General features: G+C 67.7%; 44 protein-coding genes and 1 pseudogene. 14 read left to right on the top strand and 31 right to left on the bottom strand.

Going from position 1 to position 57,391, the window contains the following annotated elements:
* Positions 1-72 precede the first annotated feature (72 nt).
* From AAAZ40_RS02860 to secF, 4 genes are all read left to right on the top strand, one after another.
* The gene (locus AAAZ40_RS02860) at positions 73-1,038 is read left to right on the top strand and encodes a DMT family transporter (RefSeq protein WP_476661073.1); all 966 of its coding nucleotides are present in this window, start codon (positions 73-75) and stop codon (positions 1,036-1,038) included.
* 162 nt (positions 1,039-1,200) lie between these two features.
* Positions 1,201-1,518, top strand: coding sequence for a preprotein translocase subunit YajC (yajC, locus tag AAAZ40_RS02855; RefSeq protein WP_476661072.1), 318 nt, complete (start codon positions 1,201-1,203; stop codon positions 1,516-1,518).
* A gap of 77 nt (positions 1,519-1,595) precedes the next feature.
* Complete coding sequence (secD, locus tag AAAZ40_RS02850; RefSeq protein WP_476661071.1) at positions 1,596-3,491, top strand: protein translocase subunit SecD; 1,896 nt, start codon at positions 1,596-1,598, stop codon at positions 3,489-3,491.
* A 20-nt stretch (positions 3,492-3,511) separates the two neighbouring features.
* A complete protein-coding gene (gene secF, locus AAAZ40_RS02845) occupies positions 3,512-4,465 on the top strand; it encodes a protein translocase subunit SecF (RefSeq protein WP_476661070.1) in 954 nt (317 codons plus the stop codon).
* Positions 4,466-4,531: 66 nt separating this feature from the next.
* Here the strand turns inward: secF and dprA are convergent, their stop codons facing one another.
* Positions 4,532-5,752 (bottom strand): DNA-processing protein DprA, encoded by a 1,221-nt coding sequence (gene dprA, locus AAAZ40_RS02840; protein WP_476661069.1) that lies wholly within the window; start codon positions 5,750-5,752, stop codon positions 4,532-4,534.
* 6 nt (positions 5,753-5,758) lie between these two features.
* Entirely contained in the window at positions 5,759-7,000 is a 1,242-nt protein-coding gene (locus tag AAAZ40_RS02835) for a LysM peptidoglycan-binding domain-containing protein (protein WP_476661068.1), read from the bottom strand.
* Between the two features lie 218 nt (positions 7,001-7,218).
* Between AAAZ40_RS02835 and def the strand changes: the two genes are divergently transcribed.
* Genes def through AAAZ40_RS02815 form a run of 4 tightly spaced genes read left to right on the top strand, consistent with a single transcriptional unit; the run spans position 7,219 to position 9,866 of the window.
* The gene (def, locus tag AAAZ40_RS02830; protein WP_476661067.1) at positions 7,219-7,779 is read left to right on the top strand and encodes a peptide deformylase; all 561 of its coding nucleotides are present in this window, start codon (positions 7,219-7,221) and stop codon (positions 7,777-7,779) included.
* Between the two features lie 14 nt (positions 7,780-7,793).
* On the top strand, positions 7,794-8,768 hold the full coding sequence (gene fmt, locus AAAZ40_RS02825; RefSeq protein ID WP_476661066.1) for a methionyl-tRNA formyltransferase: 975 nt from the start codon (positions 7,794-7,796) through the stop codon (positions 8,766-8,768).
* Position 8,769: 1 nt separating this feature from the next.
* Positions 8,770-9,534, top strand: coding sequence for an AzlC family ABC transporter permease (locus AAAZ40_RS02820; protein WP_476661065.1), 765 nt, complete (start codon positions 8,770-8,772; stop codon positions 9,532-9,534).
* Complete coding sequence (locus tag AAAZ40_RS02815) at positions 9,531-9,866, top strand: AzlD domain-containing protein (RefSeq protein WP_476661064.1); 336 nt, start codon at positions 9,531-9,533, stop codon at positions 9,864-9,866. The genes AAAZ40_RS02820 and AAAZ40_RS02815 overlap by 4 nt, the downstream gene beginning before the upstream one ends.
* Positions 9,867-9,879: 13 nt before the next feature.
* Here AAAZ40_RS02815 and AAAZ40_RS02810 read toward each other — a convergent pair whose 3' ends face one another.
* The 3 genes from AAAZ40_RS02810 to AAAZ40_RS02800 form a co-directional block, all read right to left on the bottom strand.
* Positions 9,880-11,772, bottom strand: a complete 1,893-nt coding sequence (locus AAAZ40_RS02810; RefSeq protein WP_476661063.1) for an ATP-binding protein — start codon at positions 11,770-11,772, stop codon at positions 9,880-9,882.
* The gene (locus AAAZ40_RS02805) at positions 11,769-12,305 is read right to left on the bottom strand and encodes a putative pterin-binding protein (RefSeq protein ID WP_476661062.1); all 537 of its coding nucleotides are present in this window, start codon (positions 12,303-12,305) and stop codon (positions 11,769-11,771) included. The genes AAAZ40_RS02810 and AAAZ40_RS02805 overlap by 4 nt, the downstream gene beginning before the upstream one ends.
* A 69-nt stretch (positions 12,306-12,374) precedes the next feature.
* The gene (locus AAAZ40_RS02800; RefSeq protein ID WP_476661061.1) at positions 12,375-14,444 is read right to left on the bottom strand and encodes an ATP-dependent helicase; all 2,070 of its coding nucleotides are present in this window, start codon (positions 14,442-14,444) and stop codon (positions 12,375-12,377) included.
* Between the two features lie 140 nt (positions 14,445-14,584).
* Between AAAZ40_RS02800 and AAAZ40_RS02795 the strand changes: the two genes are divergently transcribed.
* The gene (locus AAAZ40_RS02795; RefSeq protein WP_476661060.1) at positions 14,585-15,628 is read left to right on the top strand and encodes an AEC family transporter; all 1,044 of its coding nucleotides are present in this window, start codon (positions 14,585-14,587) and stop codon (positions 15,626-15,628) included.
* On the opposite strand, the gene priA is transcribed toward AAAZ40_RS02795, so the two are convergent.
* The 6 genes and pseudogenes from priA to AAAZ40_RS02765 form a co-directional block, all read right to left on the bottom strand.
* Positions 15,618-17,795, bottom strand: a complete 2,178-nt coding sequence (gene priA / locus AAAZ40_RS02790) for a replication restart helicase PriA (RefSeq protein ID WP_476661059.1) — start codon at positions 17,793-17,795, stop codon at positions 15,618-15,620. The two genes, AAAZ40_RS02795 and priA, sit on opposite strands and share 11 nt — an antisense overlap.
* A gap of 364 nt (positions 17,796-18,159) precedes the next feature.
* Positions 18,160-19,278 (bottom strand): uroporphyrinogen decarboxylase, encoded by a 1,119-nt coding sequence (gene hemE / locus AAAZ40_RS02785; RefSeq protein WP_476661058.1) that lies wholly within the window; start codon positions 19,276-19,278, stop codon positions 18,160-18,162.
* A gap of 38 nt (positions 19,279-19,316) precedes the next feature.
* On the bottom strand, positions 19,317-19,487 hold the full coding sequence (locus tag AAAZ40_RS02780; RefSeq protein WP_197539301.1) for a hypothetical protein: 171 nt from the start codon (positions 19,485-19,487) through the stop codon (positions 19,317-19,319).
* A gap of 137 nt (positions 19,488-19,624) precedes the next feature.
* Positions 19,625-20,913: pseudogene (locus AAAZ40_RS02775) on the bottom strand (ISL3-like element ISPpu12 family transposase).
* A 21-nt stretch (positions 20,914-20,934) separates the two neighbouring features.
* Complete coding sequence (gene lspA / locus AAAZ40_RS02770) at positions 20,935-21,447, bottom strand: signal peptidase II (RefSeq protein WP_016915550.1); 513 nt, start codon at positions 21,445-21,447, stop codon at positions 20,935-20,937.
* Between the two features lie 3 nt (positions 21,448-21,450).
* Entirely contained in the window at positions 21,451-22,347 is an 897-nt protein-coding gene (locus tag AAAZ40_RS02765) for a cation efflux transmembrane domain-containing protein (protein ID WP_476661057.1), read from the bottom strand.
* Positions 22,348-22,442: 95 nt separating this feature from the next.
* On the opposite strand from AAAZ40_RS02765, the gene cadR reads away from it, so the two are divergent.
* Complete coding sequence (cadR, locus tag AAAZ40_RS02760; protein WP_003462224.1) at positions 22,443-22,850, top strand: Cd(II)/Pb(II)-responsive transcriptional regulator; 408 nt, start codon at positions 22,443-22,445, stop codon at positions 22,848-22,850.
* 146 nt (positions 22,851-22,996) lie between these two features.
* Here cadR and AAAZ40_RS02755 read toward each other — a convergent pair whose 3' ends face one another.
* The 15 genes from AAAZ40_RS02755 to glnK form a co-directional block, all read right to left on the bottom strand.
* Complete coding sequence (locus AAAZ40_RS02755) at positions 22,997-23,431, bottom strand: CoA-binding protein (protein WP_476661056.1); 435 nt, start codon at positions 23,429-23,431, stop codon at positions 22,997-22,999.
* Between the two features lie 18 nt (positions 23,432-23,449).
* On the bottom strand, positions 23,450-23,860 hold the full coding sequence (locus AAAZ40_RS02750; protein WP_476661055.1) for a rhodanese-like domain-containing protein: 411 nt from the start codon (positions 23,858-23,860) through the stop codon (positions 23,450-23,452).
* 6 nt (positions 23,861-23,866) lie between these two features.
* On the bottom strand, positions 23,867-26,074 hold the full coding sequence (locus AAAZ40_RS02745; protein WP_476661054.1) for a protein-disulfide reductase DsbD family protein: 2,208 nt from the start codon (positions 26,072-26,074) through the stop codon (positions 23,867-23,869).
* Positions 26,075-26,230: 156 nt separating this feature from the next.
* Positions 26,231-26,914: a response regulator gene (locus tag AAAZ40_RS02740; RefSeq protein WP_476661053.1), complete on the bottom strand. Its 684-nt coding sequence runs from the start codon at positions 26,912-26,914 to the stop codon at positions 26,231-26,233.
* Positions 26,915-26,942: 28 nt separating this feature from the next.
* Entirely contained in the window at positions 26,943-29,222 is a 2,280-nt protein-coding gene (locus AAAZ40_RS02735) for a sensor histidine kinase (RefSeq protein ID WP_476661052.1), read from the bottom strand.
* 37 nt (positions 29,223-29,259) lie between these two features.
* A complete protein-coding gene (locus AAAZ40_RS02730) occupies positions 29,260-29,862 on the bottom strand; it encodes a DUF4390 domain-containing protein (protein WP_476661051.1) in 603 nt (200 codons plus the stop codon).
* A 49-nt stretch (positions 29,863-29,911) separates the two neighbouring features.
* The gene (rsmB, locus tag AAAZ40_RS02725) at positions 29,912-31,348 is read right to left on the bottom strand and encodes a 16S rRNA (cytosine(967)-C(5))-methyltransferase RsmB (RefSeq protein ID WP_476661050.1); all 1,437 of its coding nucleotides are present in this window, start codon (positions 31,346-31,348) and stop codon (positions 29,912-29,914) included.
* The gene (gene rpoC / locus AAAZ40_RS02720) at positions 31,345-35,550 is read right to left on the bottom strand and encodes a DNA-directed RNA polymerase subunit beta' (protein ID WP_476661049.1); all 4,206 of its coding nucleotides are present in this window, start codon (positions 35,548-35,550) and stop codon (positions 31,345-31,347) included. Before rpoC ends, rsmB begins: the two co-directional genes overlap by 4 nt.
* A 28-nt stretch (positions 35,551-35,578) precedes the next feature.
* The gene (rpoB, locus tag AAAZ40_RS02715) at positions 35,579-39,697 is read right to left on the bottom strand and encodes a DNA-directed RNA polymerase subunit beta (protein WP_476661048.1); all 4,119 of its coding nucleotides are present in this window, start codon (positions 39,695-39,697) and stop codon (positions 35,579-35,581) included.
* A gap of 161 nt (positions 39,698-39,858) precedes the next feature.
* Entirely contained in the window at positions 39,859-40,236 is a 378-nt protein-coding gene (gene rplL / locus AAAZ40_RS02710) for a 50S ribosomal protein L7/L12 (RefSeq protein ID WP_476661047.1), read from the bottom strand.
* A gap of 46 nt (positions 40,237-40,282) precedes the next feature.
* Positions 40,283-40,783 (bottom strand): 50S ribosomal protein L10, encoded by a 501-nt coding sequence (rplJ, locus tag AAAZ40_RS02705; RefSeq protein ID WP_476661046.1) that lies wholly within the window; start codon positions 40,781-40,783, stop codon positions 40,283-40,285.
* Positions 40,784-41,076: 293 nt separating this feature from the next.
* Positions 41,077-41,784 carry a 50S ribosomal protein L1 gene (rplA, locus tag AAAZ40_RS02700; RefSeq protein ID WP_476661045.1) on the bottom strand — a complete coding sequence of 236 codons (708 nt, stop codon included), beginning with the start codon at positions 41,782-41,784 and terminating at the stop codon, positions 41,077-41,079.
* Between the two features lies 1 nt (position 41,785).
* Positions 41,786-42,217, bottom strand: a complete 432-nt coding sequence (gene rplK, locus AAAZ40_RS02695) for a 50S ribosomal protein L11 (protein WP_476661044.1) — start codon at positions 42,215-42,217, stop codon at positions 41,786-41,788.
* 341 nt (positions 42,218-42,558) lie between these two features.
* Positions 42,559-43,980, bottom strand: a complete 1,422-nt coding sequence (locus AAAZ40_RS02690; RefSeq protein WP_476661043.1) for an ammonium transporter — start codon at positions 43,978-43,980, stop codon at positions 42,559-42,561.
* Between the two features lie 35 nt (positions 43,981-44,015).
* The gene (glnK, locus tag AAAZ40_RS02685; RefSeq protein ID WP_476661042.1) at positions 44,016-44,354 is read right to left on the bottom strand and encodes a P-II family nitrogen regulator; all 339 of its coding nucleotides are present in this window, start codon (positions 44,352-44,354) and stop codon (positions 44,016-44,018) included.
* A gap of 357 nt (positions 44,355-44,711) precedes the next feature.
* On the opposite strand from glnK, the gene AAAZ40_RS02680 reads away from it, so the two are divergent.
* Both AAAZ40_RS02680 and AAAZ40_RS02675 read left to right on the top strand, forming a co-directional pair.
* The gene (locus AAAZ40_RS02680) at positions 44,712-46,259 is read left to right on the top strand and encodes a YifB family Mg chelatase-like AAA ATPase (protein ID WP_476661041.1); all 1,548 of its coding nucleotides are present in this window, start codon (positions 44,712-44,714) and stop codon (positions 46,257-46,259) included.
* A 61-nt stretch (positions 46,260-46,320) separates the two neighbouring features.
* Positions 46,321-48,855: a GspE/PulE family protein gene (locus AAAZ40_RS02675; RefSeq protein ID WP_476661040.1), complete on the top strand. Its 2,535-nt coding sequence runs from the start codon at positions 46,321-46,323 to the stop codon at positions 48,853-48,855.
* Between the two features lie 13 nt (positions 48,856-48,868).
* Here AAAZ40_RS02675 and metH read toward each other — a convergent pair whose 3' ends face one another.
* Both metH and tyrS read right to left on the bottom strand, forming a co-directional pair.
* On the bottom strand, positions 48,869-51,628 hold the full coding sequence (gene metH, locus AAAZ40_RS02670; RefSeq protein WP_476661670.1) for a methionine synthase: 2,760 nt from the start codon (positions 51,626-51,628) through the stop codon (positions 48,869-48,871).
* A 123-nt stretch (positions 51,629-51,751) separates the two neighbouring features.
* Complete coding sequence (tyrS, locus tag AAAZ40_RS02665; RefSeq protein WP_476661039.1) at positions 51,752-53,005, bottom strand: tyrosine--tRNA ligase; 1,254 nt, start codon at positions 53,003-53,005, stop codon at positions 51,752-51,754.
* Positions 53,006-53,234: 229 nt separating this feature from the next.
* On the opposite strand from tyrS, the gene AAAZ40_RS02660 reads away from it, so the two are divergent.
* Together AAAZ40_RS02660 and AAAZ40_RS02655 are read left to right on the top strand one after the other, a co-directional pair.
* Entirely contained in the window at positions 53,235-54,605 is a 1,371-nt protein-coding gene (locus AAAZ40_RS02660) for a peptidoglycan DD-metalloendopeptidase family protein (protein ID WP_476661038.1), read from the top strand.
* Positions 54,606-54,607: 2 nt separating this feature from the next.
* Entirely contained in the window at positions 54,608-55,738 is a 1,131-nt protein-coding gene (locus AAAZ40_RS02655; protein WP_476661669.1) for an anhydro-N-acetylmuramic acid kinase, read from the top strand.
* A gap of 67 nt (positions 55,739-55,805) precedes the next feature.
* Here the strand turns inward: AAAZ40_RS02655 and erpA are convergent, their stop codons facing one another.
* From erpA to rplM, 3 genes are all read right to left on the bottom strand, one after another.
* Complete coding sequence (gene erpA / locus AAAZ40_RS02650; RefSeq protein WP_476661037.1) at positions 55,806-56,171, bottom strand: iron-sulfur cluster insertion protein ErpA; 366 nt, start codon at positions 56,169-56,171, stop codon at positions 55,806-55,808.
* Between the two features lie 215 nt (positions 56,172-56,386).
* On the bottom strand, positions 56,387-56,779 hold the full coding sequence (rpsI, locus tag AAAZ40_RS02645; RefSeq protein ID WP_476661036.1) for a 30S ribosomal protein S9: 393 nt from the start codon (positions 56,777-56,779) through the stop codon (positions 56,387-56,389).
* Positions 56,776-57,222, bottom strand: coding sequence for a 50S ribosomal protein L13 (gene rplM / locus AAAZ40_RS02640; RefSeq protein ID WP_476661035.1), 447 nt, complete (start codon positions 57,220-57,222; stop codon positions 56,776-56,778). Before rplM ends, rpsI begins: the two co-directional genes overlap by 4 nt.
* Positions 57,223-57,391: the final 169 nt, after the last annotated feature.

The following is a 57,391-nucleotide window of genomic DNA, read 5'->3' as shown; positions in this document are numbered from 1 at the left end:
AAACGCCCTGATCCAGGCACGCCCCGCTGCGGCCGCGCTTACACTCCACCCTTTTGTGCGGGTGCAGCGCCTATGTGGCTCGGGGTTGGCTTTGCTTTGATCGCGGGGGCGTTGTGGGGCCTGGTGTTCCTGGTGCCGCTGCTGCTGCCCGAGTACCCGGCCGCCTTGCTGGCCATGGCGCGCTACCTGGCGTTTGGGCTGCTGTGCCTGCCGCTGGCTTGGCTCGACTGGGGCGCGCTGCGCCGCCTGACGCGCGCCGACTGGCTGGCGGCGGCCAAGCTGGCCGCCGTGGGCAACCTGCTCTACTACACCCTGCTCGCCAGCTCGATCCAAGGCACCGGTGGGCCTTTGACCACGCTCATCATCGGCACCCTGCCGGTGGTGATCGCCATTGCCGCCAACCAGCGCAACGGCGCGCGCGACGGGCGCTTGCCCTGGCGGCGCCTGCTGCTGCCGCTGGGGGTGATGCTGCTGGGCATTGCGCTGGTCAATCAGGCCGAAATGGCGCGCTTGCTGCAGCACGGCGACACCACGCTCGGCGCCTACGCCCTGGGCGCGCTGCTGGCGCTGGGGGCGCTGGCGTGCTGGACCTGGTACCCGCTGCGCAACGCCGACTGGCTGCGCCAGCACCCGGGGCGCGACCCGCGCGTCTGGGCCACGGCGCAGGGGCTGGCCACGCTGCCCATGGCGCTGCTCGGCTTTGCGCTGGTCTGGGGCTGGATGGCGCTGAGCGGCTCCAGCTTTCCCATGCCGCTCGGGCCAGACCCGTGGTTCTTCCTTGGCCTGATGCTGGCGCTTGGGCTGTTCGCCTCCTGGTGCGGTATTCTGTGCTGGAACCAGGCCAGCAAGCGCTTGCCCACGGCCTTGGCCGGGCAACTGATCGTCTTTGAGACCGTGGCGGCGCTGGTCTACATTTTCTGGTGGCGCGGCGAGTGGCCGGGCGCGCTCACGCTGGCCGGCATGGCGCTGCTGCTGCTGGGGGTGTGGCTGGCGCTGCGCATCCGGCCGGTGCCGGCCGTGCGCCCGGCAGCGGCCTAGACCTGACCCGGCAGCGGCCGGATGCGCTTCGTTACGGCTGCAGCGCCATGGCGTGGTCCAAAGCTGCGCGCCCATTTGCGCCGGGGGTTTAGAATGAGCGGTTGACACGGGCCTCATCTGGCCCGCCCGCAACCCCCACCCCTTTCACACAGGAAAGCCGCCGTGTTTATTTCTCCCGCCTACGCCCAGGCCGCCGCTGGCGACACCACCAGCACCCTGATCAGCCTGCTGCCACTGGTGCTGATGTTCGTGGTGCTGTACTTCATCATGATCCGGCCGCAACTGAAGCGCACCAAGGAGCACAAGGCCATGGTCGCCGCGCTGGCCAAGGGCGACGAAGTGGTGACCGCAGGTGGCATGCTGGGCCGCATCACCAAATTGGGCGACGATTTCGTCACCTTGGAACTGACCAGCGGCGTCGAAGTCCAAATTCAGCGCAGCGCTGTGATGCAGTTGATGCCCAAGGGCACGGTTCAGTAAACGGCCTTGCCGTGATTTTTCATCCAAAGGCTGGGCCTGCGCGCCCGGCTTTCAGGCTTTAACCGGGCCGCCCGCTCATGAACCGATACCCGCTGTGGAAGTACGTCACCATCGTGGTGGCGCTGCTCATCGCCCTTTTGTACGCGCTGCCCAATCTGTATGGCGAAGCCCCGGGGGTGCAGATTTCCTCTGGCCAGCACGGCGTGCGCATCGACGCCACCACCCTGACGCGCGTCGAGCAGGCGCTGGCGGCACGCCAGATCAGCGCCCAGTCGCTGGTGCTTCAAGACCAGAACATCCAGGCCTTGTTCGACAGCGCCGAAACCCAGCTGCAGGCGCGCGACGCGATCGACCGCGCCCTCAACCCCGACCCGGCCCAGCCCACGCACGTGGCGGCGCTGAACCTGGTGCCGCAAACCCCGCGCTGGCTGCAACAGCTCAATGCGCAACCGATGTACCTGGGCCTGGATTTGCGCGGCGGCGTGCATTTCCTGATGCAGGTGGACATGCCCGGCGCCCTCGAGCAGCGCGCCGAGTCGCTGGCGCGCGACCTGCGCACCACCCTGCGTGAGCAAAACATACGCCACACCGGCATCAGCCGCGAAGGCGTGGCGGTGACCTTGCGCTTTCGCGACGCGGCGGCGCTGGAGGCGGCGCTGCCGACCCTGCGCCGAGACTTCGCCGACCTGAGCTTCGAGCGCCGGCTGGTCGATGGCCAGCTCCAATTGATCGGCACCCTGAGCGCCGATGCCAGCAGCGCCATCCAGACCAAGGCGATCCAGCAAAACATCCTGACGCTGCGCAACCGCGTCAACGAGCTCGGGGTGGCCGAGCCGGTGATCCAGCAGCAAGGGGCAGACCGGATCGTGGTGCAACTGCCCGGCGTGCTCGACACCGCGCGCGCCAAAGACATCCTGGGCCGCACCGCCACGCTGCAGCTGCGCATGGTCGATGAAAGCCCGGCAGGCCGCGCCGCCGAGCGCGGCGAGGGGCCGGTGCCGCTGGGTTCCGAGCGCCACCTGGACCGCAACGGCCGCGCCGTGATCACGTTGCGCGAAGTCGTGCTCACCGGCGAAAACCTCACCAACGCCCAAGCCGGCTTCGATGGCCAGACCCAGGAACCAGCGGTGCACCTGACGCTGGACGCCGCCGGGGCGCGCATTTTCCGCGACGTCACGCGCGCCAACGTCGGCAACCGCATGGCCATCCTGTTGTTCGAGCGCGGCCGTGGCGAAGTCGTCACCGCACCCGTGATCCGCACCGAGATCGGCGGCGGCCGGGTGCAGATCTCGGGCCAGATGACCACACAGGAGGCGCATAACGTGGCCCTGCTGCTGCGCGCCGGCGCGCTGGCGGCGCCGATGGAAATCATCGAAGAGCGCACCATAGGCCCGAGCCTGGGGGCCGAGAACATCCGCATGGGCTTTGAGAGCGTGCTCTGGGGCCTGCTGGTGGTGCTGGTCTTCATTGTGATCTACTACCGCCTGTTCGGGGCCTTCTCGAGCATCGCCCTGACCTTCAACCTGGTGCTGCTGGTCTCGGTGCTGTCGATGCTGCAGGCCACCCTGACGCTGCCCGGCATGGCGGCGATGGCGCTGGCGCTGGGCATGGCGATCGACTCCAACGTGCTCATCAACGAGCGCATCCGCGAAGAGCTGCGCCGCGGTGCCTCGCCGCAGATGGCGATCAACAACGGCTACGACAGCGCCTGGGGCACCATTCTGGACTCCAACGTCACCTCGCTGCTGGCCGGGCTGGCGCTGCTGGCCTTTGGCTCCGGGCCGGTGCGTGGCTTTGCGGTGGTGCACTGCATCGGCATCCTGACCAGCATGTTCTCGTCGGTGTTTTTCTCGCGCGGGCTGGTCAACGCCTGGTACGGGAGCAAGAAAAAGCTCAAAACCCTGTCGATCGGCACGGTCTGGCAACCGCCGGCACCGGGCGCGCCCAAACCCGGCTCGGCAGCCGCCGACTGAACCGCCAGAGGTTGCAAGAAATGGAATTTTTCCGCGTCAAAAAAGACATCCCGTTCATGCGCCATGCGCTGCTGCTGAACGCGATCTCACTCACCCTGTTTGCGCTGGCGGTGTTCTTCCTGGTCACGCGCGGGCTCAACCTGTCGGTCGAGTTCACCGGCGGCACGGTGGTCGAAGTGGCCTACCAGCAGCCCGCCGACCTGCAGGTGGTGCGCGGCGCGCTCGCCGGCCTGGGCTACGAAGAGGTCTTGGTGCAGCACTACGGCAGCGCGCGCGAGGTGCTGATGCGCCTGCCGCCGTTGCCCGGTGTGGGCGCGGGCGAGCAAAGCCAGGCGGTGCTGGAGGCGCTGCGCGCACACGACCCCACCGTGGAGCTGCGTCGCACCGAATTCGTCGGGCCCCAAGTGGGGCAGGAACTGGTCACCGACGGCATGCTGGCGCTGCTGTTCGTGATCATCGGCATCACGGTCTATCTGGCCTTTCGCTTCGAGTGGAAGTTCTCGATTGCCGCCATCGTCGCCAACTTGCACGATGTGGTCATCATCCTCGGCTTTTTTGCCTTCTTTCAGTGGGAGTTTTCGCTCGCCGTGCTGGCCGCCGTGCTGGCCGTGCTGGGTTATTCGGTCAACGAATCGGTGGTGATTTTCGACCGCATCCGCGAGACCTTCCGGCGCCAGCGCAAGATGAGCACGCGCGAGGTGATCGACCACGCCATCACCAGCACCATGAGCCGCACCATCATCACCCACGGCACCACCGAGACGATGGCGATCTCGATGCTGCTGTTTGGCGGCCCGGTGCTGCACTACTTTGCGCTCGCGCTGACCATCGGCATTTTCTTTGGCATTTACTCCTCGATCTTCGTCGCCACCGGCGTGGCCATGGCGCTGGGCATCAAGCGCGAGGATTTGATCAAGCCCGTGGCGCAAACGGCAGACAATCCCGACGACCCGAACGCCGGGGCGCAAATCTGAGCCCCAGGCACCGGGCTGGCCACTGGGTGCGCTCCCCCGACCCGACCGCCGGCGGGGCAAGGCAGCTCAGGCCAGCGCCTGGCGCTGAAACAGGCCGCCGGGCAGGCGCCTGACGGCCCCGCACAGCTCGAGTTCGAGCAGCTGCGCCTGCAGCTCGGCCGTGGGCAAACCACAGCGCGCCTGCAGGGCATCGAGCCCCACCGGGTCGTAACCCAGTGCTTGCAACAGCGCGCTTTCGGCCTCGGCTGGCGGCCTCGCAACCGGCGCCGCGGCTCGGCTTGGCTGGGCTGCGCCGGATGGCGGTTCGGGCCTGGCTGGCTCGGGCTCGCCCAGGGACAACACGCCCTGCGTGGGCTGGGGTGGGCAGCGCTGCGGCCGCAGCTCGTCGAGCACGTCTTGCACCGTCTCGACCAGCTTGGCCCCTTGGCGGATCAGGGCGTGGCAGCCGCGCGACTGCGGTGCGTGGATCGAGCCCGGGATGGCGTACACCTCGCGGCCGTACTGCGCCGCCAGTTCGGCGGTGATGAGCGAGCCCGACTCCAACGCCGCCTCCACCACCAGCGTGCCCAGGCTCAGGCCGGCAATCAGGCGGTTGCGCTGCGGAAAATTGGGTGCCAGCGGCGGCGTGCCCAGCGGGTACTCGCTCAACAGCGCGCCGTGGTCGGCGATGCGCTGCGCCAGTTCGCGGTGCTGCCGCGGATAGACCCGGTCCAGCCCGGTGCCCACCACCGCCACCGTGGGCGCACCGGCTTCGAGCGCGCCCAAGTGCGCCGCGCCGTCCACGCCCAGCGCCAGCCCGGAGGCGATGCAAAACCCCTGCGCCCCCAACTGCTTGGCAAAGGCATGGGCGTTGCTGGCCCCCTGCGGCGTGGGGTTGCGGCTGCCGACCACGGCCAGGGTGCAGGGCTGCGCCAGCGCGCTCAATTGGCCTTGTACGTACAGCAGCACCGGGGGGTCGGGGGTCTGCAGCAGCGCCGCCGGGTAGTGCGGGTGCCCCAAGCCGAGGCAGTAGCGGTTGGGCGCGCCGGCCAGCCAGGCCAAGGTTTGCTCGAGCATGCGGCTGCCGTGCACCGGTGGGCTGCGCAAGGCAGCGGCCAGCCGTTCGCCCACCAGCACCTGCAGCGCCTGCGCCTCGGCCGCAAACACCGCTTGGGGTGAGCCCAAGGCCGCCAGCAGCTTGCGCGCGGTGGCCGCGCCCACCCCGGCGGTGGTGGTCAGGCGCAGCCAGGCGGCCAGTTCGGCAGCCGTGTCTGCGGTGGCTGGATCGGCTGCGGGCTGGGCAGTCATGGGTTTTTAGGGTGTAGCGAAGTGGTCGCCGTTGCGCACCGCATCGCTCACCTGCAACACCAGCGCGTAGGAGACGCGGTCGAAGGTGCGAAACACCATCATCAGGCCGTTGCGCTCGACCGGCAGTTGCAGCGTGGCGCGCGCACTGTCGGTGCGGTCAGTCACCGGCACGGTGCTGCGCTGCAGGGCCAGCACATGGCCCACTTCCAGCCCATCACGGCTGCCGCGGTTGAGCACCACCACCTGGTGCTGGCCGGCTAGGCGCTGCACATGGGCGTGCGTGCGCACGACGCGCCCGGCCAACTGCATCTGCGGCGCACGGGGCACGTAGCTGCTGGGGGTGATCTGCGCTGGCGTGGACACCAGCCGGTCGCCGATGCGGATTTCGGTCAACGCAGCGGTGATGTCGAGCGCGGCCGGCTCCACCCGTTGTTCGGTCTGGCCGTCGGCACGGGTGTGCGTGCGCACGGTTTCGTTGCCCAACAGCTGCGCCGTGCCGATGAGTTGCGCCTCGTAACCCAGCTTTACCCCGCTGTCGGGGTCGATCAACGGCTCGGCGTTGCGGTAGATGCGCTGCACCGGGTTGGGCTCGGCGAGCAGCAGCGGCGCACCTTCGAGCGCGTCGAGCGCGCCAAACTGGCCCCGGGCATAGGCCCGATCGCCTTGGCTGAGCAGGGTGCGCCCCTCCAGCGCGGCCACGATGCGCGGCGCGCGGGCGTGGGTGTCAGCGCTCAAGAGCAGCGAATCGTTGAGGAACGGGGCGATCGCTTGCGCGGGGATGGACGGCAAGGCGGCCTCGGCCAAGGCCTCGGCGCGGATGCGCGGCGACAAGCGCACCGTGGGCGGCGCCGCGCCGGCGTCGATGGCCAAGAAGGCGCGGTCGCCCACGCGCGTGAGCACCAGCACCTGACCGGGAAAAATCAGGTGCGGGTTGCGGATTTGCTCGAGGTTCATGCCCCACAGCTCGGGCCAGCGCCAGGGCTGGCGCAGAAACAGCGCCGAGATGTCCCACAGCGTGTCGCCCCGGCGCACGGTGTGGCGCTCGGGCGCATTGGGCGCCAGCGCCGACAGCGGCACCCCGGCTTGCGCCACCTGTCGCGCGGTGTCGCGCTGGGCCGGGCTGATGGGCAGGTTGGGAAAAGTTTGCGCGCCCGCCCACGCACTGGCCAGCAGCAAGGCCAAGGCGGGCACGGCCCGGCTGCAACGGGCGGTGCGGTGGAGAGCGGCGGGTGCAGGTGTGGTTCGCATGTCTGAAGCCCCGTTGGCTGCCCACGGCCTGCCTGCGCTCGGCGCAGCGGCCCATGGGTGGTGAAATTGACGAGAGACGCACAGGGCCTCAACTGCACTGATTCAGCCTTGGCCCCAAGAGCAATGATAATAGCCGCATGTCGCGTGCAGCGACCGCCAAAAATGGCGAAAATAACGACGTTTTGTGGCCCCGGTGGCGGGCCCACCCTGTTGCAACGATGAACCCAGCCGAATTTTTACCCATCCTCAAGTACCCCGACCCGCGGCTGCTGCGCGTGGCGCGGCCGGTGGCGGCGGTGGACGAGCGCGTGCACACCCTGATCGAGCGCATGCTGGCCACCATGTACGAGGCCAACGGCATCGGGTTGGCCGCCACCCAGGTCGATGTGCACGAGCGCGTGATCGTCATCGACGTGAGCGAGGCGCGCGACCAGCCGCTGGTGCTGATCAACCCCGAACTGCTGTGGGCCAGCCCCGAAACCCGCAAGGGCGACGAAGGCTGCCTGTCGGTGCCGGGCGTCTATGACGGCGTTGAGCGCGCGCTGGCGGTGCGTGTGCGCGCCCTCGACGCCCACGGGCACAGCCGTGTGATCGAGGCCGAGGGGCTGCTGGCGGTGTGCATCCAGCACGAGATGGACCATTTGCAGGGCAAGGTGTTTGTCGAATACCTTTCGCTGCTCAAGCGCACCCGCATCAAGGCCAAGCTGCTCAAGGCCGAGCGCGAAGGCGAAGCCGAGCGCCCCTGCGCACGCACGGGCCGCCGTGCGGTGCCGCTCTGAAGCCCAAGAGCCCTATGCGGGTGCTGTTTGCCGGTACGCCGGAATTTGCCGCGCTGGCCTTGCGCGCCGTGCTGGCCGCCGGGCATGAGGTGCCCTTGGTGCTCACGCAGCCCGACCGCCCGGCCGGGCGTGGCCTCAAGCCCCAGGCCTCGGCCGTCAAGCAGGTGGCGCTGGCACACGGCTTGGCGCTGGCGCAGCCGCGCAGCCTGCGCCTGGATGGCAAATACCCCGACGACGCCGCGCAGGCGCGCAGCGCCATGCAACAGGCCGCTGCCGACGTGGCGGTGGTGGCCGCCTATGGGCTGCTGCTGCCACCCTGGGTGCTGGCGCTGCCGCGTCTGGGCTGCCTGAACATCCACGCCTCGCTGCTGCCGCGCTGGCGCGGCGCCGCCCCGATCCAGCGCGCGCTCGAAGCCGGAGACGCCGAGAGCGGCATCACCCTCATGCAGATGGACGCCGGGCTCGACACCGGCCCCATGCTGCTGCGCCAGGCGCTGCCGATCGCCGCCCACGACACCGCATCCAGCCTGCACGACCGGCTGGCGCAGCTGGGCGCGCAGTTGGTGCTGCAAGCCTTGCAGCAGGCCGAGGCCGGCCGCTTGCAGCCGCAGCCGCAGCCCGAAGCGGGCGTGAGCTACGCCCACAAGATTGACAAAGCCGAAGCCCAGATCGACTGGCGACACGACGCAGCGCAGATCGCGCGCCGGGTGCGCGCCTTCGATCCGGCGCCCGGGGCCAGCACCCTGCTCGGGGGCGCCACGCTCAAGGTCTGGGGCGCGCACGCGCTGCCAGCGGCCCCGATGGGCACCCAAGCGGCCGCACCCGGCACCGTGCTGGCCGCCGACGCCAGCGGGGTGCAAGTGCAGACCGGCGCCGGCGTGCTGGTGCTGACCGAACTGCAGCGCGCCGGCGGCAAGCGCTTGGCGGTGGCCCCATTTCTGGCCGGGCACGCGCTGTCCGTGGGCACCGTGCTGGGCGGAGCTGGCTGAAATGTTCTGGCGCGCCGACATCCGCCGCTGGCCCGAGTTCGCTGAGGGCGTGCGCGAGCAGACCACCGTCACCGCCGGGGTCGCCGCCTGGGGGTTGATGACCGGGGTGGCGATGGTGGCGGCGGGCCTGAGCCAGCTCGAGGCGGTGCTGATGACGCTGCTGGTGTTTGCCGGCAGCGCCCAGTTGGCCGTGCTGCCGTTGCTCACAGCGGGTGCGCCGCTGTGGGTGGTGCTGGCGGCGGCGTTTTGCGTCAACCTGCGCTTCGTGGTGTTTTCGGCCCATTTGCGGCCCTTCATGATGCACCAGCCGCTGCGCCAACGCCTGATCACCGGCTACCTGACGGGCGACATGAGCTATGTGTTTTTTGTGCGCCGCTACCACGCCGTGGGCGCCACACTGGAAGCCAAACAGCGCCAGATGGCCTACCTGGCCGGCCACTGCTGCGTCAACTACTTCAGCTGGATGGGCGCCAGCTTGCTCGGGGTGGCGCTGGCACACACCATACCGGTGGCTTGGGGACTGGGCTTTGCCGGCATTCTGGCCCTGATCGGGGTCGGCTGCTCGCTCGCCACATCTACGCTGCGGGTGGTGGCGGCCGGGGTCGCGGGGGCGGCGGCGGTGGCCGCTTTTGCCTTGCCGCTCAAGCTGCACATCGTGGTGGCCATCGCCGCCGCAGTGGCTTTTTGCTTGTTGATCGAGGCCCACGGCCCGCGCGCGCTGCGCCCGCAGCCGCCTATCCCACCCAACCCACCGAGCGCACCATGAGCGATTTCGACTGGCCCACCCTGCTGGCCATCGCCGCCCTGACGCTGGTCACGGTGCTCACGCGCAGCTTTTTCTTTCTCAGCGAGCGCGACTGGAAACTGCCGCACTGGGCCGAGCGCGGCCTGCTCTACGCCCCGATCGCCGCCTTGGCGGCCGTGGTGGCACCCGAAGTGGTGCTGCTGGAAGGCCAGTTGATCGACACCTGGCAAGATGCGCGCCTGTTTGCCGCCGCCGCCGGGGTGGCCTGGTTTTTCTGGCGCGGTGGTGTGCTGGGCACCATCGTCTGCGGCATGGCGGTGTTCCTGCCGCTGCGCTTGGGGCTGGGCTGGTGAAAGCGACCACAGTTTAGTCTGCACTCATCCGGACGCCTTTTAGGCGATTCAGGGTCTGCTCCAGCGCCAGGCGTTGCAGCGGTTTGCTCAAAAAGGCGTCCATGCCCGCCGCCAGCGCCTGCTCGCCGGCCTCGTTCATGACGTCGGCTGTAACAGCGATGATCGGCACGCGGCCGCGCGCGCCGGGCAACTGGCGAATGGCGCGGGCGCAAGCCAGACCGTCCATCTCGGGCATGTGGATGTCCATCAGAACCCAATCAAAATCGTGACGCGCAGCCAGATCGAGCGCCTGCAGCCCGTTTTCGGCAAAGGTCGGCTGCAAGCCCATGCGCTCGAGCAACAGGGCCAGAAACTGGCGGTTCACCGGGTGGTCTTCGGCCACCAGCACGCGCCGGCCCTCGCCCTCAGGGGGTGGCGCAGGCGCGCAGGAGCTTGCCTGCGCTTGCGCCGCCAAGGCCGCTGCTTGCGCCTGACACGCTTGCAGGCTTGCCGCCTCGGTGCACACAGGCGCCACCCAGGTGAAGCTGAAAACCGACCCCTGGCCCGGCACACTGCACAGCGCGATGTCGCCCCCGAGCAACTGCGCCAGCGTGCGCGAAATCTCCAGCCCGAGCCCGGTGCCGCCCTGGTTGCGGGTGCTGCTGCGGTCGGCCTGGGCGAAGCGCTGAAAAATCTGCTCATGCAGCAATGGGTCGATGCCGATCCCGGTGTCGCGCACCGTCAGCGTCCAATGCGCCACACCCCTTTGCTGCTGGCAGTCCAAGGCCACGGCCACGCTGCCGCTGGGTGTGAACTTGATGGCGTTGCCCAGCAGGTTGAGCACCACTTGGCGCACGCGCTTGGGGTCGGTCAGCACGCAGGGCGGCAGATCGGGGCCTATGCTCAGCGGCAGGTGCAGATTTTTGCCCTCGCCAAGCGCGCGCAGCGAGCCGTGGCACTGCCGCACCAGAGCGGCCACATCGACCGGTTCCGGCTGCAGCCTGATCTGCCCGGTATCGAGCGCCGACAGGTCCAGCAGATCGTTCAAAATCGACAACAGATGCGCCGACGACTGCTGCGCCGTGCGCAACTGCTCGCGCTGCGCCGGCGGCAGCGGGCTGTCGAGCAACAAATCGAGCATGCCCAGCACGCCATTGAGCGGCGTGCGCAATTCGTGGCTCATATTGGCCACAAACTGGCTTTTGGCGCGGTTGGCCTGCTCGGCGGCGGTCTTGGCCTGCTGCAGCGCACTGTTGAGCTCCTCGAGCTGCGCGCGCTCGCGCTGCAAGCGCCGGTGGCGCCCCCACAAGGCGGCGGCGGCCAGCAGCAGCAGCAAGACCTGCAAGGCCATGAGCAGGTTGATCCAGCGCTGCTGCGTGCGCACCTGCTCGAGCTTGTCGTGCATCAGGTGCGTCATCAGGCTGTTGGCCGCCAGGCTCAGCGCCTGCACCTCGGGGCCAAGCACCTCCATTTCTTGCAGCACCTGCTGCAACGCCGGCTGGTGGCGCTCGGGGTCGGCCATCAAGGGGTCGGCGCGCTCGAGCAACCCTTTGATTTTGGGTGCGATGGCGTCGAACTCGGGGCGCTGGCGCAACACCGCGATGGTGGCGCCATCGTGCAACAGGCCCACGCGGCTGGCAAAAATCTCGTGGCGCACCTGCAGCTGCGCCCAGTCGGCCTGCTCGGGTTGCGCCAGGCTCAGGTGGAGTTGGTGGCGCAGCCGCAAAAATTCGCGCTCGAGCTGAAACGTGAGGGCGGTGATGGAGTCGGCCTGCAGGCGCGCCGTGTCTTCGATCGCTTGCGTCTGGCGCACAAAGGCCGCCATCATGACGCTCAAGCCCAGCGCCATGGCGAAGGTGGTGAGCGCCAGCCATAAACCAAAACGGCGGCCGCCGGCGGATGGGGCCGGTCCGGCTGCAAGGCTCATTCGATCACTTCGATCGACCGCAATTGCCAGATTGAGCGCTCATAAAAACGTGCGTTTTGCAAGCGGGGGTCGGAGTCGAAGGGGTAGATCACGAACAAGGGGCCGCGCGTGCGCACCGGCATCGGCTGTTCGTTCATGCGCGTGGCGATGATGAGGTCGAAGTCGTGTGCGTCTTGTATGGGGATGGTGATGCGGTAGTCGTTGAGCGCGGTGGCGTGCAGCCGCTGGCCGCGCACCTGCACCAGCGCCAGCACATCGCGCAGCAGCGGGCCGCTAAAGCGCACCACGCCCTGCTCCCAAGGCGTGCGGGTGGCAAAGCGGTGCTGCGGCAAGGCTTCGAGCATGGCCATATCGAACACCGCCGCCGAGCCCTGATTGGTCGCGCCGATCTGGCCGGTGATGGTCAGCACCACGCGCTCGCGCGGCCGCTCGAGGGCCTGCGCCGGCAGGGCAGCGGCGGCCACCAGCAAGCCCAGGCCCACCAGGCCCAGGCTGGCACCCAATCGAAAGCAATAGGTGATAAAAACTTTCATGGCGTGTGCGCGAAATGGGGGGTGGTTCATTCTAGTGAATCCGTGGGCGCTGGCCATCGGTTGTTTCCACTACGGGGCCAGCGGCGGCGGGGCTGCGCCGGCTCCCGGTGGCGCCTGGGCGCGCTGGGCAAATTCGGCGCGCAGCGCGCGCAGCCTGGCGCGCGGGTCTTCACGCACCGGCGCGCTGTCGAGCTGCATGTCGGCGATGAAACGGCTGGGCTGCGCCGGCACCGTCTCGCGCCCCTTCTTGCGCCGCTTGAGCCAGCTCACCACCAGCGTGTGCTGGGCCCGGGTGATGCCCACGTACATCAGGCGCCGCTCCTCTTGCAGGCGCTGCGCCAGCGCGGCGGCGTCGTCGTCGTCGGGGCGCATGGGCAGCAGCCCCTCGTTGACGCCCACCAGCTGCACATGCGGCCACTCCAGCCCCTTGGCGGCGTGCAGGGTCGAGAGCGTGACCACGTCCTGCTCCTGCTGCCGGTCTTGCAAGGTGGTGATCAGGGCCACCGTCTGCGCCACGTCGAGCATGCTCTGCGCGGCCCGCCCCGGCGCTGCGTCGCCCACAGCCGGGTCGGCGCAGCGCTGCGCCATCCAGTCGCAAAAATCGAGCACGTTGCTCCAACGGGCGCTGCCTTGCTGGGCGCTGTCGGCGTGGTCGAGCAGGTGCTGCTGGTAACCGATGCCTTGCAGCCAGTCGGCCAAAAAGGCCGCGGCCGCTTGCTGGCCGCGGCAGTGGCGGGCGCGGTACTGCAAGTCGTTCAGGCTGCGCCCAAACTCGTGCAGGGTGGCGAGGGCGCGCGCTGGCACGGCCGCGCTCAGGGAATGCGCAAACAGGGCCGCGTACAGGCTGAGCCTGTACTGGCTGGCAAAGGCGCCCAGTTGCTGCAGCGTCTGGTGCCCGATGCCGCGCCTGGGGGCGGTGGCGGCGCGCAGGAAGGCCGGGTCGTCGTCCGGGTTGGCCAGCAGGCGCAGCCAGGCGCACAGGTCCTTGATCTCGGCGCGCTCGAAAAACCCGGTGCCGCCCGAGACCTGGTACGGAATCTGCGCCTTGCGCAGCGCGGTTTCGAGCGGGCGCGACTGGTGGTTGGCGCGATAGAGCACGGCAAAATCCTTGTAGGCCCTGTGCGCGCTGCCCGAGGCCGGGCTGCGCAGGCTCTGGATGCGCGCCACCACGCGCTCGGCCTCGTGCTCCTCGTGGTCGCAGGCTTGCAGGCGCACCGGCTCGCCCGCACCCAGATCGCTCCACAGCTGCTTGGGGTAGAGCTTGGGGTTGGGGGCGATGACGTGGTTGGCGGCGCGCAAAATGGCGCCGGTGGAGCGGTAATTCTGCTCCAGCTTGATCACCTGCAAGCTGGGAAAATCCTGTGGCAGGCGCTTGAGGTTGTCCAGCGTGGCACCGCGCCAGCCGTAGATCGACTGGTCGTCGTCGCCCACGGCGGTGAACTGCGCGCGCGCGCCCACCAGCAGCTTGAGCAGTTCGTACTGGGTGGCATTGGTGTCCTGGTACTCGTCGATCAGCACGTGGCCAAGCTGCGCCTGCCAGCGCGCACGCACCTCGGGCTGGCGCTGCAGCAGCGCCAGCGGCAGGCCGATCAGGTCGTCGAAGTCCACACTCTGGTAGGCCGCCAGCCGCTCTTGGTACCTGGCCATGACCAGGGCGATCTGGCGCTGCGCCTCGTCGCCGGCCTGGGCCAGCGCCTGCGCGGCATCGAGGCCGGCGTTTTTCCAGCCGCTGATGGTCCACTGCCAATGGCGCGCCGTGACCGAATCGGTGCTGGCGCCGCAGTCCTTGAGGATGGAGGCCACGTCGTCGCTGTCGAGGATCGAGAACTGGGGCTTGAGGCCCAGCGCCGCGCCGTCCTGGCGCAGCAGCCGCACCCCGAGCGCATGGAAGGTGCAGATCAGCACCTGCTGCGCGGCACGGCCAGCCAGCGCGCGGGCGCGCTCGCGCATTTCGGCGGCGGCCTTGTTGGTGAAGGTGATGGCGGCGATGCGCTCGGGCGCCATGCCCTGCTGCAGCAGGCGCGCGATCTTGTGCGTGATCACGCGCGTCTTGCCCGAGCCGGCCCCGGCCAGCACCAGACACGGGCCGCCGTGGTGCGCGACGGCCTGGAGCTGGGCGGGGTTGAGGCCGGAGGACATGGGCGTGGTGATGGGGGCTGGGTGGGATGCGGGGCTGCGCTGGACAGGCAAAGCGGCAATCATATGCGCCCCAAGCCTCCAGCGCCCGCGCCGCCTGCTCACCACGCCCCTTGGCGTGCTTGCAGCGACAATAGCGCGCCGTGTTTGACATCCTGCTCGTCACCTTTCCCTTTTTTGCGCTCGTGCTGGCCGGTTACGCGGCCACGCGCCGGGGCTGGCTGGCCCTGAACGCGATTCCGGGGCTCAACGCCTTCGTGCTCTACTTTGCCCTGCCGGCGCTGCTGTTTCGCTTCGGCTCCACGACGCCGATCGGGCAGCTGCTGGATGCGGCCGTGCTGGGCGTCTATCTGCTGGTGGCGCTGCTGCTGGTGGCACTGGTGGTGGCGCGGTCGAGGCGGCGCGGCCTGGGCTGGAACGACGCCGCCTTTGGCGCGCTGGTGGTGGCTTTCCCCAACACCGGTTTCATGGGCGTGCCCTTGCTGGCGGCGCTGCTGGGGCCGCACAGCGTGGGCACGGTGATGGGGCTGATCGTGGTCGATATGGTGCTCACCAGCTCGCTGTGCATCGCGCTGTCGCGCCTGGGCGGCAAGGCCGGTGGGGCGCTGGCGGCGGCCGGGCAGGCGCTGCGCGGCGTGCTGGCCAACCCGATGCCGTGGGCGATCGTGCTCGGCGCGCTGGCCTCGGCCTACAGCCTGCAGCTGCCGGGGCCGCTGCAGCAGACGGTGTGGCTGCTGGCCGACGCCGCCGCGCCGGTGGCGCTTTTCACCCTGGGCGCCGTGCTGGCGCGCGCGCAGCTGCACGCCGCAGCGCCGGCGCAGGGTCAGCCCCCTCAACCACCCCAGCCTCAGCCCCTGCAAAGGCCTCAGCAGCCCCAGCCCCGGCCGCCTCAGCCAGCGCTGCTCGAGCCGTTGCAACTGGCGCTGTTCAAGTTGCTGCTGCACCCGTTGCTGGTGTGGCTGGCGGGCAGCGGGGCGATGGCGCTCGGGCTGGGCTTGGACCCCTTGGCCCTGACGGTGATGGTGCTGGTGGCCGCGCTGCCCAGCGCCAGCAACGTGGTGCTGCTGGCCGAGCGCTTCGGCGCCGACAGTGGGCGCATCGCGCGCATCATCCTGCTCTCGACGGCGCTGTCGTTTCTGAGCTTTGCGGCGGCGGTGGCGTGGCTGGGGCCGGCGGCTACAGGCTGACCGGGTCCACGTCGATGGCCCAGCGCAACAGCCCACGCCCAGGCGGCTGGCGGCGCAACGCATGCAGCAATGGCTGCCAGGCGGCCAGCAAGGCCTGCAGCGCCGGGCGCGAGGGGCTCTCGATCAGCATCTGCGCGCGCTCGACGCCCGCCACACGCTGCACCGTGAGCGGCAGCGGCGGGTACAGCGTGCTCTGCGCCAAGCCGGGCAGGCCGGCGCCGCGGGCCGCGTCAGCGGCGGCTTGCAGCCACGCCTGTGCCGTGGCCTGGGTGCGGGCTTCGGCGCGCAGCAGCGCCTGAAAGCTGAACGGTGGCATCTGCGCGCTGGCGCGTTCGCGCAGCTGCTGCGCCGCAAAAGCCGGGTAGTCGTGGCGCGCCAGCGCGGCAAACAGCGGATGCTGTGGGTACCAGGTCTGCACCCAGAGCTCGACCTCGGCCTGTTGCGCGGCCACGAACGCCGCGTCGCGCCCGGCACGGCCCGCGGCTTGCAGCAGCAGCGCAAACAGGCGCTCGGGGGCGCGGTAGTCGCTGGCAAACAAGCCGCTGTCCACGTTCAGGCCCGCCACCAGCGTGATGCGGCGAAAGTCGTGCCCCTTGGCCACCATCTGGGTGCCGACCAGCACATCGACCTCGCCCTCGTGCATCGCCGCCAAGCGGCTGTGCAGGCTGCCTTTGGCGCGCGTGCTGTCGGCGTCGAGCCGCGCCACCCGCACTGGGCTGCCGTCGGGGCGGCGCGCCTCGGCCAGCAGCGCCCCCAGGTGCTCCTCGACCTGCTCGGTGCCGCGCCCGACCGGGGCGATGTCGAGGTTGCCGCATGCGGGGCAGGCGCGCGGCACCGGGCTGGCGTGGCCGCAGTGGTGGCAGCGCAGGCTGCGGTCGAGCTTGTGAAACACGGCGTGGGCGCTGCAGTGCGGGCAGTCGCTCTTCCAGCCGCAGGCGTGGCAGGCCAGCACCGGGGCGTAGCCGCGCCGGTTCAGCAGCACCAGGCTTTGCTCGCCGCGGGCGGCGCGCGCCACCAGTTGCGCCAGCAGCGGCGGGGCGATCAGGCATTGCCGGGGCTGCTGGTTCAGGTCCAGCAGGCGCAAGCGCGGCAGCGCCGCCCCGGCGATGCGCCCCGGCATCTGCAGCCGCTGGTAACGCCCCTGCTCGGCCGCATGCCAGCTCTCGAGCGCGGGCGTGGCCGAACCCAGGATGACCTGGCAGCGCGCCGTGCCCGATTCGAGCCGAGCCCGGTACACCGCCAGATCGCGCGCCGAATAGCGTGCGCCGTCCTGGCTTTTGTAGCTCGGGTCGTGCTCTTCATCGACCACGATCAGGCGCAGGCGCGGCAGGCTGGCAAAGACCGCCATGCGCGTGCCCAGCACGATGCGCGCCTGGCCACAGTGCGCCGCCAACCAGTGGCGCAAGCGCTGCGCCGGGCTCAGGCCGCTGTGCAGCGCCACCACCCCGTGGGTGCCAAAGCGCTCGCCAAAGCGCGCCTCCAGTTGCGGCGTCAGGTTGATCTCGGGCACCAGCACCAGCGCCTGCGCCTGCGGGTCTTGCTGCAACAGCGCCTGCGCGGCGCGCAAATAGACCTCGGTCTTGCCGCTGCCGGTGGCCCCAAACAGCAGCACCGGCTGCGTGCTCTGCGCCAGCGCAGCGAGCACGGCGGCTTGCTCCGGGCTGGGGGCTGGCACGACCGCCGCCGGCCCCAGCCCCGGCGCCTGGGTGCCGGCAGCCACTGGCGCACCGGCACCGGGAACCGTACCCCCACCCACGCCCAAGGCGGCGGCGTCGAGCTTTTTCAGGCGGCGCAGCAAGGCCGCGCCGTCGAGCTCGCGCAGCTGAGGCGGCAGCGCCGCCAGTGCCACCTCACCCAGGCCACGCTGGTAGTAGCGCGCCGCAAACGCGACCAAGGCACGCCAGTTGGCCTGCAACGGCGGCAGGGTGGCAAAGGATTCGCGCACCGGCTTCAAGCCGTCGGCGCTCAGACCGTCCGGCGGCGGCGCATGCACCTGCCAGACGATGCCCAAGACCTCGCGGGCCCCCAGCGGCACCCGCACCAACACCCCCGGCTGCAACGGTTCGCTGCTCCAGTAACTCAGGCTGTCACCCAGGCCGCTGTGGGCCGGGGTGGCCAGCACCACCTCGACGCTACAGGCTGCAGTTGGCGGCAACTGTTCAGTCATGGCATTGAAAATCGGTTCAAGTCACTGATTCGTCTGGGGTTGCGTCAGTTGCTCAACGCATTTGTGGATAACTTTGTGGATAGCCCTTGGATCGGGGCGCCAAGACCTTGCAAATCAAAGCCTTGTCTGCGCTGCCCAGAAAACGGGCAGCGGCCCAAGAGTCAATCATATCAACAACTTGCATCGCACCCCCAGAGACACGGGGAGGGTATTGGGGTGGGTGCCCAGGTCTGGGGGCCGAGGCGGTATTTGTGCATAAGGCGCGCAATCGGGCGCTCTCAGGGCCCTTTTTGTGCTAGCTCAAGCGCCTCCTGCGTCACCGTTTTGGGCGCCGCCGGTGCCCCCAGCCATGGCCGCTCGCGCCTCAGGCGCGCTGGCGCATGTGGCGCGAATGCCCGTGCACCGCCTCGACCAGCGCCTGCACGCTCTCGGGTGGGGTGTGCTGGCTGATGCCGTGCCCGAGGTTGAAGATGTGGCTGGGACCGGGCTGGTTGGGGTCGGTGTGCGGGGCGCCAAACTGCTCCAGCACCCGCACCGCCTCGGCCGCCACCTGCTCGGGCGTGGCAAACAGCACGCTCGGATCCAAGTTGCCCTGCAGCGCCTTGCCCGGCGCCCCGGCGGGCCCGCTCACGGCCGTGCGCGCCGCGCCCAGATTCACGGTCCAATCCAGCCCCAGCACCTCGCAGTCCAGCGCCGCCATCTGGCTGAGCCACAGGCCACCACCTTTGGTAAAGACGATGCGCGGAATGCGCTGCCCAGCGTGCTCGCGCGGCAGTTGCGCCAGCACGCGCGCGGTGTAGGCCAGGCTGAAGCGCTGAAAAGCGCCATCGGCCAGCACCCCGCCCCAGCTGTCGAAAATCATCACCGCTTGGGCCCCGGCCTCGATCTGCGCGCGCAAATAGGCTGCGACCGCGTCGGCGTTGAGGGCCAGCACGCGCTCGAGCAAATCGGGGCGGCGGTAGAGCATGGTCTTGACGAGGCGGTAGTCGTCGCTGCCGCCGCCTTCGACCATGTAGCAGGCCAGCGTCCAAGGGCTGCCGCTAAAGCCGATCAGCGGCACCCGGCCCGCCAGCGCACGCCGGATCGAGCTCACGGCGTCAAACACATAGCGCAGCCGCTCGAAGTCGGGCAGCGCCAGCGCCGCCACGTCGGCCTCGGTGCGCAGCGGGCGCTCAAATTTGGGCCCCTCGCCCTGGGTGAAGCTCAGGCCCAGCCCCATGGCGTCGGGCACGGTGAGGATGTCGGAAAACAAGATCGCCGCATCCAGCGCATAGCGCTCGAGCGGCTGCAGCGTGACTTCGGTGGCGTAGTCTGGGTGGGTGGCCAAGCCCATGAAGCTGCCGGCGCGCGCGCGCGAGGCGCGGTACTCGGGCAGGTAGCGCCCGGCCTGGCGCATGAGCCAGATCGGGGTGTGCTCTGTGGCTTGGCGCAGGCAAGCGCGCAAAAAGGTATCGTTTTGCAAAGGGGCGTAGGGCGTGTTCATGGCGACGATTGTCGCGCAATGACAAGGGTCGGCATCGATTAAAGATACTCGTCTTTCCAGCGCGCAGCGTCGGCCACAAGCTGCGTCAGCCGCTGCGCCTGCAGGCTCACGAGGGTGGCGATGCCTTGGACAAAGGCGCGCTCGTCCTCGCCCTCGTAGTCGGCGGCCTGGGCTTGGGCCACCGCTGCCGCCACGGCCAGTTTGGTCAAGCGCTGGCCTTCGCGACGCAACTGAAACCATGCTGCCCAAGCCAGCTCGCGATCAAGGTATATCTGATTTTCCGAAATTGGGTATACGGATTTAATGGTTGATGGGGCACCTTCACCCCATCAATCTGATACCACCCTCAGATGGTTGATAGATCGACTCCGTAGTTGAGTTCCTCTGCGAAGTCCGGCAGTCCGTAACCGATGGTTTTCTTGTAGAAAGGAGAGACCTTCGCAGTCGGTGCCTTCTTCTTGTGCTTCGTGGTGTAGAGCATTCGTGCCCGCATCACCTCGAAGGAGTAACCGCGCCCTTCACGGTTCTTGTCCTTGGCCAGTCGGTTGATGGACTCCGTGTAAGCGTTGGTGACGGGCATGTCCGTCTCGAAGTAGGTCATGGTCTCTTCGCGCCAGTTTCCCACTGCCCTGACCAGATCGCTCCAGACTTCCTTTTGGCCCTTCGGGATGGTGGCTATCCACTCGTCTAGGGCGGCTTCTGCCTGGAGCCGTGTGGTGGCGTCCCAGATGCCGTAGAAGCGCTCCTTGTGCTCGTAGGCGGCCAGCAGTTGCGGGAACGCGCCTGTCCAGGTCTCCATGATGAGGCGCTCCCGGTCTGAGACTTCGTGAGCGCGTTTCAGCAGGATTTTCCGGTCTCCCTTGAGAGTCCGGCTCTGGGACGGTTTCAGCTCCTTTCTGAGGTCCTTGCGCACTCTCTCTAGGGCATCGTTGGCCATGCGCACCACATGGAACTTATCGACCACGATACGGGCCTGGGCAGCACAGCCTTGACCGCTGCCCGGTAGGGGTTCCACATGTCCATGCTGACGATCTCGACCTTCTGCCGGTCTTTCAGCTTCATCAGGTAGTTGGTCACCACGTCCTGGCGGCGGGTGGCCAGCAGGTCGAGCAGGGTTCGCTCCTCAATGTTGGTCAGAATGCAGCGGTAGCGCTTGTTCAGGTATAGCTCGTCAATGCCCAGGATGCGGGGCGTCTCGAAGCGGTGCCAGCGCCCCAGCAACTCGGCGCGGGCGTTGAAGATGTCGCGCACCGTCTTCTCGTCCAGGCCGGTCTGTGCCGCCACAAAGGTGTAGGGGTGGTTGAAGGATTCCTTCTCCACGTACTCATGCAGCCGCAGTGTCATACGGAATCCGTCCACCATCTCCGGTAGCTGGGGCCTGAATGTTGTCTTGCAGGCCCGGCAGGTGTATCGGCGGCGGACCACCCAGAGAGTGACCCGCTTGCCGTGGATGGGCAGATCACGATAGGGAACGTCACGCTTGCCGAACCGTACGAACTCACCCTGCACGCCGCATTCCTCGCAGGCGATGGGATCGGGCACGTCCACCTGGAAGTGCATTTCGTCGTCGGTTGATTTGCAGCCCAGTACTTGGTATTGCGGCAGGTGAAGGATGTTGTCGGGAAGTTCGGTCATGGTGTTGTATAGGCGTAGGTGTCAGTCAGATCCATCCGGCTCGGCATTGGTGTTTGCTTTTTTACCCAACAAGCTGCTGGAAACGAAAAGTAAGGCACCGAGGACAATTGCAATATCAGCCAGGTTGAAGGCCGGCCAATGCCAGTCTCGCCAATAGAAATCAAAGGAATCCACAACATAGCCGCGAAAGACCCGGTCAATCAGGTTGCCCATGGCGCCACCGAGGATAAGACTGTAAGCGATGGCTTCTCCTTTATGACGATTTTCAAGGATCAGCTTGATCAGAAAAATCGAGACCACTACCGCGATTCCGATAAAAAAGTAGCGCTGCCAGCCTCCACCATTCGCAAAAAGACTGAATGCGGCACCGGTATTCCATACGTGTACCCAGTTAAAGAATGAGGTCACTGAAATAGACTCGCCATATGCCATTGATTGTTGCACCAGCCATTTTACGGCCTGATCAGACGCTGCCAGCAGGCCCGATATGGACAATAGGGCATACGGCGAGAGCTTTTTGCCAATAATGAGCATTATTTAACCCTTCAACGCCAAAATGCGTCTAGCACCGTTAAGTACAATGACCCCCACGATGGTGCCGATAATCAGATCCGGATAATTGGACCCGGTCCACGCGACCAGAGCGCCGGCGGTGATGACCCCCAGGTTGATCACCACGTCGTTGGCCGAGAATATCCAGCTTGCCTTCATGTGCGCCCCGCCCTCCCGATGTTTGGATATGAGCAGCAGACAGGCGGTATTGGCAATCAATGAGACGAAGGCGATGGCTATCATCACCAGCCATTCAGGCTCACTACCGAAAACAAAGCGTCGCACCACCTCGACGAGTACGCCGATAGCCAAAATCAGTTGCAGTACCCCTGCCAGATGCGCGGCACGTACCTGCATTTTCGCACTGCGCCCTACGGCATAGAGAGCCAGGCCATAGACGGCTGCATCGGCAAACATATCCAGGGAATCAGCGATCAGGCCGGTAGACTGGGCGATCAGACCGGCAGTCATTCCCACCACGAACATGATCGCATTGATACCGAGCAACACGCGCAGAGTGCCTGACTCCTGCGTAGCAGAGACTGCCGAGCTCTCAGCGGCCTTGATCGTCTCTGGGTCGGCAATGACGGTTTCCTGAAGAGAGGCGCCTAGCCCCAAGGTCGCCAGTTTCGCGGTAATGGGCTCAGCCTCGCCGTCATGCACGACCTTCAACCGGCGGTTCGACAAGTCGAAGGACAGTGCCCGAATCTCCTCAAAGCCGTTCAGGGCTAGGCGAATCATTCGTTCTTCTGATGGACAGTCCATCTTCGGCACGGCATAAACACTGACCCATCTCCCTGGCGCCTCGGAGGAGGCCTGTATATCGGTATCCGCCGCAGGCCTTGCATGGTCGCCACAGGGGCCTCCGCAGTTTTTACTCATGATATGACTCCACTTGAATGTGATCGGGTTTTCATTTAAAACTATATAGTAGCTATAATGTCAATAGCGTAGAGAATCCGTTGCGGAGGAACCCGATGCGTATTGGTCAGTTGGCACAGTCAGTAGGGGTAGATACACAGACGATCCGCTTCTACGAACGGCAGGGCTTGTTGCCGCCGCCTGGTCGGCAGGAGAACGGTTACCGTGTCTATACCGAGAAACACGTTGAGCGGCTGGCCTTCATCCGTCGCTGCAGAATCCTGGGCCTGTCACTGGCTGAGATTCACGAACTACAGAGCTATCAGGACGACCCTCATCAGCCTTGTACCGCCGTCAACGCCTTGCTCGATGATCACATCTCTCATGTGCGGTCGCAGATAACCGCTCTGCAAGCGCTTGAGAAACAACTCGTTTCACTGAGAGCGAGTTGCAACGATGACCGGGAAGTTGAGGCGTGTGGGGTTCTTGCTGGAATTAGCGAAGGAAACATGCACCAGCAGTAGGTGAAGCATCAACCAGATAATCCGATGAGATGCCGGTCTGTCTCACTCTCATGCAAAGGTAAGATCAACCATTTAATCCGCTTACCCCCGAAATTTTGCCGGCGCGCGGGCTGGCCGGCTGGCCGGCTGGCCGCAGCGGTGCTCGCCTAGCCCGGCCCGAGCAGGCGCTGGTGCTCGATTTTCAGGCAGCGACCGCTCACCACCTGCAGCCCGGCGGCGGCGGCGCGGGCCTCGGCTTCAGGGTGCGTCACGCCGAGCTGCAGCCACAGCGCTGCCGCCCCGAGCGCGATCGCCGCTTCGGCCAGCGGCGGCACCTCGGCGCTTTGGCGGAACACATCGACGATGTCCAGGCTCAGCCCTTCGGCCGCCAAGGCGGCGGCGGCCTGCTCGAGGCTGGCGTGGCAGGGCTGGCCCAAAATCAGTTGTCCGGCGGCCATCGGGTTCACCGGCAGTACGCGGTAGCCCTGCTGTTGCAGGTACTGCGCCACCCGGTGGCTGGGCCGCTCGGCTTGCGGCGACAGGCCCACCACGGCGACGGTGTGGCTGCGGCGCAACAGGGCGCCCAGTTCGGTGTCGTTCATGCCCGCCCCCTTAACCGCTCAGCCGCCGCTGCCCGGACGCACCATCGGCCAGCCGCGCCGCGCCCAGCCGCTCATGCCGCCATCGACGAAGCGCACGTGCGTCAGGCCGGCGGCGTGCAGCTGCTCGGCCACGCGCGCCGAGCGGTTTTGCGTGTTGCAAATCAGCAGCAGTGGCTTGGCGGGGTCACGCGGCAGTTCGTTGAGGCGCGCGGGCAACTGCGACATGGGCAGCAGCACCATGCCTGGGGCCACGCCGTGCGCGTGCTCGGAGGGTTCGCGGATGTCAACCAGCACCGCGCCGCCCGATTCGAGCAGCGTCCGGCAGTCGTCCAGGCTCACTTGCAGGGCCGGGTTGGCGGGGGAGCAGGCGTTGAGGAGCATGATGGTCAGGGCGGCCAAAGCCGCTTTGAGTAGGGAAGTCGGGCGCATTTTCAATCAAAGTTGCGCCAGTGCGGATCGCAATTCTTGCACAGTCAAAATCTCTGACAGAAGCAAGGGCTGGCGCCCTGGGGCATGCAGCACATAGACCGGAATGCTGTTGCGCCCCAGCCGCGCCAACGAGGCGGTGATGGCGGGGTCGCGCAGGGTCCAGTCGGCGCGCAGCAGCGCCACGTTGCGCGCCGCCACGTCGAGCAAAAAGGATTCGTCGGCCAGCGCGTTGTGCTTGTTGTAGAGGCAGGTCCAGCACCAGGCGGCGGTGTAATCGACAAACACCGCCCGCCCTTGCGCCAGCAGCTCGGCCTCGCGCTGCGGGCTCCAGACCTCCCACTGCGCCCCGGCCACGGCGCTCGGGGTGTTGAGCGCAGCGCTGGGCTTGGTGCCGGCTGCCTGGGCCTGCAGCATGGGGCCCAGCAGCCACAGCCCGCCTAGCAACGCCAGCAGCGCCAGCGGGGCCATCCAGCGCCGCATCAGGCCGCCGCGGCCCAACGCCCACAGCATCCAGGCCAGCAGCAACAGCAGCATGAGCAGGCCCGCAGCGGCATCGACACCACCCTGATGCCCCAGCACCCACAGCAGCCAGACCACGGTCGCCAGCATCGGGAAGGCCAGCCACTGGCGCAGCGTTTCCATCCACGCACCGGGGCGCGGCAGGGCGCGCACCAGCGCCGGCACCCAAGTGGCGGCCAGGTAGGGCAGCGCCATGCCCAAGCCGAGCGCGGCAAACACCGCCAGCGCCTGCGCCGGGGCCAGCGTGATGACCGCCAGCCCGAGCGCCGCCCCCATCAAGGGCGCGGTGCAGGGCGAGGCCACCGCCGTGGCCAGCACGCCGGTGAGGAAGGAGTCGGCATTGGGGTTGCGCACGCGCAGACTGGCCAGCGCGCTGGGCAAAATCGGGCCAAACTGGAACAGGCCGGCCAGGTTGAGCCCGATCAGGGTAAAGAGCGCGGCAAACACCGCCACCACGGCGGGGTTTTGCAACTGAAAGCCCCAGCCCAGTTGTTCGCCCGCAGCGCGCAGCCCCAGCAGCAGCGCCCCCAGCGCCAGAAACGACAGCACCACGCCGGCGGTGTAGGCCAGACCGCCCAAGCGCAGGCGGCGCCGATCGTCGGCGTGCTGCGAAAACGACAACACCTTGAGCGCCAGCACCGGGAACACGCAGGGCATGAGGTTGAGGATCATGCCGCCGATCAAGGCCCCGAGCAGCGCCGCCCACAGCGTGAGGTTGGGCGCCGGCGCTGCGGCGCGCGCGGCTTCGGCGGCCAGCGCGGCGGCCAGTGCGTCGGATACGCCAGCCGGCGCCGCCACCGCCGGCCAACCGCCGGGCACCGCCAGCTCCAGCCGCACCCCGGCCGCACCCGGCGGCGCATCAGCCAGCGCCAGCACCACCGGCAGCGCTTCGGGCGAGGCGGAGCGAAAAGGGTTGAGCGGGATGCTGGCGTGCCAGACCGCGCCCTCCCAGCGCTGCTGCCAGGCGGCACCGGGCTGGATCAAGGCCCCGGTTTCGGGGAAAAACTCGAGCGCGCGCCCCTGCCACGCAGCGGGCAGCCCGTGCACCGTGGCTTGCAACCCTTGCTCGGTTGCAGTCAACTGGCTGGCCCCGGCGGCCAGCGCCAGCGGCTGCGCGGCCCAAGCGGCCTCGAAGGCGGCCGCATGCGCCACCGTGGCCATTTGCGCCGGTATGCGCACTTGGAAGCGCGCCTCTTGCGGGATGCACTCTTCGCGGCAGATCAGCCACGTGGCCAGCACCTCGAGCGCCAGCGCGTCGGCGGCGAAGCCGGGCCGCACCTCGAGCGGAATCGGTAGCAGCACCGTGTCCTTAAAGCCGTAGTTGGCCAACTCGCCGATGGGAAACTTGCGCGGCGTGGGCCAAGCGATGGCGCCGGGCACCACGTGGGCGGGCAGCGTCCACTCAAATTCGGTGGGCAGGCCGGAGTCGCCCGGGTTTTTCCAGTAGCTGTGCCAGCCCGGCGCGTGCTCGATCTGCAAGCCCAGCCACAGCGGCTGCCCCGCCGCCACCCCTTGCGGCGCATGCACCAGCAGCGCGGTGCGCGACTCGGGCGTGACCACCGGCGCCGAAACCAGCGCGCCGGCCGTGTTTGTGCCCGCAGACGCTACTGCCCACAACGGCGCCGCAGGCGCTTGCGCCCACGCACCCCACCCAAGGCAGAGCCCGAGCAACAAAACAGCTATAGACTTGAACATGCAGACTATTGTAAACGCTGGCTGCATTCGAGCGCAGCCTTGGGGACATAGTTCCCCTACCCCCCGGAGCTTACACCACAGGCTGCACGGGGCGCCCCGCTGCACCGCACAGCTCGGCAACTGGGCAGCGCTTTTGCGCCCACGGCACAGCGGGCGCTACTCGCCCACGCGCTTGGATTTGTTCAAATCCACCCCGAGCTGCTTGAGCTTGCGGTACAGGTGGGTGCGCTCGAGCCCGGTTTTTTCGGCCACCCGGGTCATGGAGCCGTTTTCTTGGTTCAGGTGAAACTCGAAGTAGGCCTTCTCGAAGGCGTCGCGGGCCTCGCGCAGGGGCGCATCGAAATCAAAGCGCTGCGTGCCCGCTGCCTCATCGGCCGCTCGCACCCCCGCAAGCCGGGGCGCCGCGTCCAGCAAAGGCTCGCTGGCAGCGGGCAACGCGGGGTCGGGCCTGGCGGTCGTCGCGGCCGGGCGCGCCACCATCCGGGTCAGGCCCTTTTGCACCGTTTGCAGCAGTTTTTGCAGGGTGATGGGCTTTTCCAGAAAGGCCATGGCGCCGATGCGGGTGGCCTCGACTGCGGTTTCGATGGTCGCGTGGCCACTCATCATGATCACCGGCATGGTCAGCAGCCCGCCCGCCGCCCATTCCTTGAGCAGACTGACGCCGTCGGTGTCGGGCATCCAGATGTCGAGCAACACCAGATCGGGGCGGCCAGCCAGCCGCAGCTCGCGCGCCCGGGCGGCGTTTTCGGCCAGCTCGACCGCGTGCCCTTCGTCGTTCAGTATCTCGAACAACAGCTCGCGTATGCCGAGCTCGTCATCAACCACCAGGATGTTTGCCATGCTGCCCGCTTGCCTTCCCGTGCAATGCTCAGTTTTGTTGCAGAGTTGCAACCCGCAATGATAGCGAGACTTGCGCCCCGCCCTGCCCCTCATCGTCCTGCCAGTGCCCGATGTCGATGCGGCCACCGTGTTCGTCGATGATTTTCTTGACCACCGCCAGCCCCAGCCCGGTGCCCTTGGCCTTGCTGGTGACGTAGGGCTCGAAGGCGCGCTTGAGGATGGCCTCGGCAAAGCCCGGCCCGTGATCGAGCACCTGCAGCCGCACCCAGCGCCCCCCCTCGGAAGCGCGGGTGCGCAACAGCACGGCGGGGGCGCCGGGCGGGGTGGCGTCCTGCGCGTTCTGCACCAGATTGTGTACCACCTGGCGCACTTGCTGGGCGTCGGCCAGCACCGGCGGCAGGCCGGCTTGCAGATCGAGCCGCACCGGCACGTCGGCGGCTTCGTAGAGGGCCACGACGTCGCGCAACTGGGCATTGAGATCGAGCGGCTCCAGCTGCGCCGCGGGCAGACGGGCGTAGTCGCGGAATTCGTTCACCAGCCGCTTCATGGCATCGACCTGATCGACGATGGTGGTGACCGATTTGTCCAGCAGCACCCGCTCCGCACCCTCGAGCTTGGGCTGCAGCTTCATGGCCAGCCGCTCGGCGGCGAGCTGGATCGGCGTCAAGGGGTTTTTGATCTCGTGCGCCAGCCGCCGCGCCACCTCGGCCCAGGCCTGGGCGCGCTGGGCCGAGATGATTTCGGACACGTCATCGAACACCAGCAGCTGCTCGCCGCTGGGTAGCAAGGCGCCGCGGGCGATCAGCGTCAGCGTTGGGCGCTGGCCCTCGGTCGCGGCGCCGGCATCGCTGCCCAGGCTCAGATCGACCGGCTGCTGCCAGTGCTGGCCCTCGTGCTGCACCGAATCGGCCAGGAAGCGGTCGAACTGCTGCTGCACGAAGTCGGCAAAGCCGTGCAGACCGGGCACGGCGTGCAGGCCCTGCCCCAGATGCGCGCTCAGCGGCACGCCCAGGATGCGCATGGCACCTGGGTTGGCGCTGAGCAGGCGCTGCTGCGCGTCGAGCACCACCACGCCCGCGCTCAGGTTGTCGAGCAGGGTTTGCAGGTTGGCGCGCGCGGCATCGACCTGCCCGATGCTGCGCTGCACCGCCTGCCGCGCCTCGAGCAGCTCTTGCGTCATGTGGGCGAAAGTGCGCGTCAGGCCCGCCAGTTCGTCCCTGGCCGGCAACGCCTGTTTGGGCGTGAGGTCGCCACGCGCCACGTCGCGCATGCCCTCGGCCAGCACCAGCAGCGGCCGCATGAGCTGCTGGCCCAGCAGCAAGGCCAGCAGCACGGCGCCAAAGGTGGCCAGAAAGAGCGCCAGCGTGAGGGTGCCGATGTACATGCTGCGCAAGCCCTCGCGCGCCAGCGCCCGCTCCTGGTATTCGCGGTTGGCCAATTGCACCGACAAGGCGTCGGCCACCAGGGCCGCGGGCAAGATCGACACCACTTGCAAAAAGCGCGGCTCCTGGCCGATGCCAAAGCCGTGCGGCTCCACCAGCACCAGCACGCGGATGCGCGGCAGCTGCGCGGTCGGCAACTGCAGCACCTGCTGCGGCTCTGCCAGCGTTTCGAGCTCTTCCAGGCCCTCGATGCGGGTGATCGAGCGCTGGGCGCGCACCAGCCGCAACAGCTCGGGCGCGGGCGCTGCGGGCAGCAACTCGAAGCGCGACTCGCCCGCCGAGCCGATGGCGCGCCCGGCGGCGCTCCACAGCACCATGTCGTGGGCCTGCATCTGGGCGCGCAGGCCTTCGAGGCTGAGCGCCGCCGCCACGTCGCCTTGCTCGCCCAGCCTCAGGGCGGCGCCGCGCGCCTTGGCGGCCTGATCGGCGGCCAAGGTCTCGATCGTGGTGCGCCCCAGATTGAGCCCGGCGCTGAGCGCGGTTTCGACGCGCACGTCGAACCAGGTCTCGATCGAGCGCGACACGAACTGGTACGAAACGACGTAGATCAACAAGCCGGGCAGGAAACCGGCCAGGGCAAAAATGGCCGCCAGCTTGACCTGCAAGCGGCTGCCAAAGCGTTTGCGCCGCCAGCGGCTGGCCAGCTTGTAGGCCAGCCACAGCAGCAGCACACCCAGCAGACCGGCCACCGCCACGTTGAGCCAGACCAGATAGACGTAGCCCTCGGCCTCGAAGGCGCGGTGGTCGGTGGCCACGGTGAGCATGAAAAACAGCACCATCACCACGCCGCCAACCAGAATGAGCAGCAGCGCCGCCAACCAGCGCCGGGCGGCGGCGCCCAGGGGGCGAACGGCGGTCAGGTTCATGCGCGGGCAGGCAGGGTGAGCGGGCGCTGCGTTGGGCTCAAGCGCCGCCCGCCTCGAGGCGCAGGGTTTGGCGGTAGAGCACCGACCAGCCATCGGTCTGCGGCGCCACGAGCTGGAACGGGCGCGGCAGCAGCCCGTCGTCGAGCCGGAACTCGAAATCGACCCGCAGCGCGCCGCTGGCGGGCAGCTCGGCAGCGCCCAGCAAACGCCAGCGCGAGACCGCAGTGGCGGCGGCCATGGCGTCGGCAAAGCTGTGGAGGGTCTGGTGCAGCGCGGTGCCCAAGGCGGCCTCGCCCACCGGCCCGGAGTGGACGCTCACGCGCCAGCGCCCCGTCAGGGGTTGGTAGGCCACGCGCACCACGCGCTGCACCGAGCCCAGGTAGCGCGCGCTCCAGTACCAGCGCGGCTGGCGCACCTCGGCCTGCCAGACAAAGTGCACCGGCACCCCGCGCAACAGCACCGCTTCGAGGTCGGGCGGCAGCTCGGGGGCCAGGCGCGCACTCAGGCTCAGGCCCTCGGCATCGCGCAGCAGCTGCACCGGCACCGGCGCACTGGCCCAGCCGGCGCCAGCCAAGCCCAGGCAGCACAGGCCCAACAGCCACTGCAGCACGCTGCGCCAGGTGCGGGCACGAGCCAGCACGGGGCCTGCGCCAGGCCATGCCGCCCGCGCCGCCGCAGGCCGGGCGGCCTCAGGCGCGTTTGCGCAACAGGGCGTAGAAAAATCCATCGGTTTCACGCGCCAGATTGTCACCGATCGAACCGCTGGGTTGCGCGGTTGCGTCGGGGCCGGTTGTGGCGCTGGCACCACAGCCGGGCAGCAGCTGCCCCGGTGCCGGCAGGCGCTGGGCCTCGCTTCGGTGTTGCACAAAGGCTTGCACCACGCCCTCGCCCTCGGCCACAAACACCGAACAGGTGGCGTAGAGCAAGTGCCCGCCGGGGCGCAGCAGCGGCCACAGGGCCTCGAGCAGGCGACGCTGCTGTGCCGCCAGTTGCGCGATGTCGCTGGGGCGGCGCAGCCACAGCACATCGGGGTGACGGCGCACGATGCCGCTGGCGCTGCACGGCGCGTCGAGCAAGATCGCGTCGAAGGGCTGGCCGTCCCACCATGGGCCGGGGTCGGCGGCGTCGCCACACCGCACCTGCGCCTGCAGCCCCAGGCGCTGCAGGTTGTGTGCGATGCGCGCGCAGCGCTGGGGCTCGAGGTCGAGCGCCCACAGCTCGACTGCGGCCGCTTCGAGCAGGTGCGCGCTTTTGCCGCCCGGGGCGGCACAGGCATCCAGAATGCGCAGCGGCGGTGTGGGCGCTGCCAGCAGCAAGGGCGCCGCCAGCTGCGCGGCGCCGTCTTGCACCGACACCCAGCCCTGCGCCCAGCCCGGCAGTTGCTCCACGGGCAGCGGCTGCGCCAGCCGCACGCCGTCGGCGCCCCAGGGCGTGGCCGCCTGGCCCGCTTGCATCAGGTGCTGCAGGTAGTCGGCGCGGCTGCAGCGGCGCCGGTTGACGCGCAGCACCATCGGAGCGGCGCGCTGGTTGGCGGCCACGATCTGTTCCCAATGCTGGGGGTGGTCGCGCTGCAGCAGCTCGAGCCACCACAGCGGGTGGTTCCAGCGCGCCACCGGGTCGCGCAGGGCTTGGGCGCGCAACGCGGCGCGTTCGCGCACAAAGCGGCGCAGGCAGGCGTTGATCAGCCCCTTGAGCGCCACCGGCAGGCGCAGCGGGCGCAAGGCGGCCACGGCCTGATCGACCAGCGTGTGGGTTGGGTACAGCGGCCGCGGCGCTGCGGCTGCAGGGCGCGGAAGGGCTGGATTGACAGCGCTGGCAGCGGCTGGAGCATCGGCCTGTGCAGCCGCCAGCGCGCTGGCCTGTGCCGCCTCGGCCGCCGCATCCAGCAAACCCAGCGTGAGCTCGAGCAACGCCGCCGCCAAGGGCGGCGGCGCCTGGTGGCACAGCAGCCGCCGCAGCGCCATCGACAGGCCCCAATGGCGCAGCGCATCGTAGACCAGCGCCTGCACCCCCGGCCGCAGGCTGGGGGGCAGCGCCGGCAAGGCGGTGCTGAGCGACTGGCCAGCGGCCACCGCCGCCAGCAGGCGGGCGGCAGCAGCCAGCTGTACGGCCAGCGCCGGCTTCACTCCGCGCGGCTGTCGCCGTCGGCTTCTGCCAGGCTGGTGGCCAGCGCCGCCGCATCGGCCTCGGCGATGGCGCGGCGCTCTTCGTCGTCCATGCGCTCCTTGGCGTGGCGTGCCTGGTGAAAGGCCATGCCGGTGCCGGCCGGAATCAGGCGCCCGACGATCACGTTCTCTTTCAGGCCGCGCAACTCGTCGGTCTTGCCCATGATCGCGGCTTCGGTGAGCACGCGCGTGGTTTCCTGGAACGAGGCGGCGGAGATGAACGAGTCGGTCGAGAGCGAGGCCTTGGTGATGCCCAGCAGCACGTTGGTGTAGCTCGCCGGAGTCTTGCCTTCTTTCATCAACGCGTCGTTGGTGTTGAGAATCTCGGAGCGCTCGACCTGCTCGCCGGCGATGTAGCTCGAATCGCCCGGGTTGCTCACCACCACGCGGCGCAGCATCTGGCGCACGATGACCTCGATGTGCTTGTCGTTGATCTTCACGCCCTGCAAGCGATAGACGTCTTGCACCTCGTCGACGATGTAGCGCGACAGCTCCTCGATGCCCAGCAGACGCAGGATGTCTTGCGGATCGGCCGGGCCGTCGACGATCGATTCGCCCTTGTTCACCACCTGGCCTTCGTGCACCAGGATGTTCTTCTCCTTGGGCACCAGCTCTTCGGCCACCTTGCCGTCGGGGTCGGTGATCTGCAGCCGCACCTTGCCCTTGGTCTCCTTGCCAAAGCTCACGGTACCGGTGATTTCGGCCAGGATGCCCTTGTCCTTGGGTGAGCGCGCCTCGAACAGCTCGGCCACGCGCGGCAGACCGCCGGTGATGTCGCGCGTTTTCTGGCCTTCCACCGGAATGCGCGCCAGCACCTCGCCGGGGCCCACGTCCTGGCCGTCGCGCACCTGGATCAGGGCGCCGACCTGGAAGCCGATCGTCACCGAGTGGTCGGTGCCGGGGATCTTGACCTCGTTGCCGCTGGTGTCGATCAGCTTGACCTGCGGCCGCACCACCTTGGTGGCGCCGCGCCGTTTGGGGTCGATCACCACCAGCGTGCTCAAGCCGGTCACGTCATCGACCTGCTTGGCCACCGTCAGGCCCTCTTGCACGTTCTCGAACTTCACCGTGCCGGCGAACTCGGTGATGATCGGGCGCGTGAGCGGGTCCCAGTTGGCCAAAATGGTGCCGGCCTTGATGGCCTGGTCGGCGCGCACCGCCAGAATCGCACCGTAGGGCACTTTGTGGCGCTCGCGCACCAGCCCGTTTTCGTCGTGGATCACGATTTCGCCCGAGCGCGCGATCACCACCAGCTCGCCCTTGGAGTTGGTGACGTAGCGCATGGTGGAGTTGAAGCCGACGTTGCCGCTGGACTTGGCCTCGACGCTGGACGCCACCGCCGCGCGCGAGGCCGCGCCGCCGATGTGGAAGGTGCGCATGGTGAGCTGCGTGCCGGGCTCGCCGATCGACTGGGCGGCGATCACGCCCACCGCCTCGCCGATGTTCACTAGGCCGCCGCGGCCGAGGTCGCGGCCGTAGCACTTGGCGCACAGGCCAAAGCGGGTTTCGCAGGTCAGCGCCGTGCGCACGCGCACCTCGTCGATGCCCAGGGCGTCGATCAGGTCGCAGCCGTCTTCATCGACGATCTGACCGGCCGCGATCACCACCTGCTGGGTTTCGGGGTTGAGCACGTCATCGGCTGCGGTGCGGCCCAGAATGCGGTCGCGCAGCGACTCGATCACCTCACCGCCCTCGACGATGGCGCGCATCAGCGTGCCGTTGCCGGTGCCGCAGTCGTCTTCGGTCACCACCAGGTCTTGGGTCACGTCGACCAGACGCCGCGTCAGGTAGCCCGAGTTGGCGGTTTTCAGCGCCGTGTCGGCCAGGCCCTTGCGCGCGCCGTGGGTGCTGATGAAGTACTGCAGCACGTTCAGGCCCTCACGGAAGTTGGCCGTGATGGGCGTCTCGATGATCGAGCCGTCTGGCTTGGCCATCAGGCCGCGCATACCGGCGAGCTGGCGGATCTGCGCCGCCGAACCGCGCGCACCCGAGTCGGCCATCATGTAGATCGAGTTGAACGACTCCTGATCGACCTCGTTGCCGTGGCGGTCGATGGTCTTTTCCTTTTTCAGGCGCTCCATCATGACCTTGGAGATGTCGTCACCGGCCTTGCCCCAGATGTCCACCACCTTGTTGTAGCGCTCGCCCGAGGTCACCAGACCCGAGGCATACTGCTGCGCGATCTCTTTGACCTCGGACTCGGCGCGCGCGATGATGGTGTGCTTTTCGGTCGGCACCAGCATGTCGTCGATGGCGATCGAGATGCCGGCGCGGGTGGCGAGCCGGAAGCCGTTCTGCAGCAGCTTGTCGGCAAACACCACCGTCTCCTTGAGGCCGCATTTGCGGAACGAGGCGTTGATGAGCTTGGAGATTTCCTTCTTCTTGAGCGCCTTGTTGATGAGCTCGAAGGGCAGGCCGCGCGGCAAGATCTCGCTCAACAGGGCGCGGCCGACGGTGGTCTGCACCACCTTGGTGACCGGCACCAGCTGGCCGTCCTTTTTCAGGTGCTCGGTCAGGCGCACCCGGACGCTCGCCGTCAGCTCCACCATGCCGGCGTCGAGCGCGCGCTGCACCTCGGCGATGTCGGCAAACACCATGCCCTCGCCGCGGCCGTTGATGCGCTCGCGCGTGGTGTAGTACAGGCCCAGCACCACGTCCTGCGAGGGCACGATCGAGGGCTCGCCGTTGGCCGGAAAGAGCACGTTGTTGGACGACAGCATGAGCGTGCGCGCTTCCATCTGCGCCTCGACCGACAGCGGCACGTGCACCGCCATCTGGTCGCCGTCGAAGTCGGCGTTGAAGGCCGAGCACACCAGCGGGTGCAACTGGATCGCCTTGCCCTCGATCAGCATCGGCTCGAAGGCCTGGATGCCGAGGCGGTGCAGGGTCGGGGCGCGGTTGAGCAGCACCGGGTGCTCCTTGATCACGTCCTCCAGAATGTCCCACACCACCGGCGTGCCGGCTTCGACTTCCTTCTTCGCCGCCTTGATGGTCGTGGCGATGCCCATTTGCTCCAGGCGCGCAAAGATGAAGGGCTTGAACAGCTCCAGCGCCATCAGCTTGGGCAGACCGCACTGGTGCAGCTTGAGCGTGGGGCCGACGGTGATGACCGAACGGCCCGAGTAGTCGACCCGTTTGCCGAGCAGGTTCTGGCGGAAGCGCCCGCCCTTGCCCTTGATCATGTCGGCCAGCGACTTGAGGGCGCGCTTGTTGGCGCCGGTCATGGCCTTGCCGCGGCGGCCGTTGTCGAGCAGGCTGTCGACGGCCTCTTGCAGCATGCGCTTTTCGTTGCGCGCGATGATCTCGGGCGCTTTGAGCTCCAGCAGGCGCTTGAGGCGGCTGTTGCGGTTGATCACGCGCCGGTACAGGTCGTTCAGGTCGGAGGTGGCAAAGCGGCCGCCATCCAGGGGCACCAGCGGGCGCAGATCCGGCGGCAGCACCGGCAGCACGTCGAGCACCATCCACTCGGGCTTGATGCCCGACTTCTTGAACGCCTCCAGCACCTTGAGGCGCTTGGCGTTTTTCTTCACCTTGAGCTCGGAGCCGGTGAGGTCGTTGCGCAGGCGCTCGATCTCGCTGTCGATGTCGATGCTGCCCAGCAGCTCCTGGATGCCCTCGGCGCCCATCTTGGCGCTGAACTCGTCGCCGTACTCGCGCTCCTTGGCGTCGAACTCGTCCTCGCTCATGATGGCGAACTTTTTCAGCGGCGTCATGCCCGGATCGACCACCACGTAGGCTTCGAAATAGAGCACGCGCTCGATGTCGCGCAGCGTCATGTCCAGCACCATGCCCAGGCGCGAGGGCAGGCTTTTCAGGAACCAGATGTGGGCGCAGGGCGCGGCCAGGTCGATGTGGCCCATGCGCTCGCGCCGCACCTTGGTCTGGGTGACTTCGACGCCGCACTTCTCGCAGATCACGCCGCGGTGCTTGAGGCGCTTGTACTTGCCGCACAGGCATTCGTAGTCCTTGATCGGGCCAAAGATCTTGGCGCAGAACAGGCCGTCGCGCTCGGGCTTGAAGGTGCGGTAGTTGATGGTCTCGGGCTTTTTCACTTCGCCAAAGGACCAGGAACGGATTTTCTCGGGCGAAGCGAGCCCGATCTTGATGGCGTCGAAGTGCTCGTCGGGGGTGATCTGCTTGAACAGGTCGAGGAAGTGTTTCATGTCCGGGTTTCCTTTACGGGTTCAGGGTTCAGCCGCGCTCAAGTTCGATGTCGATGCCGAGGGAGCGGATTTCCTTGACCAGCACGTTGAACGACTCCGGCATGCCGGCGTCGATGGCGTGCTCGCCCTTGACGATGCTCTCATAGACCTTGGTGCGGCCCTGCACGTCGTCGGACTTGACGGTGAGCATCTCTTGCAGCACGTAGCTGGCGCCGTAGGCTTCGAGCGCCCAGACCTCCATCTCGCCGAAGCGCTGGCCGCCGAACTGCGCCTTGCCGCCCAGCGGCTGCTGGGTGACGAGCGAGTACGGGCCGGTGGAGCGCGCGTGCATCTTGTCATCGACCAGGTGGTGCAGCTTGAGGTAGTGCATGTAGCCCACGGTGGTCACGCGCTCGAAAGCGTCGCCGGTGCGGCCATCGTAGAGCTGCGCCTGGGTGCGGCTGGGCGTGAGCCCCTTGGCCTTGGCCACGTCGTCGGGGTAGGCGAGCTTGAGCATGTCGAAGATCTCGGCCTCGGAGGCGCCGTCGAACACCGGCGAGGCAAAGGGCACGCCCTTGCTCAGCTCGGCCGCCATGGCGCGCACTTCGTCGTCGCTCAGGTCGGCGAGGTTTTCCTGGCGCCCGGTGCGGTTGTAGATCTGCTCCAGGGTCTGGCGCAGCTCGGCGGCTGCGGCCTGGCGCTGCAGCATGTCGCCCAAGCGCTGCCCCAGCCCCTTGGCGGCCCAGCCCAGGTGCACTTCCAGCACCTGGCCGATGTTCATGCGCGAGGGCACGCCCAGCGGGTTGAGCACGATATCGACTGGCGTGCCGTCGGCCATGTAGGGCATGTCCTCGACCGGGGTGATCTTGGAGACCACGCCCTTGTTGCCGTGGCGGCCGGCCATCTTGTCGCCCGGCTGCAGGCGGCGCTTGACGGCCAGATAGACCTTGACCATCTTGAGCACGCCCGCCGGCAGCTCGTCTCCCTGGGTGAGCTTCTTGCGCTTTTCTTCAAACGCCAGATCGAAGCTGTGGCGGGTGGAGTCGAGCGCGTTCTTGATCGACTCGAGCTGCGCCGCCACTTGGTCGTCGGCGGGGCGGATGTCGAACCAGTGGAACTTGTCCACCTCGGCCAGGTAGGCGCGCTCGATCCTGGCGCCTTTGGCCAGGCGCTTGGGGCCGCCGTTGGCGGTCTTGCCCAGCAGCAGCTTTTCGATCCGGTCGTAGGCGTCGGCCTCGACGATGCGCAAGCGGTCGTTGAGGTCGAGGCGGAAGCGCTTGAGCTCGTCGTCGATGATCTGCTGCGCGCGCTTGTCGCGCTGGATGCCTTCGCGCGTGAACACCTGCACATCGATCACCGTGCCCTGCGAGCCCTGCTCGACGCGCAGCGAGGTGTCTTTTACGTCAGAAGCCTTTTCACCGAAGATGGCGCGCAGCAGTTTTTCTTCGGGCGTGAGCGTGGTTTCGCCCTTGGGCGTGACCTTGCCCACCAGCACGTCGCCGGGCAGCACCTCGGCGCCGACATAGATGATGCCCGACTCGTCGAGGCGGTTGATCTGCTGCTCGGCCAGATTCGGGATGTCGCGCGTGATGTCTTCGGCCCCGAGCTTGGTGTCGCGCGCCATCACCACAAGCTCCTCGATGTGGATGCTGGTGTAGCGGTCTTCGGCCACCACGCGCTCGCTGATCAGGATCGAGTCCTCGAAGTTGTAGCCGTTCCAGGGCATGAAGGCGATCAGCATGTTTTGCCCGATCGAGATCTCGCCCAGGTCGGTCGAGGCGCCGTCGGCGATCACCGCGCCGGCGTGGATCTGGTCGCCCTTCTTGACGATCGGGCGCTGGTGGATGTTGGTGTTCTGGTTGCTGCGCTGGTATTTGATCAGGTTGTAGATGTCCACCCCGACCTCACCGGCCACGGCCTCGGCGTCGTGGACGCGCACCACGATGCGCGTGGCGTCGACGTAATCGACCCGGCCGCCGCGCTTGGCCACGACCACGGTACCGGAGTCGATCGCCGCCACGCGCTCGATGCCGGTGCCCACCAGCGGTTTTTCGGGCCGCAGCGTCGGCACCGCCTGGCGCGACATGTTGGCGCCCATGAGCGCGCGGTTGGCGTCGTCGTGCTCGAGGAACGGCACCAGCGAGGCCGCCACCGAGACGATCTGCGCCGGCGACACATCCATGTACTGCACGGTTTCGGGCGGGGTGAGGATCGATTCGCCCTTCTCGCGCGCCGACACCAGCTCGCCCACCAGCGCGCCGCTGGCGTCGAGCGCGGCGTTGGCCTGCGCGATCACGTACTTGCCTTCCTCGATCGCCGACAGGTAGTCGATCTGGTTCGTCACCTTGCCATCGACCACGCGCCGGTACGGGGTTTCGATGAAGCCGTACTCGTTCAGGCGCGCGTAGAGCGCGAGCGAGTTGATCAGGCCGATGTTCGGGCCTTCCGGGGTTTCGATCGGGCACACGCGGCCGTAGTGCGTCACGTGCACGTCGCGCACCTCGAAGCCGGCGCGCTCGCGCGTCAGGCCGCCCGGGCCCAGTGCCGAGACGCGGCGCTTGTGCGTGATCTCGGCCAGCGGGTTGGTCTGATCCATGAACTGGCTCAGTTGCGAGGCACCGAAGAACTCCTTGAGCGCGGCCGAAATGGGCTTGGAGTTGATCAGGTCGTGCGGCATCAGCGGCTCTTGCTCGGCCTGACCCAGGCGCTCCTTCACCGCCTTTTCGATCCGCGCCAGCCCGGTGCGGTACTGGTTCTCGGCCAGCTCGCCGACGCAGCGCACACGCCGGTTGCCCAGGTGGTCGATGTCATCGACCTCGCCCTTGCCGTTGCGCAAGTCGACCAGGATTTTCACCACATCCAAGATGTCTTCGTTCGACAGCACCATCGAGCCCTCGGCGCTGCCGCGCCCGACGCGGGCGTTGAACTTCATGCGTCCGACGCGCGACAGGTCGTAGGTGTCGGGGTTGTAGAACAGGCGGTGAAACAGCGCCTGCACCGCGTCTTCGGTCGGCGGCTCGCCGGGGCGCATCATGCGGTAGATCGCCACCCGGGCGCTGAACTCGTCGGCGGTTTCGTCGCTGCGCAGGGTCTGGCTGATGTAGGCGCCCTGATCCAGCTCGTTGGTGAAAATGCACGCCAGCTCGGTGATGCCGGCGCTGCGCAGTTTTTTCAGCAAGGTCTCGGTCAGTTCGTCGTTGGCCCGCGCCAGCAGCTCGCCGCTGTCGGGGTCGATGACGTTGCGCGCCACCACGCGCCCGAGCAAAAAGTCTTCGGGCACGCTGATGTGCGTGACCTTGGCCTGCTCGAGTTCGCGCGTGTGCCGCGCCGTGATGCGCTTGTCCTTGGCCACCACCACCTTGCCGCTGGGGTCGGTGAGGTCAAAGCGCGCCACCTCGCCGCGCAGGCGCTCGGTGACCAGCGCCATCTGGGCGCCGCTGTCCATCAGGCGGAAGTGGTCGTTGACGAAGAAATTGGCCAGAATCTGCTCGGGGTTGAGGCCGATGGCCTTGAGCAAAATGGTGACCGGCATCTTGCGCCGGCGGTCGACGCGGAAAAACAGCAGGTCCTTGGGGTCGAACTCGAAATCGAGCCACGAGCCGCGGTAGGGGATGATGCGGGCCGAAAACAGCAGCTTGCCCGAGCTGTGCGTCTTGCCCTTGTCGTGCTCGAAAAACACGCCCGGCGAGCGGTGCAACTGGCTCACGATCACGCGCTCGGTGCCGTTGACGATGAAGCTGCCCTTGTCGGTCATGAGCGGCACCTCGCCCATGTAGACTTCTTGCTCCTTGACCTCCTTGACCACCTTGGACTGGCTGGTGGACGATTCGCGGTCGTAGATGATGAGCTGCACGCGCGCGCGCACCGCCGACGCAAAGGTCAGGCCGCGCGTCTGGCACTCGCGCACGTCGAACACCGGCCGGGCCAGGTTGTACTCGACGAACTTCATCTCCACGTAGCCGTTGTGCGAGACAATCGGGAACGCCGACTCGAAGGCCGCCTGCAAGCCCACCGAGGCGCGCTTGCGCGGGTGCTGATCGGCCTGCAGAAAGGCGGTGTAGGCGTCCTTCTGCATCTGCAACAGGTAGGGGATTTCCAGCACGTTTTCGCGGCTGCCGAAGCTTTTGCGGATGCGTTTGCGTTCGGTGAATGAGTACGTTTGAGCCATGAGATCTCCGGGCTTGAGAAGACACAGCCAAAACCGCTGGGACGGCGGCGGCCTTGGCTGTGCGCTCTGGGCTCGAGGGCGGTGCCGTCCACCGCAAGCACCTCGAGCGCAAAAAGGCTGGAAAGCCCAACGCGGGCTCTCCAGCCTTGGAGGGCAGCCGATTACTTGAGCTCGGCCTTGGCGCCGGCTTCTTCCAGCTTTTTCTTGGCGGCTTCGGCGTCGGCCTTGGGCAGGGCTTCCTTGACCGTCTTGGGTGCGCCGTCGACCAGGTCTTTGGCTTCTTTCAGGCCCAGGCCGGTGATTTCGCGCACCGCCTTGATGACCGACACCTTGTTCGCGCCGGCTTCCTTGAGCACGACGTCGAAGTCGGTCTTCTCTTCCACCGGTGCGGCGGCGGCGGCGCCACCACCGGCAGCGGGAGCGGCCATGGCGGCGGCGCTCACACCAAACTTCTCTTCGATGGCTTTCACCAGCTCGTTGAGTTCCATGACCGTCATGGTGTCGAGAGCGGTCAGAAATGCGTCTTTATCGAATGCCATTTTCAAATTTCCTAACAAACGGTTGGAGGTCGGGCCAAGGGGGCGCTCAGGCCGCCACGGCCTCGCCCTTTTGCTCGGCCACGGCGGCCACGGCGCGCGCGATGCGCGAGATCGGGGATTGCATCAAGCCCAGCAACTGCGCCAACAGCACTTCCTTGGGGGGAATGCTGGCCAGTTGCTTCACGCCATTGACGTCCAGGGCCTTGCCGGCAAACACGCCGCCGCGAATGACCAGCTTGTCGTTGGTCTTGGCGAAGTCGGCCACCACTTTGGCGGCGGCCACGGCGTCTTGGGAAAAGCCATAGATCAGCGGCCCGGACATCTGGTCGGCGCCTGCCTCAAAGCCGGTGCCAGCCACTGCGCGGCGCGCCAGGGTGTTCTTGAGAACCCCCAGAAACACGCCTTCGCTGCGGGCTTTGACACGCAACTGGGTCAGGTCGGCGACCTTGATGCCACGGTATTCCGCCATCACGAGCGTTTGAGCTTTTGCTGCGAGCGCCGCCACCTCGTCGATGACGGCCTGCTTCTCACTGCGGTTCAAACTCAAGGTCAACTCCTCAAAAAAGCATGGTTGCGGGCTGTGCGCCCCTGGCCATGCACCTGATTGCAGCGACCAACCGTTGCGGGAAAAAATTTTCCGTTCGCGGCGGGATCGCCATCTGCGCTGGCTTCGGTGCAGAAATTAAGCGCAACCCGGGCAAGCCCGGCCGCGCACCAGCGGTCCTGGATGGCTCTGGCAGCGCGTTGCACGCCCCCAGACCCACCACCCACGGCCACCGCCGCACCCCCGAGGGGGAGCCGCAGCAACCGGGAATTCTGTGTCGGCACAGCCGCCCGGTTTCAGGCCGCCTGCGCTGCCGCGATCGAGGGCACCTCGACCCGCACCCCCAGGCCCATGGTGGACGACAGCGCCACCTTGCGCAGGTACTGGCCCTTGGACGAAGCCGGCTTGGCCTTGTTCAGGGCTTCGAGCAGCGCCTGCAGGTTGCCCAGCAGCTTGGTGTCGTCGAAAGAGCGCCGGCCGATGGTGCCGTGCACGATGCCGGCCTTGTCGACGCGGAACTGCACCTGCCCGGCCTTGGCGTTGCGCACCGCCGTGGCCACGTCGGGCGTCACGGTGCCGACCTTGGGGTTGGGCATGAGGCCGCGCGGGCCCAGAATCTGGCCCAGCGCACCCACCACGCGCATCGCGTCGGGCGAGGCGATGACGACGTCGAAGTCCATCTTGCCGGCCTTGACGTCGGCGGCGAGGTCGTCAAAACCCACCACGTCGGCGCCTGCGGCGCGCGCCTCGTCGGCCTTGGCGCCCTGGGCGAACACCGCCACGCGCTTGGTCTTGCCGGTACCATGGGGCAGCACCACGGCGCCGCGCACCACCTGGTCGGATTTCTTGGCGTCCACGCCCAACTGCACCGCGACGTCGATGGACTCATCGAACTTGGCCGTGGCGTGCTGCTTGACCATGCCCAGCGCCGCAGCCACCGGGTACAGCTTGGTGGAATCGACCACGCCTTGCAGCGCTTTTTGTTTCTTGCTCAGTTTTGCCATTTCACGCGCCCTCCACGATCACGCCCATCGAGCGCGCCGAGCCCGCGATGGTCTTGATGGCGGCATCGATGCTGGCCGCGTTCATGTCTTTCAACTTGGTCTTGGCGATCTCTTCGAGCTGGGCGCGGGTGATCTTGCCGACCTTTTGCTTGTTCGGCACCGGCGAGCCCTTGTCGAGCTTGATCGCTTTCTTGATCAGCGTCGTGGCCGGCGGGGTCTTGATGATGAAGGTGAAGCTCTTGTCGGCAAACGCGGTGATGACCACCGGCAGCGGCAAGCCCGGCTCCATGCCCTGGGTTTGGGCATTGAAGGCCTTGCAGAACTCCATGATGTTGAGCCCGCGCTGACCCAGCGCCGGACCGATCGGGGGGGAGGGGTTGGCCTTACAAGCTGGCACCTGCAGCTTGATGAAGCCGACGATTTTCTTCGCCATGTAGAATTACTCCATCGAGTTCAAACGGCCAGGCACCCGACACGGACCCCTGGCCTCCTCGCAAACCCGGTCCATGATTCGTCTTTTGAGCCGGCTGCAGCGCGAAGCTGCCCCCCACCCCGCTGGCTACGGACCTAAAGCGCCAGCAGCCAAAGCAACACCGCCCGCAAGCAGCTGTTTTTGGCAAAGACCGCCATCATAGCACAGATCGGCCTTTGCTGCTGTCTTTTGTTGCTTCTGGATTGAGCCGGCTGTGACCAATGACACAAAAAGCCCGCCGCTGCAAGCCTGCAGGGCGGGCCAAGGAGACACCCCTCGCTCTCAAACTTTGAACCAGCGCATCAGCGGTTGTAGGCGCTCTCGCCGTGCGAGCTGATGTCCAGCCCTTCGCGTTCCTCTTCTTCGCTCACGCGCAGGCCCACCGCCAGGTCGGCGATCTTGAAGGCGATGAAGGCCACCACGCCGGACCAGGCCGCGGCAACGAGCATCGAAAAGGCTTGCACGGGCACTTGGCTGGCGATGGAGTAGTCCTCCGCGCCGCCGCCGCCGAGCATGGGGGCGGCAAACACGCCCACCAGCAAGCCGCCGACGATGCCGCCCACGCCGTGCAGGCCAAAGACGTCGAGCGAGTCGTCGGCACCGAGCATTTTCTTCAGGCCATTCACGCCCCACAGGCACAGGAAGCCACCGGCCAAGCCGATCACCAGCGCGCCCATCGGACCCACATAACCGCAAGCCGGGGTGATGGCCACCAAGCCCGCCACAGCGCCCGAGGCGGCACCCAGCATCGACGCCTTGCCTTTGAGCAGCGCCTCACCCACGCACCAGGCCAGCACGGCGGCGGCGGTGGCGATCAGGGTGTTGAGGAAGGCCAGTGCGGCGTTGCTGTTGGCTTCCAGAGCCGAACCGGCGTTGAAGCCAAACCAGCCCACCCACAGCAGCGCGGCTCCGACCATGGTCAGCGCCAGGCTGTGCGGGGCCATGGGTTCCTTGCCGTAGCCGATGCGCTTGCCCACCACATAGGCACCCACCAGGGCCGCCACCGCAGACGACAGGTGCACCACGGTACCGCCGGCAAAGTCCATCTTGCCCAGACCGATCAGGAAACCGCCGCCGCCCCAGACCATGTGCGCCACCGGGATGTAGCTGAAGGTGAACCACAGGGCGGTGAAGATCAGCACGGCGCTGAACTTGATGCGCTCGGCAAAGGCGCCGACGATCAGGGCGCAGGTGATGCCCGCGAAGGTGGCCTGGAAGGCGACGAAGATCAGCTCCGGTATGTAGACGCCCTCGGTGAAGGTGGCGGCGGTGGACTCCATGCTGATGCCGGCCAGGAAGGCTTTGTCGAGGTTGGCGATGATCAGCCCCTCGCCGCCAAAGGCCAGGCTGTAGCCGTACAGCGCCCACAGCACCATGACGAGCGAGAACACCACCAGCACCTGCATCTGCACCGAGAGTATGTTCTTGCTGCGCACCAGGCCGCCGTAAAACAGCGCCAGCCCGGGGATGACCATCATCACCACCAGCAACGTGGCCACCAGCATCCAGGCGATGTCGCCCTTGTCCACCGCTGAGGCGGCGGCGGGTTCGGCAGCCACGGCCAGCGCGGCGGCATCGACCGCTGGCGCCGGCGCAGCAGGTGCCGCTTCGGTGGCCGTCATTGGAGCGGCGGCGGGTGCGGCGTCGGGGGCTTGGGCCATGGCCGCCGATGCGCCCAGCAGCAGCCCCAGGCCCACACACAGACTGAATAGAAACTTTTTCATGATGGATGCTCGAAGATTGAAAAAGGGTTGATGGGTCAGAGGGCTTGCGTGCCGGTCTCGCCGGTGCGGATGCGCACCACCTGCTCCAGCGGGAAAACGAAAATCTTGCCGTCGCCGATCTTGCCGGTGCGCGCCGCGCCCTCGATGACCTCGATCACGCGCTCGACCAGTTCCTCGCCCACGGCGGCCTCGACCTTGACCTTGGGCAAAAAATCGACCACATATTCGGCGCCACGGTAGAGCTCGGTGTGCCCTTTCTGGCGCCCGAAGCCCTTGACTTCGGTGACGGTGATGCCCTGTACACCCAGACTCGAGAGCGCTTCGCGCACCTCGTCGAGCTTGAAGGGCTTGATGATCGCGGTGACCAGCTTCATGTTCAACCTTTCTGTATCTGTCGATAGGGGGCCGATCCGGCCTATGGCCCGACCAGCGGCGGGTGTGGGTGCCCAACCTGAACGCCTGGGCCATTGACACGCCCAGCATCTAGCACATAGCGTGCCAACCTGCTCGCTCCCGGCCCCAGCCGGCGCCATCACCCAGCGCGGGCGCGCCAGCAAAGGGGGTCTGACCGAGGTGAGCGCGGCCTGCACCCGGGGCCGCAGCGGCAACCGCTACACTGCGACCAGATCAGCCGCTTCCCGATGCACCAATCTGGTGCCATCTGGCGGCGCAAGCCGCAGCCTACGGGCACTTGTCCGGGTCCGGGCCATACAGCAACAGGGGAGTCGAACGTGGGTTTGTGCGTGGTTCAAAGTCGCACGCTGGTCGGGCTCGAGGCCTTGCCGGTGAGCGTGGAGGTGCATCTGGCCAACGGCCTGCCCAGCCTGACGCTGGTCGGCCTGGCCGACACCGAGGTCAAAGAGGCGCGCGAGCGGGTGCGCTCGGCCATCTTGAACGCTGGGCTGGAGTGGCCGCACAACAAGCGCATCACGGTCAACTTGGCCCCGGCCGACCTGCCCAAGGAGTCGGGGCGCTTTGACTTGCCGATCGCGTTGGGCATTTTGGCCGCCAGCGGCCAGATCGACGGCGCGGCGCTGGCCGGGCACGAATTTGCTGGCGAGCTCTCGCTCAGCGGCGCCTTGCGCCCGATCCGGGGCGCCCTGTGCATGGGGCTGTCATGCTTGCGCGCAAGCGGTGCCGGCCAAAGCGCATGCACCGCTTTGGTGCTGCCGCCGGTCAGCGCCGAAGAAGCGGCCTTGGTGCGCCAGGCGCGCGTGTACCGGGCGCGCCACCTGCTCGATGTGGTGCAGCGCTTTGCGCCGTCCGGCATGGCGCTGCCCGAACCGGCGCACCCCGACGGCTGGGTGCAGTTGCAGGGCCAGGCTGCGGTGCAGGGGCAGGATTTGCCCGATCTGGCCGATGTCAAGGGCCAAGCCGGCGCGCGGCGGGCACTGGAAATCGCTGCCGCGGGCGCGCACAGCCTGCTGATGAGCGGCCCGCCGGGCTCGGGCAAGTCGATGCTGGCGCAGCGCCTGCCCGGCATCTTGCCCGCGCTGGACGACCAGCAGGCGCTGGAGGCGGCGGCGGTGGCGTCGCTGGCGGGGCGCTTCCGGCCCGAGCACTGGGGCCAGCGGCCTTTCAGCGCGCCGCACCACAGCGCCAGTGCGACCGCGCTGGTGGGCGGCGGCAACCCGCCCCGGCCGGGCGAGATTTCGCTGGCGCACCATGGCGTGCTGTTCCTCGATGAGCTGCCCGAATTCCCCCGCGCCGCCCTCGAGGCCCTGCGCGAGCCGCTCGAGAGCGGGCAGATCCGCATCTCGCGCGCGGCGCGCCAGACCGATTTTCCAGCCCGCTTCCAGCTCGTGGCCGCCATGAACCCCTGCCCCTGCGGCTATCTGGGCGCCAGCCACAGGGCCTGCCGCTGCACGCCAGAGCAGGTGCAGCGCTACCAAGGCAAGCTCAGCGGCCCGTTGCTGGACCGCATCGACCTGCACGTCGAAGTGCCGCTGCTGCCACCCGGGCAGTTGCTCGACGGCGCAGCGGCGGAGAGCAGCGCAGCGGTGCGCGCGCGCGTGGCCCAGGCGCGCCAGCGGGCGCTGCAGCGCCAGGGCCACGCCAACCACACCCTGCACGGCCCAGCGCTGCAACGCCATGCGGCGCTCGAACCCGCGGCCGCACAGCTGCTGCAGCAAGCGGCCACCCGGCTCGGTTGGTCGGGGCGCGCCACCCACCGCGCGGTGCGCGTGGCACGCACCATCGCCGACCTGGCCGCCAGCGAGCGCATCCAAAGCGCGCATCTGGCCGAAGCAATGCAGTACCGGCAGCCCGTAGCGCTGTGAAGTTGCCGCATAATCTCGCACAAATGATGCCAGTCGCGAGATCAAACCCCCACTCCAGACCATGAACTTTGCCGCCACCGCCCTACCCGAGCCCCTGGCGGTGACGCGGCCAGGCTCCATGTCGTTGCACTGGCCCACCCCGCCCTACGCCAGCTACGGCACACCCGAAAGCGGCGCCGACGGCCCGGCTGCTGCCGGCCTGGACTGCCTGGTCGAGGGCAGCAACGGCCAAGTGCGTCCTTGCCGGCTGCTGGGGCTGGATCTGCCGGCCGGTTTGGCCCATATCCAGGTGCCCCCCTCGCGCGCCGTCATGCCATTGCGCTTCGATATGTTCAGGCGCATCAGCCTGACGCAGCCGCTGGCGCCGCTGGCGCCCAGCCCAGACCGTGCCAGCCCCGAGGCCGGCCGCCACGCCAGCAGCGCCGACGAGCTGCTGCGCCACCGCCCGCGCTTGCCCTACCGCCTCGAGTTCAGCGACGGCTCGGTGCAGACGGGGCTGACGATTGGACACCTCGAGTCCGCCGTGGGGGTGTTTCTGTTCGTGCCGCTGGACGAACACGACCGGGTGCAACGGGTTTTCTTGCCGGCCCACGTGCTGCGCCGCGTGCAGGTTGGGGAGAGCATCGGCCAGGTGTTGGTCGAGCAACACGCCGTCACCACCGAGCAAGTGGAGCAGGCGGCGCGCACCCAGGAGCAGCTGCGCCAGCGCAAACTGGGCGACTACCTGGTGCTCAAGGAGGTGGTCAAGCCCGAGCAGTTGCTGCAGGCACTCGAAGAGCAGTCGCGCATGCCCATGGTGCGCATCGGCGAGGCCCTGACCGCGCTCGGGCTCATCACCCCAGAGCAGCTGCATGAGGCGCTGGAGCGCCAGAAATCCGAACGCAGCGTGCCGCTGGGCGAACTGCTGGTGCAAAGCGGTCAGCTGACGCGCGACGACCTGCGCATCGCGCTGGCGCGCAAGATGGGTTACCCGGTGGTCGATCTGGCCCAGTTTCCGATCGATCCCGAGGCCTTGCGCCGGGTGCCGATCGCGCTGGCGCGCAAGCACCGCATCGTGCCGCTGCTGTGGCGCAACGGCACCGTGGTGGTGGCCGCCGAAGACCCGTCGCGGCGCGGCATGCTCGAAGAGCTGGATTTCGTGCTGCAGGCCAAGGTGGTGGCCACGCTCACCAGCGCCGCGCTCGGGGCGCAGAGCGTCAACGAGGCCTATGCCCGCTTCGGCCTCGACGACGCCCAGGCGGCGCTGGCTGCCGGTGGCGATATGACCGCCACCAGCTCCGACAAGCTGCTCGAATCGCTCGAGCAGGAAGCCAGCGACGACGACCCCAGGGTCGGCGCCATCGAGCAGTCCGACAACTCGCTCGTCAAGCTCATCAACAGCCTGATCATCGAGGCCCATGGCCAAGGGGCCTCCGACATCCACATCGAGACCTTTGCCAGCAAGCGCAAGGTGCGCATCCGGCTGCGCAAGGACGGCCGCCTGACCCCCTTCATGGAGCTGCCACCGGGCTACCGCAACGCCATCGTCGGCCGCATCAAGGTGATGTGCGACCTCGACATTTCCGAACGCCGCAAACCGCAGGACGGCAAGATCGACTTTGCCAAGTTCTCGCCCGCGCACAAGCTCGAGCTGCGCGTGGCCACCATCCCCACCAGCAACGGCGCCGAAGACGTGGTGCTGCGCCTGCTCTCATCGGCCAAGCCGCTGCCGCTGGATCAGCTCGGCCTGAGCCCCGCCAACCTGCACCAACTGCAAACCGCGGTGGCGCGCCCGCACGGCATGTTGCTGTGCGTGGGCCCCACGGGCTCGGGCAAGACCACCACGCTGCACTCGGTGCTGCAGCACATCAACACGCCCGACCGCAAGATCTGGACCGCCGAAGACCCGATCGAGATCAGCAACCCCGAGCTGCGCCAGGTGCAGGTCAACCCCAAGATCGACTGGACTTTTGCCAAGGCGCTGCGGGCCTTTTTGCGCGCCGACCCCGACATCATCATGGTGGGCGAGATTCGCGACCACGAAACCGCCCAGATGGCGATCGAGGCCTCGCTCACCGGCCACCTGGTGCTCTCGACGCTGCACACCAACAGCGCGCCCGAAACCGTGGTGCGGCTGCTCGACATGGGAATGGACCCGTTCAACTTCGCCGATTCGCTCGCTGCCGTGCTGGCGCAGCGCCTGGTGCGGCGCTGGTGCAAGGGCTGCGTGCGCAGCGCTGCGGCCGATGAAGCCTGGGTCAACGAGCTGCTGGACGACTACCTGCACGTGCTGCCCGAGAACCTGCGCCCCGACAAGGCCGAGCTGCGTGCGCAGTGGCTGCGCGATTACGGCGTCGACGGCCGCTTGCTCCAGCACCACGCCCCCGGCTGCCCGGCCTGCGACCAGACCGGCTACAAGGGCCGCCTGGGGGTACACGAGCTGCTGCTCATCGATGGCCCCTTGCGCCGCCTGATCCAGCACAAGGCCCCCTCCGAGGCGCTGCTGGAGGCGGCCCAGATCGGTGGCGGGCTGCGCACCCTGCGCCAGGACGGCATCCTCAAGGTGCTGCAGGGGCTGACTGGCATCGACGAGGTGCGCGCCCACTGCGCCCTCTAAGGCGCATGCAGCCTTACAGGCCCAGATTGGGCGCCAGCCAGCGCGCCAGCTCGTCTGCGCTCATGTGGCGCCGGCGCGCCTGATCGGCCAGTTGGTCGCGCCCGATGGGGCCGACGTTGAAGTAACGGCTTTCGGGGTGCGCGAGGTAAAAACCGCAGACGCTGGCGGCGGGCGTCATGGCCAGGCTTTCGGTCAGCCCCATGCCGATGTCGGCGCTGCCCAGCAGCGCCAGCAGCTCGCGCTTGACGGTGTGGTCGGGGCAGGCCGGGTAGCCCGGCGCCGGGCGGATGCCCTGGTACTGCTCGGCGATGAGCTGCTGCGGGCTCAGATTTTCCTGCGCGGCGTAGCCCCACAGTTCGGTGCGCACGCGCCAGTGCAGGTATTCGGCCGCGGCTTCGGCCAAACGGTCGGCCAGCGCCTTGAGCAGGATCGCCTGGTAGTCGTCGTGCGCGGCCTCGAAGGCGGCGGCGCGCGCCTCGGCCCCGATGCCCGCCGTGACGGCAAAGGCACCGACGTAATCGGCCACGCCGCTGCCCTGCGGCGCCACGAAGTCGGCCAGGCAGCGGTTGGGGCGCGGCACGCCATCGACCACCGGTTTCTCGCTCTGCTGGCGCAAGCCGTGCCAGACCAGCACCGGGCTCTGGCGCGCTTCGTCGGCGTAGAGGGCGATGTCGTCGTCGTGCAGCGCCTGCGCCGGGTACAGGCCCAGCACCGCGTGGGCCACCAGCCAGCGCCCATCGACGATTTTTTTCAGCATCGCTTGCGCGTCGGCATAGACCTTGCGCGCCTGTGCGCCCACCAGCTCGTCGTCGAGGATGGCGGGGTAGGGGCCGGCCAGGTCCCAGGTCTGGAAGTAGGGGCCCCAGTCGATGTGGCGCGCCAGCTCGGCCAGATCGAGGTTTTTGAACACGCGCCGGCCGATGAACTTGGGCCGCGCCGGGGTGTAGGCGGCCCAGTCGATCCGGGCCTTGTTGGCGCGCGCCTGCGCCAGCGACACCAGCGGGGTTTTCTTTTTGTTGGCGTGCTGCTGGCGCACGCGCTCGTAGTCCTGTTGCAGCTCGGTCACGAAGGCGGCGCGCCCCTGCCCCAACAGGCTTTGCGCCACGCCCACGCCGCGCGAGGCGTCGGGCACATAGACCACCGGGCCGCGGTAATGCGGTGCGATCTTCACCGCCGTGTGCACGCGGCTGGTGGTGGCGCCGCCGATCATCAGCGCCACGCCGTGGGCGCCGAAGTAGGCGTCCTTTTCCATCTCGGCGGCCACCACTTGCATCTCTTCGAGGCTGGGGGTGATCAGGCCCGACAGACCGACGATTTCGGCCCCCACCTCCTTGGCCTTGGCCAGAATCTGGTGGCAGGGCACCATCACGCCCATGTTCACGACCTCGAAGTTGTTGCACTGCAGCACCACGGTCACGATGTTCTTGCCGATGTCGTGCACGTCGCCCTTGACGGTGGCGATGACGATCTTGCCCTGGCTGCGCGTGGCCGTGCCGGCGGCCTCGAACTGGCGTTTTTCTTCCTCGATGTAGGGCAGCAGGTGCGCCACCGCCTGCTTCATGACGCGCGCGCTTTTCACCACCTGCGGCAGGAACATCTTGCCGGCGCCGAACAGGTCGCCGACCACGTTCATGCCGTCCATCAGCGGGCCTTCGATCAGGTGCAGCGGCCGCGCACCCTCGGCCCGCATCTGCTGCCACAGGGCTTCGGTGTCGGCCTCGATGTGCTCGTTGTTGCCATGCACCAGCGCGTGCGTCAGGCGCTCGCGCAGCGGCAGCGCGCGCCAAGCGTTTTTGGCGCTGTCGTCGCGCGCCGCGCCGCGCACGCTGTCGGCAATCTCGAGCAGGCGCTCGGTGGCGTCGGGGCGGCGGTTCAGCACCACGTCTTCGACGCGCTCGCGCAAAGACGGCTCGAGCTCGTCGTACACGCCGACCATGCCGGCGTTGACGATGCCCATGTCCATGCCGGCCTGGATGGCGTGGTACAAAAACACGGTGTGGATGGCCTCGCGCACCGGGTCGTTGCCACGAAAGCTGAAGCTCACGTTGCTCACGCCGCCCGAGACCTTGGCCCCCGGCAGGTTGCGCTTGATCCAGCGCGTGGCCTCGATGAAGTCGACGGCGTAGTTATTGTGTTCCTCGATGCCGGTGGCAATGGCGAAGATGTTGGGGTCAAAAACGATGTCTTCGGGCGGAAAGCCCACTTCATCGACCAGGATGCGGTAGGCGCGCGCGCAGATCTCGGTCTTGCGCGCAAAGGTGTCGGCCTGGCCCTGCTCGTCGAAGGCCATGACCACGGTGGCGGCGCCGTAGCGCCGGATCAGCCGCGCCTGGCGCTTGAACTCGGCCTCGCCCTCCTTGAGGCTGATCGAGTTCACCAGCCCCTTGCCCTGCACGCACTTGAGCCCGGCCTCGATCACCTCCCACTTGGAGGAGTCGATCATCACCGGCACGCGCGCAATGTCGGGCTCGCTCGCCATCAGGTTCAGAAAGCGCACCATCGCCGCCTGGCTGTCGAGCATGGCTTCGTCCATGTTGACGTCGATGATCTGCGCCCCGTTTTCCACCTGCTGGCGCGCCACCGCGAGCGCGTCCTCGAAGCGCCCCTCCAGAATCATGCGCGCAAAGGCCTTGGAGCCGGTGACGTTGGTGCGCTCGCCGATGTTGACGAACAGCGTGTCGGCGTCGATGCGCAGCAGCTCCAGGCCCGAGAGCAGCATGGGCGGCGGCGCGCTCGCGCGCTCAGGCGACGCGGCGCCGGACAGGTTGGCCACGGTGCGTGGGGAGGCAAGGGTGGGGTGGTTCACGAAGGGGCGGCTGGTGGTGGGTGGGTAGCTTGAGGTCGGATGGGTGGGCCGCGCTGTGCCAGTTTGGCAGCCAAGGCGGCATGTCTGGGGCTAGCTGAGGCGCACGCGCGCAAACTTGCGCTTGCCCACTTGCAGCACGTAGGTGCCCGCAGCGAGCTTGAGGCCCTTGTCGCTCACCGGGCTGGCGTCGATGCGCACGCCGCCGCCGTCGATGAGGCGGTTCGCCTCGCTGCTCGACGGCGCCAGCCCGGCTGCCTTGAGCAGCGCCGCCACGCCGAGCGGGGCACCGCTGAGCGCGAGTTCGGGCATGGCATCGGGCACGCCGCCGCGCGCGCGCAGCATGAAGTCGTGCTCGGCCGCCTGCGCCGCCGCCGCGTTGTGAAAGCGCGTGGTGATTTCGGTGGCCAGCAGCACCTTGGCCTCTTTCGGGTTGCGGCCTGCGGCCACTTCGCGCTGCAGGGCCGCGATCTCGGCCTCGCTGCGCAGCGACAGCAGCGTGTACCAGCGCCACATGAGCGTGTCGCTGATCGACATCACCTTGGCGTACATGGTGTTGGCCGCTTCGCTGATGCCGATGGTGTTGCCCTTGGACTTGCTCATCTTCTCGACGCCATCCAAGCCTTCGAGCAGCGGCATGGTCAGGATGCACTGCGGCTCCTGCCCATACTCCTGCTGCAAATGGCGCCCCATGAGCAGGTTGAACTTCTGGTCGGTGCCGCCGAGCTCCAGGTCGGCCTTGAGCGCGACCGAGTCGTAGCCTTGCATGAGCGGGTACAGGAACTCGTGTACGCTGATTGGGCTGCCGCCCTGAAAGCGTTCGTGAAAGTCGTTGCGCTCCATCATGCGCGCCACCGTGTACTTGGCCGCCAGCCCAATCAGGCCGCGCGCGCCGAGCGCGTCGCTCCACTCGGAGTTGTAGCGCACCTCGGTGCGCGCCGGGTCCAGCACCAAGCTGGCCTGCTGGTAGTAGGTCTGGGCGTTGGCCTGTATCTGCTCGGGCGTGAGCGGCGGGCGCGTGCTGTTGCGCCCCGAGGGGTCGCCGATCAGGCTGGTGAAGTCGCCGATCAGAAAAATCACCGTGTGCCCCAGGTCCTGCAACTGGCGCAGCTTGTTGAGCACCACCGTGTGGCCAAGGTGGATGTCGGGCGCGGTCGGGTCCAGCCCGAGCTTGATGCGCAGCGGCTGGCCGCTGGCCTGGCTGCGCTGCAGTTTTTGCACCCAGTCGGCCTCGGGGAGGAGCTCCTCGCAGCCGCGCCGCGTCACCGCCAGCGCGTGTTGCACGGCGGCGTTCAGCGGGGCAGTGGGGGGCGCAGCAGCGTTGGGTTGGGCAGTGCTTGGACTCATTCGGGTTTTTACAGGTGGCTGCGCGCGGTCGGCGCGTTATACTGGGCGTCTATTCGTGGCCGGATTTTAGTCGGCGCGCCGCCTGTCGGGCTTATCGGCAGCTCAGCGGTGCGCGGTGGCTTATCATCCGCCCTGCAGCTGCGCCCAGCTCTCGGCGCCCTGCCCCCTTTTACTCGCCGCCCTGCGTGCGCCGCAAAGCGCAGCAGGCAGGCCTTGATGTTGACCTTGAATGAACGAACTGGCCCAGCACATCAGGCACACATTGGTCAAGTACCCCAAGCATTTCATCGCCGGATTGGGGGCTGTTTTGCTCGGTACCGGCGTCACCGCCTTTGGCGTCGCCCCCCTCGAGGCCGAAATCGCCAACCTGCCGGTGCAGCAAATCGTCGAGCCGGTGCCGCACGCAGCGCTGCAGCCCCTTGCCCCAGCCACAACCGTCGGCGCCAGCGCCGCCCCGGCCGAGCTGCAGGCCCCGGTGCCCTTCGTGCTGTTTCGCACCGACTTCACGCGCCGCGACGACACCGTGCAGAGCCTGCTGCAGCGCCTGGGGGTCAACGACAGCGCCGCCCACCAGTTCGTGCGCAGCCACCCCGATGCGGCCGCGCTCCTGCGCGGCCCGGCGGGCAAGCTGGTGCGCGCCGAGACCGACGACGAGCAGCGCCTGCTGCGTCTGAGCGTGCGCTGGTTGCCCAGCAACGATGCCCACCGTTACCAGCGCTTGCTGATCGAGCGCAGCGGCAGCGGCTTCGTGGCCCGCCTCGATCAAGTCGAAGCGCAGCGCTCGGTGCGGGTGGCCAGTGGCACGATTCGCAGCACCTTGTTTGCCGCCACCGAAGCGGCCGACTTGCCCGACCGGGTGGCTTCGCAACTGGCCGACATCTTCACCGGCCAGATCGATTTCCGCCGCGACCTGCAACGCGGCGACTCGTTCCGCGTGGTCTATGAGGCCATCGAGTCCGAGGGCGAGCTGCTGCGCTATGGCCGCCTGCTCAGCGCCGAGTTCGTCAACAAGGGCCGCGCGCACCAGGTGCTGTGGTTCGAGGCCGAGGGCCAGCCTGGGGCTTACTTCACTTTTGCCGGCGACAGCACGCGCCGCGCCTTCCTGGCCTCGCCGCTCGAGTTCTCGCGCATCAGCAGCGGCTTTGGCTTGCGCTTTCACCCCGTCACCGGGTTGCGCCGCCCGCATTTGGGGGTCGATTTTCCGGCACCCATCGGCACCCCGGTGCGCAGCGTGGGCGATGGCGTGGTCAAGTTTGCCGGCAGCCAGCGCGGTTTTGGCAACGTCGTCTTCATCCAGCACCGCAACCACATCGTCACCGTCTATGCCCACTTGCACCGCATCGACGTGCGCCAAGGCCAGAGCGTGGCGCAAGGCCAATACATCGGCCAGGTGGGTTGCACGGGGGTCTGCACCGGCCCACACGTGCACTTCGAATACCGCCTGAACGGCATCCACCGCGACCCGATGCTGCTGGTGGCCGAAGGCGGCGGCAGCGAACCGCTCACCGCCGCCTTGCGCCCGGCGTTTGAGCAGGCCGCTGCCCAGATGAAGCAAAAGCTGGCCGCCGCCGCCACCCTGATGCAAGCCAGCGCCCAATAACCCTGAGCCCTCCCGCCTACACCATCGGCCTGATGTCGGGCACCTCACTCGACGGCGTCGATGGGGTGCTGCTCGAATGCGCTGCCGACGGCGCTTTCAGGGTGCATGCCGCCGCCAGCGCCGCGCTGCCCGATGCGCTGCGCCAAGCCTTGTTGAGCCTGAATCAAAGCGGCCCAGACGAGCTGCACCGCGCTGCCGTGGCCGCCAGCCTGCTGGCCGAGCGCTATGCCGAGGTAGTGGCGCAGCTGCTCCAGCGCAGCGGCCTGGCCGCGGCGCAGATCCGCGCCATCGGCGCGCATGGGCAAACGGTGCGCCACCGACCGCCCAGCGATGGCGAGCCCTGGCCCTACACCTTGCAGATCAACCAGCCCGCGCTGCTGGCCGAACGCACCGGCATTGCCGTGGTGGCCGATTTTCGCAGCCGCGACCTCGCCGCCGGCGGCCAAGGGGCGCCCTTGGTGCCGGCCTTTCATCAGCGCCTGTTCGGGCGTGCGGGGCAATCGGTGCTGGTGCTCAACCTGGGCGGCATGGCCAATATCACGGCGCTGCCGGCCAGCGGCGCCGTGTACGGCCTCGACACCGGGCCCGGCAATGTGCTGCTCGACCTCTGGTGCCAGCGCCACACCGGCGCCTGGTTCGACCGCGATGGCGCCTGGGCTGCCAGCGGCCGCGAGCAACCCGAGCTGCTGGCGCACCTGCTGGCCGAGCCCTATTTTCGGCAACGCGGCTGCAAAAGCACCGGGCGCGACCTGTTCCATGCCGGCTGGCTGGACGAGCGCCTGCGCGGCTTTGCCGGGCTGCCCCCAGCCGACGTGCAAGCCACCCTGGCACGCCTGACCGCGCGCAGCGTGGCCCTGGCGGTGCAAGGCATCGATTGGGGCGGCGCGGGGCCGCAGCAGGTCTGGGTGTGTGGCGGCGGCAGCCGCAACGCGCAGTTGATGCGCCTGCTGGCCGCAGAACTGGCACCAGCCCAAGTGCAGGCCAGCGACGCAGCCGGTTGGCCGGCGCAGTGGGTCGAGGCTGCGGCCTTTGCCTGGCTGGCGCTGCAAACCCTGGCAGGCTTACCCGGCAACCTGCCCAGCGTCACCGGCGCCCGCGGAGCGCGGGTGCTGGGGGCGATTTACCCAGCCTGAGGGGGTAAGGCAGGGCGCGCCCGCGCGAGCCTGCCGCCTCTCGAGTGGCAGACCTGGGCGCCCACAATCAGGTACTGAAGCTCGAGCCGCAGCCGCAGGTGGTGCTGGCATTGGGGTTCTTGATCACGAACTGCGCCCCTTGCAGGTCTTCCTTGTAGTCGATCTCGGCCCCGACCAGGTACTGGTAGCTCATGGCGTCGATCAGCAGGCTGACGCCGTTCTTGCTCATGGTGGTGTCGTCTTCGTTGACCACTTCGTCAAACGTGAAGCCATACTGGAAGCCCGAGCAGCCGCCGCCTTGCACGAACACGCGCAGCTTCAGGTCGGGGTTGCCCTCTTCGGCGATCAGATCGGCCACCTTGGCCGCCGCGCTGTCGGTGAACACGAAGGGGGCGGGCATTTCGGTGGCGGGGTGTTCTGCGACTGCGCTCATGGTGCGGTGTTCCGATAAGTAAACCAGTGCGGCAATACTAAAGCAAAAAACTCAGGATAGGGCCCAGACTGGCGATTGCCTGCGCTGCGGCTGGGGTTTTGCGCAGCTCGCAGCGCCCACCCACAGCCCCCCATCCAGCGGCCGCAGGCAGACACCCGCCCTGCGGCTCGTGACCAGAGGGCGGTGGTGCAAAGGCCCAAAGCCCTTGCAGCGGTTCAACGCTTGGAGAACTGCTTGCGCCGGCGTGCCGAACGCAGACCGACCTTTTTGCGCTCCACTTCGCGCGCGTCGCGCGTCACGTAGCCGGCCGCGCTCAGGGCGGGCTTGAGGGCGGCGTCGTAGTCGATCAGGGCGCGCGTGATGCCGTGGCGCACCGCGCCAGCCTGGCCCGATTCGCCGCCGCCATGCACGTTGACCTGGATGTCGAAGGTCTGCTCGTGGCCGGTGAGCAACAGCGGCTGCCTGGCGATCATGATCGAGGTCTGGCGGCCAAAGAAGTTTTCGATGTCCTTGCCGTTGACCGTGATCTGGCCCGTGCCTTTTTTGAGGAACACGCGGGCGACGCTGGATTTGCGCCGGCCGGTGCCATTGTTCCATTCGCCGATCATGTGCGCTCCTCGAGGATGGCCAGGACTTTGGGTTGCTGGGCGCTGTGGGGGTGCTCGGCACCGCCATAGACCTTGAGCTTCTTGATCATGGCATAGCCCAGCGGACTCTTGGGCAACATGCCCTTGACCGCCTTTTCCAGCGCCCGGCCGGGGTGCTTGGCCTGCATGTCGCGGAAACTGGTGCCGTAGATGCCGCCCGGAAAGCCCGAATGGCGGTAGTAGATCTTGTCCTGGGCCTTGTTGCCCGTGACTTTGAGTTTGGCGGCGTTGACGACGACGATGAAATCGCCCGTGTCCACGTGAGGGGTGTAAATGGCCTTGTGTTTGCCGCGCAACCGGAGTGCCACTTCGCTGGCGACACGTCCGAGCACCTTATCGGTGGCGTCAATCACAAACCACTCGTGCACCACCTCGGCCGGTTTGGCGCTGAAGGTTTTGGTCATGAGTTTGCTCTGAATAAAGCGGGTTTGGCAGGCGTCTTTTCCACGGTCGGTGCGACTCTGGCGGCCGCCTCTTAGGTGGGTTTGCGCAGCGTCAGCCCCACCCGAAAAGGGCAAAAGCCTCGGCCACGCCTTCGCCGCGGACACCCAAAGCGCTGCGAAGCCTGCCATT

Source organism: Serpentinimonas sp. SMBJO2 (genome assembly GCF_056341105.1).
Note: the sequence above shows the minus strand (reverse complement) of the source record. Positions and strands in the feature narration are given on the sequence as shown.

What these genes read in the sequence shown, in the direction of transcription:
- rplM (WP_476661035.1), bottom strand. Translation starts at nt 57,222, where the DNA reads ATGACCAAAACCTTCAGCGCCAAACCGGCCGAGGTGGTGCACGAGTGG.
- rpsI (WP_476661036.1), bottom strand. Translation starts at nt 56,779, where the DNA reads ATGATCGGCGAATGGAACAATGGCACCGGCCGGCGCAAATCCAGCGTC.
- glnK (WP_476661042.1), bottom strand. Translation starts at nt 44,354, where the DNA reads ATGAAGCTGGTCACCGCGATCATCAAGCCCTTCAAGCTCGACGAGGTG.
- AAAZ40_RS02810 (WP_476661063.1), bottom strand. Translation starts at nt 11,772, where the DNA reads ATGAGCCTTGCAGCCGGACCGGCCCCATCCGCCGGCGGCCGCCGTTTT.
- secD (WP_476661071.1), top strand. Translation starts at nt 1,596, where the DNA reads ATGAACCGATACCCGCTGTGGAAGTACGTCACCATCGTGGTGGCGCTG.
- cadR (WP_003462224.1), top strand. Translation starts at nt 22,443, where the DNA reads ATGCGTATTGGTCAGTTGGCACAGTCAGTAGGGGTAGATACACAGACG.
- AAAZ40_RS02860 (WP_476661073.1), top strand. Translation starts at nt 73, where the DNA reads ATGTGGCTCGGGGTTGGCTTTGCTTTGATCGCGGGGGCGTTGTGGGGC.
- AAAZ40_RS02755 (WP_476661056.1), bottom strand. Translation starts at nt 23,431, where the DNA reads ATGAACGACACCGAACTGGGCGCCCTGTTGCGCCGCAGCCACACCGTC.
- AAAZ40_RS02740 (WP_476661053.1), bottom strand. Translation starts at nt 26,914, where the DNA reads ATGGCAAACATCCTGGTGGTTGATGACGAGCTCGGCATACGCGAGCTG.
- rplA (WP_476661045.1), bottom strand. Translation starts at nt 41,784, where the DNA reads ATGGCAAAACTGAGCAAGAAACAAAAAGCGCTGCAAGGCGTGGTCGAT.
- lspA (WP_016915550.1), bottom strand. Translation starts at nt 21,447, where the DNA reads ATGCTCATTATTGGCAAAAAGCTCTCGCCGTATGCCCTATTGTCCATA.
- priA (WP_476661059.1), bottom strand. Translation starts at nt 17,795, where the DNA reads ATGACTGAACAGTTGCCGCCAACTGCAGCCTGTAGCGTCGAGGTGGTG.
- dprA (WP_476661069.1), bottom strand. Translation starts at nt 5,752, where the DNA reads ATGACTGCCCAGCCCGCAGCCGATCCAGCCACCGCAGACACGGCTGCC.
- erpA (WP_476661037.1), bottom strand. Translation starts at nt 56,171, where the DNA reads ATGAGCGCAGTCGCAGAACACCCCGCCACCGAAATGCCCGCCCCCTTC.
- AAAZ40_RS02690 (WP_476661043.1), bottom strand. Translation starts at nt 43,980, where the DNA reads ATGAAAAAGTTTCTATTCAGTCTGTGTGTGGGCCTGGGGCTGCTGCTG.
- AAAZ40_RS02835 (WP_476661068.1), bottom strand. Translation starts at nt 7,000, where the DNA reads ATGCGAACCACACCTGCACCCGCCGCTCTCCACCGCACCGCCCGTTGC.
- AAAZ40_RS02815 (WP_476661064.1), top strand. Translation starts at nt 9,531, where the DNA reads ATGAGCGATTTCGACTGGCCCACCCTGCTGGCCATCGCCGCCCTGACG.
- AAAZ40_RS02745 (WP_476661054.1), bottom strand. Translation starts at nt 26,074, where the DNA reads ATGTTCAAGTCTATAGCTGTTTTGTTGCTCGGGCTCTGCCTTGGGTGG.
- hemE (WP_476661058.1), bottom strand. Translation starts at nt 19,278, where the DNA reads ATGAACACGCCCTACGCCCCTTTGCAAAACGATACCTTTTTGCGCGCT.
- rpoC (WP_476661049.1), bottom strand. Translation starts at nt 35,550, where the DNA reads ATGAAACACTTCCTCGACCTGTTCAAGCAGATCACCCCCGACGAGCAC.
- fmt (WP_476661066.1), top strand. Translation starts at nt 7,794, where the DNA reads ATGCGGGTGCTGTTTGCCGGTACGCCGGAATTTGCCGCGCTGGCCTTG.
- AAAZ40_RS02800 (WP_476661061.1), bottom strand. Translation starts at nt 14,444, where the DNA reads ATGTCCTCCGGCCTCAACCCCGCCCAGCTCCAGGCCGTCGCGCACCAC.
- AAAZ40_RS02765 (WP_476661057.1), bottom strand. Translation starts at nt 22,347, where the DNA reads ATGAGTAAAAACTGCGGAGGCCCCTGTGGCGACCATGCAAGGCCTGCG.
- AAAZ40_RS02675 (WP_476661040.1), top strand. Translation starts at nt 46,321, where the DNA reads ATGAACTTTGCCGCCACCGCCCTACCCGAGCCCCTGGCGGTGACGCGG.
- AAAZ40_RS02660 (WP_476661038.1), top strand. Translation starts at nt 53,235, where the DNA reads ATGAACGAACTGGCCCAGCACATCAGGCACACATTGGTCAAGTACCCC.
- rplK (WP_476661044.1), bottom strand. Translation starts at nt 42,217, where the DNA reads ATGGCGAAGAAAATCGTCGGCTTCATCAAGCTGCAGGTGCCAGCTTGT.
- rpoB (WP_476661048.1), bottom strand. Translation starts at nt 39,697, where the DNA reads ATGGCTCAAACGTACTCATTCACCGAACGCAAACGCATCCGCAAAAGC.
- rplL (WP_476661047.1), bottom strand. Translation starts at nt 40,236, where the DNA reads ATGGCATTCGATAAAGACGCATTTCTGACCGCTCTCGACACCATGACG.
- AAAZ40_RS02820 (WP_476661065.1), top strand. Translation starts at nt 8,770, where the DNA reads ATGTTCTGGCGCGCCGACATCCGCCGCTGGCCCGAGTTCGCTGAGGGC.
- secF (WP_476661070.1), top strand. Translation starts at nt 3,512, where the DNA reads ATGGAATTTTTCCGCGTCAAAAAAGACATCCCGTTCATGCGCCATGCG.
- def (WP_476661067.1), top strand. Translation starts at nt 7,219, where the DNA reads ATGAACCCAGCCGAATTTTTACCCATCCTCAAGTACCCCGACCCGCGG.
- AAAZ40_RS02805 (WP_476661062.1), bottom strand. Translation starts at nt 12,305, where the DNA reads ATGAAAGTTTTTATCACCTATTGCTTTCGATTGGGTGCCAGCCTGGGC.
- AAAZ40_RS02735 (WP_476661052.1), bottom strand. Translation starts at nt 29,222, where the DNA reads ATGAACCTGACCGCCGTTCGCCCCCTGGGCGCCGCCGCCCGGCGCTGG.
- AAAZ40_RS02750 (WP_476661055.1), bottom strand. Translation starts at nt 23,860, where the DNA reads ATGCGCCCGACTTCCCTACTCAAAGCGGCTTTGGCCGCCCTGACCATC.
- tyrS (WP_476661039.1), bottom strand. Translation starts at nt 53,005, where the DNA reads ATGAGTCCAAGCACTGCCCAACCCAACGCTGCTGCGCCCCCCACTGCC.